Here is a 57,671-nt window from a genome sequence, read left to right as displayed (position 1 = left end):
TGAGGGCGCGCAGGTCGGAGCCGGCCTGGCTTTCGGTGATCGCCAGGGCGATGCTCTGGCGGCCATCGAGCACCGCCGGGATCAGGTCGGCGGCCAGTTCCGGGGCGCTGGCCTGCAGGGCCTTGAGGCTCACAAGGTGCGAACCCAGGCCCATGGTGATGCCTTGGGCACCGCTGCGGGTCAGTTCCTCGACCAGGATCGCCAGGCGCTGTGGATCGTCCGGCAACACTGCGCTGGTATGGCCCAGGTTGAGCAACCCGGCTTCGCCGGCCAGCTGATTGAGTTGTGGCGGGTAGGCCCCGGACTCTTCCCACTGCGCCACATTGGGGCTGATGTGCTGGCTGACAAAGGCGCGCACGTCGTTGCGATAGGCTTCGCTCATGCTCGTTCCCTCAGAATACGGTGGTATGGGCCAGGACGTGGAAGCGGTTGACGATCGGCAGGATGCGCGCCGGGGTGACCGCGCTGTCTTCTTCGAAGTAGTACAGGTCGGTCATGTCGCGCATCACTTCCAGCATCACCCGCGAGCGCTCGGCAGCGCGCACTTCGTAGCGCTGCAGGGCGGCATCGAGGCTGTCGTCGCACAGGCCGACCAGGGCCTGGGCGAGCATGAAGCCGTTCTCCAGGCCCAGGGTCAGGCCATAGCCGAGCGTCGGCAGCATGGCGTGGATGCTGTCGCCGAGCATCGCCACCCGGCCGTTGTGCCAGCGCCCGGCGCCGGTCAGGGCCATCATCTTGTGGGTGAGGATCTGCTCGTGCGGGGTCCGCTCGATCATCCGCAGGATGTCCGCGGGCAGGTCGGCGAACAGCTCCAGCAGCCCGTCACGGTCGTGCAACGGCTGGTTGTGGTGCTGGTAAGCGGCGAACCAGTACCGGTACGGCCGGTCGGCGGCCAGCGGGTAGGTGACCACCCGCGAGAAGGCCGAGGTGAAGATCTGGCAGCGGTCGCTGTGCAGCAGCGGCGAGTCGAACTCGACCATGCCGCGGCTGGCCACCAGGCCGGTGTCGTAGGGCTCGAGCCCCGGCTCCAGGCATTGGCGTACGGTCGAGCCGACGCCATCGCTGCCGATCACCAAGTCAAAGTCCTGTTGATGACCATTGCTGAAGTGCACCCGGGCCCGATCGCCGAGGTTCTCGATCCGCTCGCAGCCCATTTCGTAGCGTACCTGCTCGCCACCGAGCTTCTCGCGCAGCAGGCCGAACAGCTCGCTGCGCGGGAACATCACCGCCGGTGCCGGGATCCCCAGCCCGGCCGGACGCACCGGCTGGCTGTGGATCAACTGGCCATCGCGACCATGGGTGTCGAGGTACTCGATGGCTTTGCCGTGCTGCATGAACTCACGATCGTTGAACAGAAAGCGCAACACCTGCACGCCCTGGGGCCAGACGTAGATCCCGGTCCCGGAATCCCGTGGCCCGTGGCTGCGTTCGTAGACCGTGCAGTCCAGGCCGAAGCGCTTGAGCATGAGGGCACAGGCCAGGCCATTGAGGCCCGCGCCAATGATCGCGATCTTCATGCCGCCACCCCTGCATCCAGGGGGTTCCATTGCTGGCTGGTCATGCGGTAGCGACGTTGCAGCAGGCACAGGCTGGTCAGCTCCATCAGCATCGGGTCAAGCAGGCCCTGTTCCTGGGCCGACAGGCTCGGCAGTTGGTTGAGCAGGGCACGCACCTTGGCCGCATCGAAGAACGGCAGGGCGTCCAGGTCGCTGCTGTTGAGGGTGTCCTGGACCAGTTGATACAGGCGTCCTTGCTGCTGCAGGGTGGCCGGCGGCGCGCGGAAGTAGTGCTTCTTGCGCTCGTACAGTGCAGTCGGCAGGTAGGGGCGCATGGCTTCGCGGAAGACGAACTTCTCGGTGGCGCCACGCACCTTCATCCACACTGGCATCTGGCAGGCCAGCTCGACCACGTGGTGGTCCAGCAGCGGTACCCGGCCTTCGATGCTGTTGGCCATCTCCATGCGGTCACCGAGGGTGGTGAGGACGAAGTTGGGCAGGTACGACTTGGCCCACAGGTACATCGAGTTGTGCACCGGATCGCGGCCTTGCAGCTTGCTGTGGTCGAGACGGTCGAAGAACTGGCGGTACGGGTCGATACCGGCGAAGTGATCGCGGAAATCGGCGCGGTACAGGCCTTCCAGGGCTTTGAACCAGCCGGCCTGGTTGTCCAGCCAGGACACGCCGTGCTTGAGCTGATTGACCATCCAGTGGATGTCATGGGGCATGTTGGCGCCGGTGTAGCCCTGTTCGTTGTCCTTGATCCGCTGGCGCAGCAGGCTGATGACTTTCGGGTCCTGCTGCTCGTTGTTGTACAGCAGCATGTCGCGACGAAAATGCGGGTAGCCGGCGAACACTTCATCGGCGCCTTCACCGGTCAGCACGACCTTCATGCCGGCCTTGCGCACTTCGCGGCTGAGGATGTACTTGGCCACGCCGTGGGCGTTGAAGAATGGCGTTTCGTTGTGCCACAGGGCCTGCTCGAAATTGTCCGCCAGGTGGTCCTGGGTGATTTCGATGGTGTGGAAGCGTGCATTGTTGTGCTCGGCAGCCAGGCGCGCGAAGCGGTTCTCGTCGTAGTCGTCCATGTCGGTGAACGACAGGTTGAAGGCATCCAGCGGCTCGCCATGCAGCTTGGTGGCGATCCCGAGCATGGCCGAGGAGTCGATGCCGCCGCTCAGGTAAACGCCCATGGGCACATCGGCACGCAGGCGCAGGCGCACCGATTCCTCGATGGCTTCGCGCACTGCCTGGATCATCCCGGCTTCGTCGGACGGTGCCACTGCGTCGCGGCGGGCAAACTCCATGTCCCAGTAGCGGCCGCTGTGCAAGCCGCCGTGGTCGACCATGATCCAGCAGCCCGGCTGCACACTGCGTACACCCTTGAACAGGGTGTGATCGCGCAGGTAGAAGGCGCGGCTGGCGTAGGCGTTTTCATCCCACTCGGCGCTGACACCGGCCGCCACCAGGGCCTTGATCTCCGAAGCGAAGTACCAGTTGCCCTCATGCTGGGCGTAGAACAGCGGCTTGATCCCCAGGCGGTCACGCACTGCCAGCATCAGGCGGCGCTGACGGTCGAACAGCACTATCGAGAACTCGCCGCGCAGGCGGTTGAGCCCGGCCAGGCCCGAGCGGCGGTACAGGTGCAGGGCGATCTCGCTGTCCGAGGCGGTCTTGAAGGTGGCACCGTCAGCTTCGAGCTCGGCGCGGATGCGTTCGTGGTCGTAGAACTCACCATTGACCACGATCACCAGGTCACCTTCGTCGGCAACGATCGGCTGCATGCCGTTGTCCAGGCCGATGATGCTCAGACGGGTATGGCCGAGCACGGCGTGCTCGCCGGGGTCACGCCAGAGGCTGTGTTCGTCCGGACCGCGGTGATTGATGGCGACCAGGGCATCAAGCACTGCCTGGTCGGGAACATTGTGGCGATTGGACTGATACACACCGATAAAACCACACATGGCAAATTCCTTTTTGAATGAGGTCGGGCGTCGTCATCGGGCGGCGCCGGGTAGCGGGGGCAAACTCACCCGCAACACATCAGGGTTCACTCCACCCAGTCAGGCCGGGTGCGATTGAAAAAAGCGTTGAGTCCGTGCTGGCCTTCTGGCGAAGTGCGCAGGCGGGCGATCAGTCGCAGGTTTTCCGGTTGCTCTTCGAGCAGGCCGTCCTGGCGGCCCAGGCGCAGGAGCATGTGCTTGACCGCGCGGCTGGCCTGGGGGCCGGTCTGCAGCAGCAGTCCCAGCCAACGGTCGCGGCAACTCTCAAGCACCTGCAGCGGCACCTGCTTGTGCACCAGTTGCAGCTGCACCGCGCTGTCGCCGTCGAAAATCTCTGCCGACAGCATGTAGCGCCGCGCCTGGCGCAGGCCCATGGCGCGCACTACGTAGGGGCTGATCATCGCCGGCGCCAGGCCCAGGCGCGCTTCGCTGAAGGAGAATCGCGTCTGTTCGGCTGCCAGCACATAGTCGGCGCAGCACAGCAGGCCCAGGGCACCGCCGAACACCGAACCCTTGGCGACGACGATGACCGGCACCGGGAAGTTGTCCAGTTGCTGCAGGACAGCGGCCAGAAGGCCGGCGTCCTGCAGGTTCTGGGCTTCGCTGAAAGCCAGGCTGCGACGCATCCACTCAAGGTCGGCACCGGTGCAGAAATGCTCGCCGGCGCCGTCCAGCACCAGGGCCCGCAGCCCGGGGCGGCTGGCCAGTTCATCCAGATGCCCGGTCAAGGCCCGCAACAGGCTTTCATTGAGGGCGTTGCCGGCATGGGGACGGTTCAGGGTCAGGCAGGCAACCGTCGGCTGCAGCCAGCTCAGAAGCACTTCGCTCATGGCCTAGCTCGCCATCTGCAGCTGCTGGGCGGTGCTTTCGTACAGACGGCGGTAACCTTCGGCGCCGCAGTAGCGGAAGGCGCCAGTGGTCACGCGCGGGGTGCTGTAGTCGGCGCTGGCCGGTTGGTTGTTGCCGTAGAACCAGTCGCTGTACTGGGCGTGGCTCAGGCGCGTGCGCTGGGCGAGCATGCGCGCATGTTGCTGGCGTCGCGAATGGGCCTGGTAACCCTTGACCACGGTGGCGCTGAAGAACTCGCCGACGCTGCCCGAACCGTAGCTGAACAGGCCGATGTGCTGGCCGCTGAGGTCTTCCTCGGTCTTGTCCAGCAGCGACAGCAGGGCGATGTACAGCGAGGCGGTGTAGCAGTTGCCGATGGCTTTGCCGTATAGCTGGCTGGTGCTGTAGGCCTTGTCGCCGAGGGCCTTGGCGGCTTCCGGCTCGATATCTTCGAACACCGAGAAGGCTTTTTTCGCCATCTTGGTGAACGGCTGGTGGAAGCACAGGTAGCTGATGTCAGTGAGGGCCAGGCCGCCATCGGCACGGTAGTTCTGCCAGGCGTGTTGCAGCGACTCGAGGTAGACATCGATCGACAGTTTGCCGTCCACCAGCGCGGTGCTGCGGTAGTTCGGCCGCCAGAAGTCCATGACGTCCAGGCTGTAGCGGCCCTGGTGCGGATGGATCTCCAGCAGGCGCGGGTTTTCGCTGACGATCATCGCCACGGCGCCGGCGCCCTGGGTGCATTCACCCTCGGAGTTCTGCTCGTAGCGGGCGATGTCGGTGGCGATCACCAGGACTTTTTCCTGTGGGCGCTGGCGGACCAGGGCACAGGCCATCTGCAAGCCGGCAGTGGCGCCGTAGCAGGCCTGCTTGAACTCCACCACCCGGCAGTCGGCACGCAGGCCGAGCAGGCTATGGACGAACAGACCGGCCGATTTCGACTGGTCGATGCCGCTTTCAGTGGCCAGGATCACCGTGGCAATGCTGGCCCGGGTTGCGCTGTCGATCAACGGCAGTGCAGCGTTGGCCGCCAGGGTGACGATGTCTTCGTCAGGGGCGGGGACGGCCATGAATTCCTGGCCAATACCCACCAGGTATTTATTAGGGTCGATATTATGCCGTGCGGCAAGTTCATCGAGTGGAAAGAAGTGCTCCGGTACAAACAGCCCAATATCGTCAATGCCGATTTTCATGTGTATGCCCATTTATTATTCGTTCGAGAAGTTCCAGATACACGCCCGGGTTGTAGTTTTCCGGTGCCGACTTATCCAGTTGCAAGTGGCGGTAGAATTATTGCGGCTGAAGGTTCAATCAGGAAAAGCGAAATATTCAGATAGGATTCATGAGGGGGGTTCATGGGTTGTTGACTGTTGTTTTTTTATGACAGGCAGCCGTTGTTTTACGACGCTGGTGTCGTATTCATTCAGCTATGCAGGGCTTTGTAACAGGCAGGCTAAAGCCTCGCGCAAGCACGAAGCGAAAAGAACAGGTGAAAGACAAGTATTATTTTATTTTGCCGGTTTGTTCGACAATAACTGTTTATTTAAATAATCAGGCGGCGCCGGGTGGAGGTCGCTTTATTGAATATTTATGCCGGTAGGGGCGGGCGCTGTACACCCGTTTCGCTGTTGCTTTAGTTGTTCGTGCCTGAGTCGCTGAATCCATAGCGTTCTCCCTGAAGGTCGGCGTTTCATCCCTGATTGAACAATCGCTTTGCTATTCAGTTGTCGCATGAAGGCGAAGGCCGGGAAAAGTGAATTAAGTAGCGCTGAACCGGTCACCCGCTTCATGTATCCGCTGCGCCTGTGGTACAAACGCCGGGGTGACGTAGTTGACGTCCCGATGCCGGTCATACAAGGAGGTAGGCATGTTTTCCAAGATCAGTCTCGATCAGTGGCGCGCGTTCGTCTCCACCGTGGAGTGCGGCGGCTTTCAGCAGGCTGGCGAGCACATGTACAAATCCCAGTCGGCGATCAGCCATTCGGTCAATCGCATGGAGATGCTGCTGGGCCAGGAGCTGTTCATCATCGAGGGGCGCAAGGCGGTGCTGACGCCGCTGGGCAAGGCCCTGTTGCCCCAGGCCAAGCACCTGCTGGGGGCGGCGCAGAAGCTCGAACACCTGGCCAACCAGTATCAGCCGGGACTGTTTACCGAGCATGCGATGGCGGTTGACGTGTTGTTTCCCATCGAATTGCTCCAGCAGGGCTTGCATGAGTTCTCCTCGACCTTCAAGGACCACCGCATCCGTTTGTACGAAACCGCCCTGTCCGGAGCCCGCGAGCTGCTGGAAGACGGCAAGGTCGAATTGGGTATCGCCAGCAGCCTGCCGTCCGGTTACCTGCAGGAGTTCCTGCTCAATGTCTCGCTGATCTGCGTGGTGGCCGCCGACCATCCGCTGGCGGCGGTCGAGGGCGAGCTGAGCCTGGATGACATGAAGACTCACCGCCAGGTGGTGATCCGCGACTCGGGTACGCGCAGTTCGCAGAACAGCGGCTGGCTCGGTACCTCGCAGCGCTGGACGGTCAGCAGCCTGGCGGCGGCCAAGACCTTCGTCGAGCGCGGCCTGGGCTTTGCCTGGCTGCCAGAGCACGTGATCGCCGACGAGCTGGCCGATGGCAGCCTGCGCCGAGTGCCGCTGCAGCACCAGCGCGAGCGCGAGGTGCCGATGTACATGGGCTATGCCGAAGAGTTCAAGCACAGCCCGGAGGTGCGGCTGATGGCGCAGATCATTCGTGAGCTGTGCCAGCAGCACAAGGACAGCGCGCAGCGCCTGGTCAGCTGAACCGGCGCCGGCCTGGTTCAGCCCTGGCGGGCCAGGTCGGCGGGCAGGAAATCCTTGTCCGGATCGTAGTCGGGCTTGAGGAACTGGGCCAGGCTCTGCAGGTCGCCGGGGTTGAGGCTGCCGGCCTCAAGCTTGAGGCGCAGGCCATTGAGGATGTAGCCGTAGCGGGCGATGTTGTAGTCGCGCACGGCGTTGTACAGATCCCGCTGGGCATCGAGGATATCGACGATGTTGCGGTTGCCCACCTCGTAACCGGCTTCGGTGGCCTTGAGCGAACCCTGGCTGGAGATGATGGTCTGGCGCCGCGCCCGTACCTGCTCGACATCACTGTTGACCGCACGAAAGGCGTTGCGCGAACGCTCCACCACTTCCCGCTGCAGGCTGGTCTGGTCGTATTCGCTCTGGTCCAGGCGATGGCTGGCCTGGCGCACTCGCGAGCTGGTGCCGCCACCGCTGAAAATCGGCAGCTTGAACTGCACCATCACCGAACTGTCGCGCTGGTTGCCCGCACGCTGGCCAAAGTGGCTGGGGTTGTCCATCAGGTCGCTGTCGCCTTCGGCATAGCCCAGCGCCAGGTTTAGGGTCGGCAGGTGTTCGGCCTTGCTGCTGCGCAGGGTCTGTTCGGCAACCTTCAATTGCGACTGGCTGGCGCGCAGGCGCAGGTTTTGGCTCAGCGCCTGGTCAACCCAGGGCTCGACCTGGTTCGGCACCGGCGCCACCACCGGCAGGCTGTGGCGGATGCCGATCAGCGGCGGCTGCGCCTGCCCGGTCAGGCGCATCAGGGCCTGGTAGGCATCATCGCTGCGGCGCTGGCTGTCGATCAGGTTGGCGTTGGCGCGGTCGAAACTGGCCTGGGCCGAGAGCACGTCGTTCTGGTCGGAGAGGCCGGCATCGAAACTCTGGCGGGTCTGGCGCAACTGGCGCTCGAAGGCGCGCAGTTCGGCCTTGGTCGCGGCCAGGTTGTCCTCGGTCAGCAGGGTGTTGAAGTAGGCCTCGGCGGTGCGCAGGATCAACTGCTGCTGGAATGCCGAGAAATCCAGCTCGGCCTGCTCGCTCTCGGCTTGCGCAGCCTTGAAGGTGAACCAGCGCGAGGCATCGAACAGCGGCTGGTTGAGGGTCAGGCGATAGAGGCTGCCGCTGCGTTCCTCGACATTATGGCGGTCGCTGCGGCGATTGCCGGCATCAGCTTCCAGGGCCACCTGTGGCAGCAACTCGGCGCGGGCTTGGGGCACGCCCTCCTGGCGCGCCAGGTAGTTCTCCCGGGCGGCGGCCATTTCACTATTGTGTGCCACCACCTGGGTGTACACCGACATCAGGCTGCTGCGGTTAGCCTCTTCGGCCTGGGCCAGCGGCGCCAGGATCAGCAGGGTCAGGATCGACTTTCGAAACATGTGCGGTTCTCTTTTTTTACCAAGCCGGTCCCGCAGCAGCCCTTGGGGGCCACCGGGGATGGCGGAGGGAAACAGGCGGGCAGGGCGCAGGCCGTGCCCGGTTGAAGTCAGGCCAGGGCGCTCACGTCGGCCAGTTCCTGGTGGCGTGGCGACTGGTTGGCGGCGCGGTGGTCCTTGGCCAGCAAGGAGTACACGGTCGGCAGGATGAACAGGGTGAACAGGGTGCCGATGAGCATCCCGACCACGATCACCAGGCCCAGGCTGAAGCGGCTGTGGGCGCCGGCGCCACTGGCCAGCAGCAGCGGTACCAGGCCGACGACCATGGCCGCGGTGGTCATCAGGATCGGCCGCAGGCGGATCTCTGCGGCGCGTTCGATGGCGCTGCGGCGGTCGAGCTGTTCGGCCTGTTGCAGTTCGTTGGCGAACTCGACCATGAGGATGCCGTGCTTGCTGATCAGGCCGATCAGGGTCACCAGGCCGATCTGCGTGTAGATGTTCACCGTGGCATAGCCCAGGTACAGCGGGATCAGCGCACCGCAGATCGACATCGGCACGCTGATGAGGATCACCAGCGGATCGCGCAGGCTTTCGAACTGCGCGGCCAGCACCAGGTAAATCACCAGGATGGCGAAGATGAAGGTGATCACCAGGGCGCTGCCTTCCTGCACGAACTGGCGGGCGTCGGACAGCCAGTCATGGCTGAAGCCCACCGGCAGGTTGTCGGCCTGGGCGCTGAGGAACTGCACCGCAGCGCCGATGCTCACCCCCGGCGCCGGCACGGCCTGCAGGGTGGCCGAGTTGAGCTGGTTGAACTGGGTCAGCTTGTTGGCCTCGATCGACATGTCGAAACTGACCAGGGTCGACAGCGGGATCTGTGCGCCGTTGGCTGCCTTGACGTATTGCCCGACCAGCATCTCGGCGGACATGCGCTGGTTGCGCAGCACCTGCGGAATCACATCGTAGGAACGGCCGTTGAGGGCGAAGCGGTTGATGTAGTTCTCGCCCACCAGCACCGCCAGGGCATCGCCGATGGCCTGCATGCTGATGCCCAGGTCGTTGGCCTTGTTGCGGTCGATGGTGATGTTGACCAAGGGGCTGTTGAAGTCCAGGTCGCTGTCGACCACGGCAAACAGGCCGCTGGCCATGGCGGCCTGCTTGATCTTCTCCATCGCCTCGAATACCACCCGGTGTTCCTGGGAGCTCTGGATCACCATCTGCACCGGCAGGCCACCGGTGGAGCCTGGCAGCGACGGCAGCTGGAAGGCGAAGATGCTGACACCCTCGATTTCACCGACCGCCTTCTGGATCTCGCCTTGAAGTTCGTCGGCGCTGCGTTCACGCTCTTCCCAGACGCTGAGGTTGGCGCCGCCGAAAGCGGTGCGCGGGCCATCGTTGCCATTGACCACCCAGGTGATGTCGGTTTCCGGAAAGCTGGCGAACAGGCGGTCCATCTTCATGGCATAGACTTCGGTGTAATCGATGTTGGCATATTGCGGCGCCTTGGCCACGGCCAGCACCTGGGCCTGGTCTTCGACCGGCGCCAGTTCGCGCTGGGCGCCGAGGTACAGGACCGGCAGGCTGATGAACACCGCCGCCGCCACCACCAGGGTCACGCTGCGATGGTGCAGGGAGATGTCCAGCAGGCGCCGGTAGCTATTGCCCAGGCTGTGGAAGAACCGTTCGGCGGCGCGGGCCATCGGCCCTTCGTTGACCTGGCGGCTGAGCAGGAACGAGCTCATCACCGGCGACAGGGTCAGGGCCACCACCCCGGACACCACCACCGCCCCGGCCAGGGTAAAGGCGAACTCCTTGAACAGCGCCCCGGTCAGCCCGCCCATCAGGCCGATCGGTGCATACACCGCCGCCAGGGTCAGGGTCATGGCAATCACCGGCCCGGCGATTTCCCGGGCGCCGACCAGCGCCGCATGCAGCGGCGACTTGCCCGACTCGATATGGCGGTGGACGTTCTCCACCACCACGATCGCATCGTCGACCACCAGGCCGATGGCCAGGACCATGGCCAGCAGGGTCAGCAGGTTGATGCTGAAACCGAACAGGCTCATGATCGCCGCCGCACCGATCAGCGACAGCGGAATGGTCACCAGCGGGATCAGCACGGTGCGCAGCGAACCGAGGAACAGGAAGATCACCACGGCGACGATGATCACCGCTTCGACCAGGGTCTTGAGCACTTCGTCGATCGACGCCTGGATGAAGCGCGCCACCTCGAAGACGATGTTCGCGGTCATGCCCGGCGGCATGTTTTCGCGAACTTGCGGCATCAGGTCCTTGACCCCCTGGACGATGGTCAGCGGGTTGCCGGTAGGTGTCGGGTGCAGGCCGATGAACACGCTCGGTTCACCGTCCATGATGCCGCTGGTGTCAAAGGACGTGGCGCCCAGCTCGGCGGTGCCGATATCGCTGAGGCGGATCAGGGTGTCGCCCTGGGTCTTGACCACCATCTGGCGGAACTGCTCGACGCTGGTCAGGTCGGTGTTGACGTTGATGTTGGCCGAGACGTACTGGCCCTTGGTCTGGCCCGGGGCGGCCTGGAAGTTGTTGTTGCGGATCGCTTCGGCGACATCGCTGGCAGAGATGTTGCGCGCCGCCATGCGCGCCGGGTCCAGCCACAGGCGCATGGCCAGTTTCTGCCCGCCGAGGATCTGCGCTTCGGCGACGCCGTCCACCGAGGCGAACAGCGGTTGCACCACCCGCGAGATATAGTCGGTGATGGCCGGCAGGCCGATCTCCTTGCTCGAGAAGCCGACATAGATCACCGCCGTGCCTTCCCCCGAGGACTTGGCAATCACCGAGTCATAGGCGCCTTCGGGCAGGCGGTACTTCACCTGGTTGACCGCGGCCATGATCTCGGTGAGCGCCTTGTTCGAATCGGCGTTGAGCTTGAGGCGGATGCTGATCACGCTCTTGCCCTGGGTCGAGGTCGAACTCAGGTAGTCGACGCCGTCCACCGAGGCGACCGCCTGGGCGATGGGCTGGGTGACGAAGCCCTGCATCAAGGAGGAGCGGGCCCCCGGGTATTCGGTGGTGACGGTGATGGTCGCGCTTTCCAGCTGCGGGTACTGGCGGATCGGCAGGTTCAGCAAGGCCAGCAGGCCGAGCATGACGATCATCGAACAGACGACCAGCGTCAGCACTGGCCGACGGATGAACAGGTCAGTGAATTTCATAGCGGAACAAGTCCCTTTCAAAGGCACGCAAGGCGCAGGTCGGCGTTACAGTTGCTGGGCCACGTCGGGTTTCTTCAGGTCGCTGGCGGCCATGGCATCCTGGGTCAGGCGCACTGGCATGCCGTTGCTCAGGCGGATCTGCCCGGAGACCACCACCCGGTCGTTGGCATTGATCGCATCGAGTACCACCACCCGGTCATTGCGCCGCGCGCCGAGCTTGACGAAGACCTGCTCGACATTCAGCTGGCCGTTGTTCTCGCGCAGGACGAACAGCGAGTTGCCGTAGGCGTTGTAGCTGATCGCGGTTTCCGGAACGCTGAGCACATCGGCCAGGCTCGGCAGCTCGACGCTGACGTTGGCGAACATGCCCGGCTTGAGCAGCAGTTCGGGGTTGTCCAGGGTCGCCTGGACCTGCATCGAACGGGCGCCGGGGTCGATCTGCGGCTCCAGGGTGGTGACCGTGGCCTGGAACGGGCGCTGCGGCCAGGCGTCGACCTTGAGGTTGATCAGCTGCCCGGGTTGCAACTGGGCGGCGGCCTGTTCCGGCAGCGAGAAGTTCACGTACAGGCGCGACAGCTGGGTCAGAGTCACCACGCTGTCGCCGGGGCTGATGTACTGGCCCAGGTCGACCTTGCGGATCCCCAGCACGCCGGCGAACGGCGCGCGGATGGTCTTCTGGTTGATCACCGCCTGGACCCGGGCGATCTCGCCACGGACTTGATCGTAGTTGGCCTGGGCCTGGTCCAGTTGCGACTGGGTCGAGGCCAGCAGCAACACCTTGCGCGTGCGCTCCAGGGCCAGCTTGGCGTTCTTGGCCTGGGCCTGGAGCTTGGCCAGGTCGCCTTGCTCCGGGCCGTCGTTGAGCTTGAGCAGCACCTGGTTGGCGCTGACGGCCTTGCCGGCGGTGAAATTGAGTTCGACGATGCGTCCGCCGACTTCCGGCGATACCTGCACCTGTTGCACCGCGGCCAGGGTGCCGACGCTGGACAGCACCACCGGCATCGGCCCCGACTGCACATTGGCCACGGCCACCGGGGTAGCTGGCGCCGCGCTCGGTGCCGGTGCGCTGGTGTCGCTGACGCCGTTTGGCGACCAGACCATGAAGGCTGCCGCCAATGCCGCGACGGCGCTGCCTGAACCTACCCAGTAGCGCGCTTTCATTGCACCGCTCCTTCTGGCTTGGCCGCCAGTTCCTGACGAATGTTGTTCAGTGACTGGCGCAGTTGCTCAAGCCCCAGGGCGCCGGGGATCAGGTACCGATCGGCAATCACCAGCGACGGCACCGAGCTGATGCCCAGGTGGCGGCCCAGGCGCAGGTCCTGTTCAAGCAGGGCCGGAGCGTCATGCTCGAAGGCGTGTTCGAAGGCCTGCGGGTCAAAGCCGGCTTCGGCGGCAATCGCCAGTACCGTGGCCTTGTCGCCGATGTTGCGGCTTTGCACCAGGTGCGCCAGTTGCAGGCGATCGAACATCTGCTCGTGAGCGGCATTGCCCCCCAGCGCATTGGCGGTCTGGCAGGCGCGGGCGGCGAGCAGGCCGTTGGGGTATTCGAACGGTTGCTGGCGCATGCCTTCGATGTTGATGCGTTTTTCATCCTCGGCGCGGGCGCAGGCTTGCCAGTGGCCGAGGATGGTGTCCTTGGCCTGGGGCATCGAGCCGAAGCGCTCGATCATCGCCTCACGGCTGGTTTGCAGAATGAAACTGCGGTGCTGGATATCCAGGTCGAGTTCGGCTTGCAGCTGCTTGAGCCGCGGGGCGAGGACGAAGCACCAGCCGCAGACGACATCGTGGAAAAATTCGACTTTCAAGGAGGACATGGTAGTGACCCGATAGCAGAGGGGATGGAGGCACTATCCACAGCGGCTGGGGGAGAAAAAAGCGACAAAAGTGCAGCTAATCCTCCCATCCCCTTCATCGATGGCCGAACGGCCTGCCAGCACGGGCCGGGCAAGGTAGAATGGGCGCCTTTAGCCAACTGATTGTGCCCATGACTTCCGTGATCGATACCCTCCAGCAGCACCTGCTCGCCGCCCTTGACCCGGCGCCGGGCGAAACCCGCCGCCTGTTCCATGGCCGCGGGCGCTGCTGGCCGGGGTTGGAGCAGATCACCGTGGACTGGCTGCAGGGTGTGCTGCTGGTGTCGCTGTTTCGCGAGCCGCCCGAAGGCCAGTTGCCGGCGCTGGAGCAGATGCTCCTGGCCCTGGCCGAAGCGCCGTGCTGGAGCGGCCAGGCGATCCTGATCCAGCACCGCTACCTGCCGGACAGCCCCGGCCAATGGTTGCTGGGTACGCCCAGCGAGCACTGGCTGATCGATGAGGACGGCCTGCGTTATCAGCTGGACCTGGGCCTGAAGCAGAACACCGGTTTGTTCCTCGACATGCGCTATGGCCGGCGCTGGGTACGCGAGCAGGCGGCGGGCAAGCGCGTGCTCAACCTGTTCGCCTATACCTGCGGGTTTTCGCTGGCGGCGATTGCCGGTGGCGCCGAGCAGGTGGTGAATCTGGACATGGCGCGTTCAGCGCTGAGCCGTGGGCGCGACAACCATCGGCATAACGGCCATGACCTGGGCAAGGTGAGTTTTCTTGGTCATGAGCTGTTCAAGTCGTGGGGCAAGGTGCGCAAGTCCGGGCCCTATGATCTGATCATCATCGACCCGCCAACCTTCCAGAAAGGCAGCTTCGTCCTGACCCAGGATTACCGCAAGATCCTGCGGCGCCTGCCGGAGCTGTTGAACGACGGCGGCACGGTGCTGGCCTGCGTCAACGACCCGGCGATCGGCCCGGACTTTCTCATCGAAGGCATGGCCGCAGAAGCGCCGGGGCTGGCCTTCGTCGAACGCCTGGCCAACCCGCCGGAATTCCCCGACAGCGATCCGGCGGGCGGGCTCAAGGCCCTGGTATTCAGGGACCTTGTGTAGACGCGGGCTTGCCCCGCGATAGCATTCTGTCAGCCATCGCGCATCGCGGGGCAAGCCCGCTCCTACTTGGCCAACCGTCGCCAGCCGAGCACCACACCACTGACACTCAGCACCAGCCCGCCCAGGCTGAACAGGATCATCCAGGCATCCCACAGCGGCCGCTGTTGCAGCAATGGCAACCAGTCCCAGCTGTGCAGCAATGAGAACAACCAGCGCGACACGCGCCGGGGCTGGTCCAGCACGCCCAGCATCTCGCCGGTGTACAGGTCCAGGTGCAGCCAGCTCTGCTGCGGGTCTTCAAAGCGTACGCGCAACACCGGCAAACGCTTTTCCAGGTGGCCGAGCATGCTGTGCTCGGCCCTGGCGTAGTAGTAGAAGTCGTAGGTTTCTAGCTGCACGCTGTGCATCTGGCCCTGAGGCAAAATCGCTTGCGCTGCACGCTCCAGTACGTCCCGTGGCAGGCGCTCGAGTACCTGCCCGTCGGCCATCGACAGCACCCGGGTTCGGCCAGCACCCTCATGGCCGACCAGATAGCCCGCACCGCCGATCAAGCGCCACTCAAGTTCACGGGCCTTGAAGCCTTGCTGGCCAAACCGCGCCAGCGCCTCGTTGGCCGAGAGCGGGAAAGCCGCCGCGGTCAAAGGCCCGCCTTGATAGGCCGCAACGTTCAAGGGCGCTGAACTGCTGAGCAGCCGCCACGGGTTCATCGACATCAAACCACTGAAGATCCAGGTGATCGCCAGCACGCCGAACAGCAAGCCACCGATATGGTGCCAGCGGGCAAACCCGCGGTAGGGCGAGCGCGAGCCACTGCGGTAGGGCTGGCGCAGACGCCAACGGAGGATGCCGATCACCGCGCCGAGCAGCGCCATCAGCGTGCCGGCCAGCGACAGGTAGATCACCAGGTTGCTCCACAGGCCGTCCGCGCCAATGCCACGCAACGGGTACAGCCAGTGCAGCCAGGCGCCGACCAGGTTCCAGCCGCGCTCCAGGGCGCTGGCATCGCGCACCACTTCACCGGTATGGCCGGAGATGTACAGCAGGGTACGCTCGCCATCGTCGAGCTGGACCCGCTGTAACGGCCGCTCGGCGTCCAGGGCGCGCGAGTGGCTCCACAGGTCCTCACTCACTGCGCCGCGATAGCTGGCCTTTGCCCCCGGGTCGTACTGACGAGCACTGGCCAGCGCCTGGTCGCGGTCGATCGGTTGCAGGCGCTGGCCCGTGCGGGCATCCACCGCCACGCTGGCGTGACCCGGATAGCCGAATAGGTAGCGCGGCGTGCCGGCCACCATGATCAGGCGGATGCTTGCCGGGTTGCGCTCGGCATCGGCGCTGCGCAGGGCAGTGCCGAGGTCGACGCAGCAATCCTGCAGGCGCAACTGCGGCAGGTGAGCGAAGTGCTCGCGCGGGGTCAGCTTGGGGTAGCCGACATAGAGCATGACCATCCCCGAAAAGAACCACAGGGCCATGAACAGGCACAGCCCGATGCCCAGCCAGCGGTGCCACAGGTACAGGTAACGTTTCATCGGTGGCGTCCTAGAAGCGCGTCTGCACGGCCAGCTCCAGGGTGCGCGGGGCACCGAGGTAGAGCATGCTCGCAGAGGTCCAGCGGGCGTACACCTCGTCGGTCAGGTTGCGCACCCGGGCGGTGATGCGCGTGTCGTCATCGACCTTGAAACCGAGGAAGGCGCCGAAGATCGTGTATGACGGCGCATAGCGGGTGTTGGCTGCATCGGCATACACCGAAGATACATAGCGGCTGTCGGCACCGACTTGCCAGCTCGGGTCGATGTCGTAGGTCAGCCACAGGTTGGCGACCCGCTCGGGGATGTTGGTCGGGGTGTTGCCCTTGCGCGAGATCGAGCGGCCGCCGACGTTCTCGTTGAACTCATCGTACTGGGCGTCGACATAGGCGAAGTTGCCCTCGGCCAGCAGCTTCGGCGTGACGTGCAGCGACGCGGCCACCTCGACCCCGCGTGAGGATTGCTTGCCCACCGGCTGGGTGACGCTGGGGTTGGCGGCGTCGGCGGTGGCCAGGTTCTTGCGCTCGATATGGTAGGCGGCGACGGTAGCGGCACCACGGCCGTCGAGGAAGCTGAACTTGCTGCCCACTTCCAGTTGCTTGCCGGTGCTCAGGTCGAAGTCGCGTACCGAGGCGAAGCTGGCGGTGCTGAGCATGCCCGAGGGCGGGTCGGCGGCGGTGCTGTACTGCACGTAGACGTTGGCCGCCGGGGTCAGTTCGTAGACCAGGCCGATGCGCCCGGTGGTGGGCTCGTAGCTGCGCTGGAAGTCCAGCGGGTTGTTGGCATCGACCGTGCGGTAGTTGTGCACATCGAGGTCGATATGGTCGTAGCGCAAACCAGTGAGCAGCGACAGGCGCTCAGTCAGTTGCAGACGGTTTTCGACGAACGCCGCCCAGGTGTCGACGGTGTTCTCGCGGTTCTTCTGATAGCCCGGGACCATGCCGTTCAGATCATAGAAATGCCCGGGTTCGAAGGTGGCCGGGTCGACGCTGTCGAAAATGCCGGTGATCGAGCGCGGGTAGCTCATCTGCACGTTGTGGCTGTAGTCCAGGCCCGCCGACCACTGGCTGTTCAAGCCGAACAACTGGCCTTCGTGGAGCAGCTCGAAGCGGTTGCCGTTGAGTTCCTGGTCGTGGCGTTGCAGCAGCGCGTTGGAGCGGTTTACCCGGCTGTTGTCGGCGTTGTAGGCGTAGGTTTCGAGGTTACGGAAGTTACGCTCGGTGTTGTAGTGGTAGAGAGTGTTGCGCAGCGAGGTGTTGTCGTTGAAACGATAGTCGGTGATCGAGCGCAGCCAGCGCACGCGCTGTTCGTAGCGGCCGTCTTCGACGTTGTAGTTCTCGAAGCGGCGGCTCTCGTCGACCTTCATTTCGCCACCCAGCGGGTTGAGCACCGGGCTGCCCCAATAGGGGCTGTCGACCGTTTCGTTCTGATACTCCACGGCCAGGGTGTGGGACAGCTGGTCGTTGATGTCGGTGAGCAGGGAGAACGCCACGGTCCAGGCATCGCGCTCTTCGCGATCGACATAGCCATTGCTTTTGCTGTGGCTGAAATCCAGGCGGGCGTAGTTGCGGATGCCGTCGCCGTCGTTGAGCGCATGGTTGAAGCCGAACGAGGTCTCGCTGCTGTCATAGGAGCCGTACTTGATTCGCCCCTCGTTGAAGTTCTCGTCGCGGCTGGCCAGCTTGGTGATGTAGTTGATCGATCCACCCACGGCACCGGCACCGAAGAGGAAGCTCGACGGCCCGCCGACGGCTTCGACCCGGTCATAGATCCAGCTGTCCACCGGGCGCGCGGCGATGGAGTCGTATTGCACGCTGATGCCGTTGAACAGCTGGGTGATCTGTGCCCCGGAAAAGCCCCGATAAGCCACTGAGCCGGCAGAGCCGGGCGGCGAGGCGGCGGTCATGCCGGGCACGCCGTTGAGCACGTCCTGGGTAGTCTGGGCGCCGCGCTGCTGAATCTGCTGGCGGTTGACGATGTTCACCGAAGCCGGGGTTTCCCGTGGCGTCAGGCCAAGGCGTGAGCCGGTTTGCGACGGGGTGTCGAGCAGTACGCCGTCTTCGGCGTCGGCGCGGCCGTTGATGCGCAGGTCGGGCAGGGTCAGCGGCGCCTCGGCCACAGCATTGAAGGACAGCGCGCACAGCAGCGCCGCGCAACCGGAAAGGCGATAGGAGTAGGGCATGAATCACACTCTGGAAATTGAGCCAGCGGCCGCCTGCACCTGTCAGGCAGGCGCAGCAAAAACGGCCGGTTTCAGGCAGCCCGGGGAACTGCCAGGAGGTTCAAGCCAGAAGCGGGGAGGCGCGGGGGTTGGCGGCGGGCCAGCAATAGCGCGGCGGCGCTTTGCTGCGCAGCTCACGGTGATAGCGACGTACACGAGTGACCGCCAGCAGCCAGCCGATGACCAGCGCAAGGCCCAGGCAAACTACGGCGGCGGCGCACACCGGGCAGGTTTGCATGCTGTCCCAGCCGGCCACCGACTGGTCGTCGAAATCGCTTTTCAGTGTCGGCCCGGCGCTGCCCATGGCTGAGCAATAGGCGCCGCCAATGCCATTGAGCTGCAGGCCCATCATCTGCCCGTGACCGATCCCGCAGGCGAACAGATTGAACAGGACACAGAAGTACAAGGTCCAGGCAATCAGCGGGCGGTCGGAGGGGGTGCGGTTCATGGCCGCGACTTTAGCACCGATGCCCGCAGGCGTTAAAGCCGAATCAGGCCTGTTGTTCGGTGAGTTTCAGCGGCGGCGGGTTGTATTGCGCGAAGCAATCGCCGGGCAAACCCGCTCCTACACATTCAGTAGGAGCGGGCTTGCCCGGCGATGAGGCCCTTACTGCCCGGTATAGATCTGGTCGAAAATCCCGCCATCGTTGAAGTGGGTTTTCTGCACGGTGCGCCAGTCACCGAAGGTCTTCTCTACCGACAGGAAGTCGACTTTCGGGAAGCGGTCGGTGTACTTGGCCAGTACCGCCGCATCACGCGGACGCAGGTAGTTGTTGGCAGCAATTTCCTGCGCCTCTGGCGACCACAGGTACTTCAGGTATTCCTCGGCGGTGGCGCGGCTGCCTTTCTTGTCGACCACCTTGTCGACCACGCTCACTGGCGGCTCGGCCTCGGCGGAAACGCTCGGGTAGATCACTTCGAACTGATCGCGACCGAACTCGCGGGCGATCATTTCGGCTTCGTTCTCGAAGGTCACCAGCACGTCGCCGATCTGGTTGGTCATGAAGGTGGTGGTGGCGGCGCGGCCACCGGTGTCGAGCACTGGCGCCTGCTTGAACAGCTTGCCGACAAAGTCCTTGGCCTTGTTCTCGTCACCGCCGTTCTTCAGCACATAGCCCCAGGCCGAGAGGTAGGTGTAGCGGCCGTTGCCGGAGGTTTTCGGGTTAGGCACGATGACCTGGACGCCGTCCTTGAGCAGGTCGGGCCAGTCTTTCAGGGCCTTGGGGTTGCCCTTGCGGACGATGAACACGGTGGCCGAAGTGAACGGCGCGCTGTTGTTCGGCAGGCGGCTGACCCAATTGTCCGGCACCAGCTTGCCATTGTCGGCCAGGGCATTGATGTCGGTGGCCATGTTCATGGTGATGACGTCAGCCGGCAGGCCATCGATCACCGAACGGGCCTGCTTGCTCGAACCACCGAAGGACATCTGCACGGTGATCTTCTCTTTGTGCTCGGCTTCCCAGTGCTTCTGGAACGCGGCGTTGTAGTCCTTGTAGAAGTCGCGCATCACGTCATACGAGACGTTCAGCAAAGGTGCCGGAGCAGCCTGGGCCACGGAGCCGAAGGCGAGGCCGGCGGCCAGAAGCGAGGCACTGAAGAGTTTTTTCACTGCGCATTCCTTGTTCGAGTTGGCGTTAAAGGCATTATGCCAGCGACTATAGCGGTTGGACCTTAGGCGCTAAAAGATTAAAAAGTGCTTTGCTTATTACGTTTTATTGAACAGTGCGTTACCGCAACGGGAGCAGAACGCGGCGCCGTGTTCATGGCTGTTTTTCCGACACACCGGGCAGTCGTGCTGCAGCTGTTCGCCGCGCATGGCGTTGGCCAGCTCCGCGGTGAAAATCCCGGTGGGCACGGCAATGATCGAATAACCGGTGATCATTACCATCGACGACAGCACCTGGCCCAGCGGAGTCTTGGGCACGATGTCGCCAAAACCGACCGTGGTCAGGGTGACGATGGCCCAGTAGATGCCCTTGGGGATGCTGGTAAAGCCATGCTCGGGGCCTTCGACTACGTACATCAGGGTGCCGAACACGGTCACCAGGGTCGAGACGCTGAGCAAAAAGACGATGATCTTCTGCTTGCTGCCGCGCAACGCCGTGAGCAGGTAGTTGGCCTGCTTCAGGTAAGGGCTGAGCTTGAGCACCCGGAAGATCCGCAGCATACGGATGACGCGGATGATCAGCAGGTACTGGGCGTCGCTGTAATACAGGGCGATGATCCCCGGGACGATGGCCAGCAGGTCGACCAGGCCATAGAAGCTGAAGGCGTAGCGCAAGGGCTTGGGCGAGCAGTACAGGCGGATCAGGTACTCGACCAGGAAGATCGCGGTAAAGCCCCACTCGATGGCCGCCAGCAGCCCGGCGTAGCTCTGGTGCACCTCGTCGATGCTGTCCAGGATCACCGTCACCAGGCTGGCGAGAATGATCAGCAGCAGGATCTTGTCGAAGCGTCGGCCGGCGACGGTGTCGGTTTGAAAGACGATGACGTAGAGCTGCTCGCGCCAACTCGAAGGGGTGTCCATAGGCTCGTTCCAAAGGCAGATGGGCAGAGCCTAGGGGCTGCACCTCAGCTGTGCAAGCGACGCCGGCTGTGGGACGCCGGCACGCGTAGCAGGCGGCCACCGGCATGCAGCAGCCAACAGGCGAGGATGAACGGCGCGGTCAGGCCGGCGACCGGCAGCAGGCTGAACACCGGTTGCAGGGCAATCGCCAGGACGATGGCCAGCAGCGGCAACCAGGGCCGCTGGCGCTCCTGGCTGAAGGCCAGGGCGGCCAGGGCGGCGTTGAAGCCGAACAGGCCGTTATAGGCCGCCGTGGCCTCGCCACCGATCAACGCCACGCTGCCACCGATGGCCGAGCCGAGCAAGGCCCAGACTGCCGCGTAGCGATTGGAGATCAGCAGGCCGATGGCAATCAGCACGCCGGCCAGGGGCTGGTCGAGCAAGAAGATCTGCCCGAGGCCACGGGCCAGGGCAAACAGCGGGTTGGCTTCGACGCCGGTACTGGCGGCGCCGGCGGGTTCGGCCATGGTCAGCGCAGCCCAGCCGAGCAACACGAACGGCGCCGTGTAGGCGGGCAGCAATTGCTTGGGGCCGCGCTTGAGCCACTGGTGCACGAGCATGCTGCTCAGGCCGCCGGCGGCGATGATCAGGGGCGGCAGGATCGCCGACCAGGGCAGGGCATAGCTGATCAACAGGCCGATCAGCACGCCGTTGTAGCTGTACAGGCCGGCCTGGCGGTCGCTGCGGTTGTAGCCGCGGCGTTGCGCGGTCAGCAGCCCGGCGAGGGCACCGAGCAGCGCGCCGCCGACCAGGTCGGGCGCGGTCAGGGTGATCGCCAGCAGGCAGCACAGGCCACACAGCGGGTTGCGCTGCAGCAGCACCTGGCTGAAGCCGTTGAGCAAGGCCGTGGCCCAGTCGGGGCACGGGTTGACGAAATTCTTGGTGTACATGGGGGCAGTCTGGGTTGATGTGGAGTGGGGAGCCTCTTTGGGCCGGGTTGTCCCACCGGAATTGTTGTTGGCCGGTCTGGCCTCATCGCTGGCAAGCCAGCTCCCACAGGTTCGGTGTGCACAGCACCTGTGGGAGCTGGCTTGCCAGCGATGGGGTTCAACTCAGATCAAGCTCTCGATCCGCAGCGTGTTAGTCGACCCTGGCTTGCCAAAAGGCACACCGGCGGTGATCAACAGCGTATCGCCACGGCTGGCCATGCCCTGGGCCTGAGCGATTTCCAGGGCGGTGGAGCAGATCTCGTCGACCTGGCGCAGGCGATCGTTGACTACCGAGTGCACACCCCAGGCCACGCTCAGGCGCCGGGCGGTGGACAGGTTGGGAGTCAGGTTGAGGATCGGTGCCCGTGGCCGCTCGCGGGCGGCGCGCAGGGTCGAAGCCCCCGACTCGCTGTAGTTGACCAGCACCGCCACCGGCAGGATGCCGCTGATGCGGCGGATCGCGCAGCTGATGGCGTCCGATACGGTGGCTTCGGCTTTCGGCCGGCCGACGTCGAGCTGAGCCTGGTAGTCCGGGCCATTCTCCACCTGGCGGATGATCTTGCTCATCATCTGCACCGCTTCCAGCGGGTAGTCACCCGAGGCGGTCTCGGCCGAGAGCATCACCGCATCGGCGCCTTCGGCCACGGCGTTGGCCACGTCGGTGACTTCGGCGCGGGTCGGGGCCGGGGAGAAGCGCATCGATTCGAGCATCTGCGTGGCCACCACCACCGGTTTACCCAGTTCGCGGCAGGTGTTGATGATGCTCTTCTGGATCTGCGGCACGCTTTCGGCCGGCACTTCCACGCCCAGGTCGCCACGGGCGACCATGATCGCGTCGCTCAGCTCGGCAATGGCGCGCAGTTGGGTGACCGCCGAAGGTTTCTCGATCTTGGCCATCAGGTAGGCGCGGTCACCGATCAGCTGGCGCGCTTCGACGATGTCTTCCGGGCGCTGCACGAACGACAGCGCCACCCAGTCCACGCCCAGCTCCAGGCCGAAGCTCAGGTCGCGGCGGTCCTTGGCGGTCAGCGGGCTGAGGTCCAGCACCGCTTGCGGCACGTTGACGCCCTTGCGGTCGGACAGCTCGCCGCCGTTGAGGACTTCGGTCTCGATCGCATCGCTGTGCTTGGCGGTCACCCGCAGGCGCAGCTTGCCGTCATCGAGCAGCAGGTCCATGCCCGGTTCCAGGGCGGCGATGATTTCCGGATGCGGCAGGTTGACCCGCGAGGCAGTGCCCGGGGTGCTGTCCAGGTCCAGGCGCAGGGTCTGGCCGCGCTGCAGTTGGACTTTGCCCTCGGCAAAACGGCCAACGCGCAGCTTGGGCCCTTGCAGGTCCATGAGGATGCCCAGCGGGTAGTTGAGCTGGCTCTCCACCTCGCGGATCCACTGGTAGCGCAGGGCGTGGTCTTCGTGCTCGCCGTGGCTGAAGTTCAGGCGAAAGATGTTCACCCCGGCCTCGACCAGCTGGCGGATGTCGTCGATGCCCTTGATCGCAGGACCGAGGGTGGCAAGGATTTTGACTTTTTTATCGGGCGTCATGTCAGGCACTCTCGAGGATCAGGATGGCGCGAAAATCGTTGACGTTGGTCCGCGTCGGCTCGGTGACGATCAGGGCATCGAGCGCGGCGAAGTAGCCGTAGCCGTTGTTGTTGTCCAGTTCATCGCTGGCCGACAGGCCCAGGGCCGCGGCGCGGGCGTAGCTGTCCGGAGTCATCAGCGCGCCGGCGTTGTCTTCGGAGCCGTCGATGCCGTCGGTGTCACCGGCCAGGGCATAGACCCCGGGCAGGCCCTTGAGGCTTTCGGTCAGGCTCAGCAGGAATTCGGCATTGCGCCCGCCACGGCCATTGCCGCGCACGGTCACGGTGGTCTCGCCACCGGAGAGGATCACGCAAGGCGGCGACAGCGGTTGGCCGTGCTGGACGATCTGCCGGGCGATGCCGGCATGGACCTTGGCCACCTCGCGTGATTCGCCTTCCAGGTCGCCGAGGATCAGCGGGCTGAAACCGGCCTGGCGGGCTTTGACCGCCGCCGCTTCGAGCGACTGCTGGGGCCGGGCAATGAGCTGGAAGTGGCTGCGGGCCAGGGCCGGGTCATCGGCCTTGACGGTCTCGGAAGCCGGGTTGTTCAACCAGGCGGTGACCGCTGCGGGCGCTTCGATGTTGTAGCGCTTGAGGATCGCCAGGGCCTCGGCCGAAGTGCTCGGGTCGGCCACGGTCGGGCCGGAGGCGATCACCGTGGCCAGATCCCCCGGTACATCGGAAATCGCATAGGTGTAGACGGTGGCCGGCCAGCAGGCCTTGGCCAGGCGCCCGCCCTTGATCGCCGAGAGGTGCTTGCGTACGCAGTTCATCTCGCCGATGGTCGCGCCGGATTTGAGCAGGGCCTTGTTGATCTGTTGCTTGTCGGCCAGGGTCAGGCCTTCGGCAGGCAGCGCCAGCAGCGCCGAACCGCCACCGGAGAGCAGGAAGATCACCCGGTCGTCAGCCGTGAGGTTGCTGACCATTTCCAGCACCCGTTTGGCCACGGCCAGGCCGGCGGCGTCCGGGACCGGGTGGGCGGCTTCGACCACTTCGATTTTCGAGCAGCTGGCGCCGTGGCCGTAGCGGGTGACCACCAGGCCGGAGACCGGGCCCTTCCAGGCGCGTTCGACGACTTCGGCCATGGCCGCAGCGGCCTTGCCGGCGCCGATGACAATAACGCGACCGCTGCGGTCGCTGGGCAGGTGGGCTTCAAGGACCTGGCGGGGATGCGCGGCATCGATGGCCGTGGCGAACAGCTCGCGCAGAAAGTGTTGCGGATCGACCGACATGGCAGGCTCCAATCTTATTGTTCTTCGGAATCAAAAACGCCCCTGGGCCCGCCTCCGTGCAGGCTGACCCAGGGGCGGTGTTGCCCGGGGTCTTATTTGTCGTCGCGGATCGAGAAGTTGGCCATGTGTTCCAGGCCCTTGATCAATGCCGAGTGGTCCCAGTTGGCGCCGCCGATCGCGGCGCAGGTGCTGAACACTTGCTGGGCGTTGGCGGTGTTGGGCAGGTTGATGTTCAGCTCCTTGGCGCCTTGCAGGGCCAGGTTCAGGTCCTTCTGGTGCAGGCTGATGCGGAAGCCTGGATCGAAGGTGCCCTTGATCATGCGCTCGCCGTGCACTTCGAGGATCTTCGAGGAGGCGAAGCCGCCCATCAGTGCTTCACGCACCTTGGCCGGGTCTGCACCGTTCTTGGCGGCGAACAGCAGGGCTTCGGCCACGGCCTGGATGTTCAGGGCAACGATGATCTGGTTGGCGACCTTGGCGGTCTGGCCGTCGCCGCTGCCGCCGACGCGGGTGATGTTCTTGCCCATGACCTGGAACAGCGGCAGGGCGCGTTCGAAAGCGTTCGGGCAACCGCCGACCATGATGCTCAGGGTCGCGGCCTTGGCACCGACTTCGCCACCGGAAACCGGCGCGTCGAGGTAGGTGGCGCCGGTGGCTTTGATCTTCTCGGCGAAGGCTTTGGTGGCGGTCGGCGAGATCGAGCTCATGTCGATCACCACCTTGTTCGGGCCAACGCCCTGGGCCACGCCGTTGTCGCCGAACAGCACCGCTTCAACCTGCGGGGTATCGGGGACCATGACGATGATGAATTCAGCTTCCTGGGCCACTTCTTTCGGGTTGGCCAGGGCCACGGCGCCAGCGGCGACCAGGTCGGCAGGCGCGGCATCGTGGTGGGTTGAGATGAACAGGCTGTGACCGGCTTTTTGCAGGTTCTGCGCCATTGGACGGCCCATGATGCCGGTGCCGATAAATCCGATTTTAGCCATGAGAAATGCCTCTTGTAATTATTCAATCTCGGCTGGCGGGCCGGGCCCCTGTGGGAGCTGGCTTGCCAGCGATGGGAACAATGCGGTGTAGCTGTGAGGGCCTCATCGCTGGTAAGCCAGCTCCCACAGGGATGGTCGAGGCCCGTCAGTGCGTCAGATCGCGTTGTGGCTCTTCAGCCAGCCAAGGCCCGCTTCGGTGGTGGTCAGCGGCTTGTATTCACAGCCCACCCAGCCCTGGTAACCGATGCGGTCCAGGTGTTCGAAGAGGAAGCGATAGTTGATCTCGCCAGTACCCGGCTCATTGCGGCCCGGGTTGTCGGCCAGCTGGATGTGGTTGATCTTGGCCAGGTTGCTTTCCACGGTGCGGGCCAGGTCGCCCTCCATGATCTGCATGTGGTAGATGTCGTATTGCAGGTACAGGTTGCTGCTGGCCACTTCCGCCTGGATGTCCAGCGCCTGCTTGGTGGTGTTCAGGTAGAAGCCGGGGATGTCGCGGGTGTTGATCATTTCCATGACCAGCTTGATCCCGGCCGCCTGCAGCTTGTCGGCGGCAAACTTGAGGTTGTCGACGAAGGTCTTGCGCACCGTGGCGCAGTCCGGGCCTTGTGGGCGGATGCCGGCCAGGCAGTTGACCTGGGTGTTGCCCAGCACCTGGGCATAGGCGATGGCCAGATCGACACCGGCACGGAATTCCTCGACTCGGGCCGGGTCGCAGGCGATCCCGCGGTCACCCTTGGCCCAGTCGCCGGCCGGCAGGTTGAACAGCACCTGGGTCAGGCCGTGGGCATCGAGCTGCTGCTTGATTTCAGCCGAGCTGAAATCGTACGGGAACAGGTACTCGACACCGCTGAAACCAGCGTCGGCAGCAGCCTTGAAACGGGCGAGGAAGTCCTGCTCGGTGAACAGCATGGACAGGTTGGCGGCGAAACGTGGCATGGTTGTCTCCTTGCAAAAAGGGGCCCTGTGCACCCGGCAGCAGGGCCTTCGCAGCGATCAGTCGAGCAGGGAAATCGCGGTTGGCGCGTCGTTGCCGACCAGCGCCAGGTCTTCGAATTCGTTGACCGCGTTGATCTCGGTGCCCATGGAAATGTTGGTCACGCGCTCGAGGATAACCTCGACCACCACCGGTACCCGGAACTCTTCGGCCAGTTTCTGCGCCTTGAGCAGGGCCGGGGCGATCTCGCCAGGTTCGGTCACGCGCAGAGCCTTGCAGCCCAGGCCTTCGACCACCGCGACGTGATCGACGCCATAACCGTTGAGCTCCGGCGCGTTGACGTTCTCGAACGCCAGCTGCACACAGTAATCCATCTCGAAGCCGCGCTGAGCCTGGCGGATCAGCCCCAGGTAGGAGTTGTTCACCAGCACGTGGATGTACGGCAGGTTGAACTGCGCGCCCACTGCCAGTTCTTCGATCATGAACTGGAAGTCATAGTCGCCCGACAGCGCCACGACCTTGCGGGTCGGATCAGCCTTGACCACGCCGAGGGCGGCAGGGATGGTCCAGCCCAGCGGGCCGGCCTGGCCGCAGTTGATCCAGTGACGCGGCTTGTAGACGTGAAGGAACTGCGCGCCGGCGATCTGCGACAGACCGATGGTGCTGACGTAGCAGGTGTCCTTGCCGAAGACCTGGTTCATTTCCTGGTAAACGCGCTGTGGCTTGACCGGCACGTTGTCGAAATGGGTCTTGCGTTGCAGGCTCGATTTGCGCTGTTGGCAATCTTCCAGCCAGGCGCTGCGGTCCTTGAGCTTGCCGGCGGCTTTCCACTCGCGGGCCACTTCGAGGAACACGTCCAGGGCGGCGCCAGCGTCGGAAACGATACCCAGATCCGGGGTGAATACCCGGCCAATCTGGGTCGGCTCGATGTCGACGTGAATGAAGCGACGGCCTTCGGTGTAGACGTCAACGGAGCCAGTGTGACGGTTGGCCCAACGGTTGCCGATACCCAGCACCACGTCGGACTTGAGCATGGTGGCGTTGCCGTAGCGGTGCGAAGTCTGCAGGCCGACCATGCCCACCATCAGCGGGTGATCGTCGGGGATGATGCCCCAGCCCATCAGAGTCGGGATCACCGGGATACCGGTCAACTCGGCGAACTCCACCAGCTTGTCGCAGGCATCGGCGTTGATGATGCCGCCACCGGCGACCAGCAATGGACGCTCGGCAGTATCGAGCATGGCCAGGGCTTTCTCGACCTGGACGCGGTTGGCCGCAGGCTTTTGCACCGGCAGCGGCTGGTAGGCGTCGATGTCGAATTCGATCTCGGCCATCTGCACGTCGAACGGCAGGTCGATCAGCACCGGGCCTGGACGGCCGGAGCGCATTTCATAGAACGCCTTCTGGAACGCATACGGCACCTGGCCGGGTTCCAGCACGGTGGTCGCCCACTTGGTCACCGGCTTGACGATGCTGGTGATGTCGACGGCCTGGAAATCTTCCTTGTGCATGCGGGCACGCGGCGCTTGCCCTGTGATGCACAGAATCGGGATGGAGTCGGCCGAGGCACTGTACAGGCCGGTGACCATGTCGGTGCCGGCAGGGCCGGAGGTGCCGATGCACACGCCGATGTTGCCGGCCTTGGTGCGGGTGTAACCCTCGGCCATGTGCGAGGCGCCTTCAACGTGACGAGCGAGGACGTGATCGATACCGCCGACTTTCTTCAGGGCCGAGTACAGGGGGTTGATGGCTGCACCCGGAATGCCAAACGCGGTTTCCACACCTTCGCGGCGCATCACCAGAACGGCTGCATCAATTGCTCTCATTTTGCTCATGGTTTTGTGCCTCTTTGATTTTGTAATTGTATACAAATGGCTTTTCACCAGAGTGTATTCACGCCAGGCGACTCTGGTCAATCCATTTTCATCGGCGATCGGCGCTTTCGTCGGGAAGCCTTTAAAAATGGCATTTCGTCAGAATTGGTTCATCGCGTCGAAATTATTGTATACAAAAATATTCGCCATTGTGTTCTATTTGTTCTATTGATTTTTACACCTGCCCTCGGGCTTCTAACAACAAGAGGACCTTTCCATGAACGCTTTGACCTTGAAAGTCGCTGTCAGCCTGGTGAACGCTGCGCTGGTTGCCGGGCGCAAGATTTCCTCCGCGCCGTTGACCGTGGCGGTGCTGGATAACGGCGGGCATCTGCTGGCCCTGCAACGTGAAGACGGCGCCAGCCTGCTACGACCGCAAGTAGCGATGGGCAAGGCCTGGGGTGCAATTGCCCTGGGCAAGGGCTCGCGCCTGCTGGCGCTGGATGCGCAGCAGCGCCCGGCGTTCTTCGCCGCGCTCAACGGCCTGGGCCAGAGCCCGGTGGTGCCGGCGCCGGGCGGGGTGCTGATTCGTAATCAGCAGGGCGTGGTGCTGGGGGCGATCGGCATCAGTGGCGATACTTCGGATATCGACGAGCAATGCGCGATCAGTGCGATCGAGGAGGCGGGGTTGACGGCGGATGCGGGTGTAGCGGCCTGAGGCCTCTTGGGCTGCTTTGCAGCCCATCGCTGGCAAGGCCAGCTCCCACAGGGGTTACTGTGGGAGCCGGCATTGCCGGCGATGCTGACACCGCGGACTAAGCGTCCGGCTCACACCCCTTGAGCACCAGGCGGATGATGGTCTGCGCCGCCGCCTCATAATCGCTGTCATCGAGCTTGGCCTTGCCGGTGACCACCGAGATCTGCCAGTCGAAGTCGGCGTAGGTCTGGGTCGCCGCCCAGATGCTGAACATCAGGTGGTGCGGGTCGAGCGGGGCGATCTGGCCGCGGTCGATCCAGGCCTGGATACACTCGATGTTGTGCCGGGCCTGCTCGTTGAGCTGCTCGACCTGGCTCGGGCTCAGGTGCGGCGCGCCGTGCATGATCTCGCTGGCGAAGACTTTGGAAGCAAACGGCAGGTCGCGGGAGATTCGCACCTTGGAGCGGATGTAGGCGCTCAATACCTCTTTGGGATCGCCGTCGGCATTGAACGGCGTCGATGCCTGCATGATCGGCTCGATGATGCTTTCCAGGACCTCGCGGTAGAGGTTTTCCTTGGATTTGAAGTAGTAGTAGACGTTGGGCTTGGGCAGGCCGGCCTTGGCCGCGATGTCGCTGGTCTTGGTGGCAGCGAAGCCCTTGTCGGCAAACTCTTCACTGGCCGCGCGCAGGATCAGTTCTTTGTTGCGCTCGCGAATGCTGCTCATGGTTGACGCTGTTCCTCGTGTCTGGCCGCTGGCGGCACCGGGCCTGGGAGGGCGGTTGCGCATGGTAGCACCGCGTTCGCAAGCGGCTCAAGGTGGCGACTTTGAGCTAGACTGTGGCCCTCTCAACCCGCTGGAATCAGGCAAACATGGCAGGAAGCAGTCTTCTGGTATTGATCGACGATATCGCCACGGTACTCGACGATGTCTCGGTAATGACCAAGGTCGCGGCAAAAAAGACCGCAGGGGTGCTGGGCGATGACCTGGCGCTCAATGCCCAGCAGGTCACTGGCGTGCGTGCCGAGCGGGAAATCCCGGTGGTCTGGGCGGTGGCCAAGGGCTCGTTCCTCAACAAGCTGATCCTGGTGCCGGCGGCGCTGTTGATCAGCGCCTTCATCCCCTGGGCGGTGACGCCGCTGCTGATGGTCGGCGGTGCGTTCCTGTGCTTTGAAGGATTCGAAAAGCTCGCGCACAAGTTCCTCCACAGCAAGGAACAAGACCAGGCCGAGCATGCGGCGCTGGTTGAGGCGGTGGCGGACCCAGCAGTCGACCTGGTGGCCTTCGAGCAGGGCAAGATTAAGGGCGCGGTGCGCACCGACTTCATCCTTTCGGCCGAGATCATCGCCATCACCCTGGGCGCGGTCGCCCATGCGCCGCTGACCCAGCAGATCATCGTCCTTTCGGGCATCGCCATTGTCATGACCATCGGTGTCTATGGCCTGGTGGCCGGCATCGTCAAGCTCGATGACCTGGGCCTGTGGCTGACCCAGAAGGCCTCGAGCGCGGCCAAGGCGATCGGCAACGGCATCCTGCGGGCGGCGCCGTACATGATGAAGAGCCTGTCGGTGATCGGTACGGCGGCGATGTTTCTGGTCGGTGGCGGGATCCTGGTGCACGGCGTGGCGCCGCTGCATCACGCCATTGAAGCCTTCAGCGCAGGGCGCGGCGGCGCCTTGACCGGTGCCTTGCTCAACGCCGGCGTCGGTATCGTTGCCGGTGCCGCGGTACTGGCGGTGGTGGCGGTCATCGGCAAGCTCTGGGGTGCTGCCAGAGCCTGATTCCGAGGGGTTTGATCAGTTCTTCAGTGCTGTGCGCTCGTTGGCTGCGGGCAGCCAGTCGAGCAGGTGGTGGGTGAAGCCGTAGCTGGCGACCTGGTAGTAGGCAATTGCGCGCTGGATCAACGTGTCACCGGTGCTGCTGTTCACTTCCTGGCTTTCACCCAGCGCCTGTTGGTGGCGGCGCAAGCCGTCACGCGGGCTGAGGATCGCCAGGTCCTGGCCGTTGAACAGGCCCAGGTGCTGGTAGTTGCCGATCAGCACCCGCGGTGGCAGGCGGTCTTCAAGCATCAGGTCGCGACCGAAGAAGGTTGAGGTGTAGCTCATGTTCAACAGGCCCAGCAGGGTCGGTGCGAGGTCGATCTGGCTGGCCAGCTTCGACTCCTCGCGCGCTTCGATCAGTTTCGGGGCGTAGATGAACAGCGGGATCTGATAGTTGCTGACCGGCAGGTCCTCCTTGCCGGCACTCCCGGCCGTGTGATCGGCAACAAAGATGAACAGGGTGTTGTCGAACCAGGGTTTGCTGCGGGCCTGTTGCAAAAAGCGCCCGATGGCATGGTCGGTGTACTTCACCGCGCCGTCGCGGCCGTTGCCTGATGGAATATCGATACGGCCATCGGGGTAAGTGTAGGGGCGATGGTTGGAGGTGGTCATCAGTTGCAGAAAGAACGGCAACTGGTTGTCGTGGTCGGCGTCCGCCAGTTTTAGCGCTTGGGTGTACAGGTCCTCATCGGACATGCCCCAGGCATTCTTGAAGCTGATGTCGGCCTCGGCAACGCTGCTCTGGTCGACGACCCGGTAGCCGTTGCCGCTGAAGAACGCGTTCATGTTGTCGAAATAGCCGCGCCCGCCGTAGACGAACACGCTGTCGTAGCCGACTTCGGCCAGTTGCTGGCCAAGGCTGGCGAAGCCGCTTTCACGGCCGATGCGCTTGACGATCGAACGCCCGGGCGTTGGCGGCATCGACAGGGTGATCGCCTCCAGGCCACGGTCGGTGCGGGTGCCGGTGGCATAGAAGTTGTTGAAGTACAGGCTCTGCTTGCGCAATGCGTCGAGGTTGGGGGTGAGGTTGCGGGTATCGCCATTGCTGCCCAGGTACTTGGCGCTCAGGCTCTCGATGGTGACCAGGACGATATTCGGCGTGCGCGGGCTGCCCGAGGCAGTGATTTCCCGGCGAATGCCCATGGGTTCCTGATCGACGAAGCGTGCATTGGGTTCTTGCAGTTCAGCGCGGATCAACTGGGTGGATTCGCTTTCGCTGAGGCTGCCGTAGAACTGTGAATAGTCCAGTTCGTTGTTGCGAAACGCGGCAAAGAACTGGTACGGCCCGTTGCTTGCCAGTTCGCGGGCGTAGGCATTGCCACCCTGGCCGCGAGGCATGTCCTGGTTGATCAGCAGCGCCCAACTGCCGGCCAGCAGTGCCAGGCCAGCAAGGCTGGCAAGGCGTTTACGCCAACTGGGCAAAGGTGCATCCAGGGCCTGGCGTAACGGTTTGGCAATTGCCAGGGTCACTACCAGCGCGGCCAGTGCCAGCACGCCGAGGATCAGGCCGATGGGGTAGGACTCGAGGATGTTGTTCAGTACCTCATCGGAGTACACCAGGTAGTCCACGGCGATAAAGTTAAAGCGCACGCCGAATTCGTCCCAGAACAGCCATTCGGCAACGGCGACGAACAACATGACGAACACGCTGGCGAACATCACCACCCGCAGCAACCCGCGATGTGCCCGCAACCGCCATAGCGGCGCCGGGCACAGCAGCAGGTAGACGGCCAGGGGCAAGGCGGCATAGAGCACAAAGCCCAGGTCATAGACCAGACCGGTGGCAAAGATCGAGAAAAAATGCCCCCCGGCATCGCTCAGGTGAGTGAAGTACAGGGCGCTTCTTGTCAGTAAGAAAATAACCAACCACAACGACGTCAAAAGCAGTAGATAGCGCACTGGCGCTGAACGTGTAGCGTGCATGGCGTTTGCCTTGTTATTGCAGGGGAAGTGGGGCGGCAAACTAACGCTTGAAATGAGAAAGAATTGTCAAATAAATGCAGTGAAGAAGTTGCTCGGTGGTTTATAGTGATAGATCTTTCATGCCGCAAGGATGCGCACGAGGCGCTAATGATAATCGCCCCTGATAATTAATAAGGAACCCATGAATGCCCTTCAGATCATTGACCTACGATGTCTTTCACCTGGGCTTGTACATGGCCACTGCATTGGCCTGGACCAGCCTCTGCGTCATGGTTTTGCTTTGCGCGCGCAGGCGTCGCTTTGCTTCTGTGCCGGGCAGCTGCCTGGGTGTGGCTGGGCTGGGCGTGCTGGTCTGCCTGGGTATTCTGTTGGCAGATGTGCTGCGCCTGATCGATCACCGGGCGGTGGTGTTCAGTTTGTTGGCGTTTGGGGTTATTGCACCGGGGCTTGCGGCCGTTGGTTTGTATTTGCGTCTGAATCTGCGGCGCGAGAGTATCGGCTGAATTTATTTGCAGGAAAACGCCTTAATTAATGTAAGATCTTTCCAAAGTTTGATTTTCTTATCAAAAGTTGCGCCCGTGCAGGGCGCAACTTTGTATCCGTGCGGATCAGAAGTGCGCTTTGACCAGGAAGCTGGCAGTGTTCTGATCGGTATCGAAGGCATCGCTGTCCTTGATGCCGTACTTGTTCTTCCAGTAGTCGTATTCGAAACCGACATACAGCTGCTTCTCGCCCCAGTTCAGCGCCTTGCCCAGGTCATATTTGACCTGCGGGTTGAAGTGCAGGTTGGCGTGGTAGGTGCCACGGCGGCTGGTGGCATCGTTGTCGACGACCCAGTCCATGAAACCATCGATGAGAATGTCGGACTTGCCCACAGGAATGGTGTAGGACCAGACCGGGGTGATCTGCCAGACGTTGTCACCGGCACGGCTGCCCTCGGTGTTGCGCTGGTAGAAGTTCAGCTGGAAGTAGTCGAAGCCTGGGATGTCCAGGTCGAAACCCGGGCCGATCAGGTAGGACTCGGTGTCGCCCTCGCCAAACTCGTAGGTCATCGCCAGCAGCACGTCCTTGACCGGACCGAAGGCCAGCTTCTGGTCGAAGATCTTGCCGAACGACAGGCGCGGGCTGATCTCGCCGTAGTAGGTATTGGGGCCGTTGTTGAAGTCCTTGTCACCGTTGTAGAAGATCTTGTCGACGAAGATGAAGTTGTCGCCGTACTTCCAGGCATCGGCGTGCTCGAAGGTCACGGTCTGCTGGATCGACGGGTTGACGGCAAAGTTCTTGCCCCACAGGTAGGTCAGGCTGTTGTTCTGCCATTGCAGCAGATCACCGGCGCTGGCGGCGGTGCTGGCCGCCAGCAGGCCGCTGGCGAGGATCAGGCTGTTGGTAATACGCATCGCGTAGTTGCTCCCTTGATTGATTCTGTGTCGGTGCTCTGGTGCGGCACCTTTTGGGTAAATACTTGTCTTTTGGGTCAGTTTTTTTCGATTGGCCACAGCTGTTTGGCAAGAGCTGGGCCAACCTTCCGGGGTGGCGCAAGCAATCCTGCTCGACGTCTTTCTGAACAGTTGAAAATGGGTATTTCAGGTTGGCGTGACGCCTGCCAACCGCCCGAATTCATTGACTGAGCGGTCAGCAAACGCAGGCAGGATCCGTCCTGCCCTGATCGAGGGGGCGCGCAGATTACTGACTTGCGCGCCGGTCCTCAAGTGCCCCGTCCTGGAGCGGGTGAGGCAAAAACTGTGCATTTGGTCAGCTTTTAGAAGTGAACCTTAACCAGGGCGCTGGTAACGCTCTGGTTGGTGTCGAGCTTTCCACTGTTCTCGATACCGTATTTGTCTTTCCAGTAGCTGTACTCGATACCCACGTACAACTGCTTGGCGCCCAGGTTCAGGGCCTTGCCCAGGTCGTATTTGACCTGTGGGTTGAACTGCAGGTTGGCGTGGTAGGTGCCGCGCCGGCTCTGGTCGTTGTCCACCACCCAGTCCATGTAGCCGTCGATCAGCACATCGGACTTGCCCACGGGGATGGTGTAGGAAAAGGTCGGGGTAATCTGCCAGACGCGATCACCGGGGCGGCTGCCTTCGGTGTTGCGCTGCATGATGTTGAGGGTGAAGTAGTTGAAACCGGGGATCGCCAGGTCAAAGCCGGGGCCGATCAGGTAGGCCTCGTTGTCGCCTTCGCCAGACTCGTAGGTCATGGCCAGCAACACGTCCTTGATCGGACCGAACTCGAATTTGCGATCGAAGATCTTGCCGAACGACAGGCGCGGGCTGAATTCACCGTAGTAGGTGTTGTTGCCTTTGTTGCGGTCGGTGCCGCCGTTGTAGAAGATCTTGTCGATGAACAGGAAGGTGTCGCCGTACTTCCACTTGTTGGCATGTTCGAAGGTCACCGTCTGCTGGATTGCAGGGTTGACCTGGAAGTCCTTGCCGTAGAGGTAGGTGAGGCTGTTGGTGTGCCAGAGCAGCAAGTCCCCTGCGGCGGCTGGCAAGGTGGCCAGCAGACTGCTACCCAGCAGGAGGGAAGTGGTGATGCCTTTCATGTTGTGATTCCCGGCTTTGTTATTGTTAGTTTTCGGTTTTTTTGGCGCGAAGCGCCCCGGCCGACCCGCTCCCACGGGTCGACGGCCTTGCGTATTGCTTGGGTGATGCCGGGCGGCAAGCGCCGCCCAAAGGCTCAGTGCTGGTGGGCGGTATCGTTGTGGGCGGCGCGCTCGGCGCCACCGAGAATGTTGAACAGCAGGTTGAGGATCAACGCGCTGACCGTGGCCATGGCAATCCCGCTGTGGGTGATCGGTTCCATCCACTGCGGCATCTGCGCGAAGAACTCCGGACGCACTACCGGGATCAGGCCCATGCCGACGCTGACGGCCACCAGCAACTGGTTGCGGCGGTCGGCGATGTCGGCTTCCTGAAGGATCTTGATGCCAGTGGCGGCGACCATGCCGAACATGGCAATCGACGCCCCGCCGAGTACCGCAGGCGGAATCGAGGCAATCAGGAACGCCGCTTTTGGCAGCAGGCTGAGCAGGATCAGGAAGCCGCCGGCGACCACGGTGACGTAGCGGCAACGCACGCCGGTCATCTGCACCAGGCCGATGTTCTGGGCGAACGAGGAGTGGGTGAAGGTGTTGAAAAAGCCGGCCACGAACGACGCACCGGCATCGCACATCAGGCCGCGGCGCAGCATGCCCGGGGTAACTTCACGGTCGGTGACCTTGCCCAGGGCGAGGAACATGCCGGTGGACTCGACGAAGATGATCACCACCACCAGGCACATCGACAGGATCGGCGCCAGGCTGAAGGTCGGCATGCCGAAATGCAGCGGCGTCACGACCTGTACCCATGGCGCTTCACTCAGGCCAGAGAGGTCGACCATGCCGATGGAGCCGGCGATGATGTAGCCCAGGCCCATGCCGATCAGTACCGAGACATTGACCCAGAAACCACGCATGAAGCGGTTGATCAGCAGGATGGTGGCGAGCACCAGGCCGGCGACGATCAGGTAGACGGGGGAGCCGAAGGGCGCGGCATCGGCGCCACCGCCGGCCCAGTTGACGGCAACCGGGAACAGCGACAGGCCGATCGAGGTGATGACCGTGCCGGTCACCAGGGGCGGGAAGAAGCGCACGACCTTGGACATGAACGGCGCGATGATCATGCCGAAGAAACCGGCGGCGATGGTCGCGCCGAAAATCCCCTGCAGGCCGACGCCGGGCATGCCGGCCATGGCCACCATGCTGCCGACCGCGGCAAAGCTTGCGCCCATCATCACCGGCATGCGGATGCCGACTGCGCCAATGCCGAACGACTGGACGATGGTGGCGACACCAGCGACCAGCAGGTCGGCATTGATCAGGAAAGCGACTTCTTCACGAGAAAGTCCGGCGGCTTGTCCGATGATCAGCGGCACGGCAATCGCGCCTCCGTACATCAGCAACACATGCTGCAGACCCACCAGGAACAGTTGGAACAGGGGCAGTGGCTGTCGTGGGGGCGCAACAGGGATGTACGCCTTGCGTGACTCGGACATGCAACACCTCGGTTTTGTTTTTATTCTTGGAGCTGCAAGCTTCAAGCGCCAAGCTTCAAGAAGAAGCAGGAGGTCGCGCTTGGCTTGCAGCTTTTTTTTGCTTGTCGCTTACAGCTGGCAGCTTGCGGCTGCCTTAGTGGGTCGGTGCTCCCTTGGCGACCCAGGCGCCAATCAGTTCACGTTCCTGCTGGGTCATCTGGGTGATGTTGCCCAGCGGCATGATCTGCGTAGCCACGGCTTGTGCCTGGATGCGTGCGGCCTGTTGCTGGATCTGTTGCGGGGTATCGAGCATCACCCCGGCAGGAGCGGCGCTGAACAGCGGGCTGGTCGGCTTGGCCGAGTGGCACACGGTGCAACGCTCCTGGATGACGCTGTGGATCTTGTCGAAGCCGGCGTCGTCGAGCTTGGCGGTGGCGTTGGCTGGCGCCTCGGTCGGTGCGGCAGGCTGTGCTGGAGCGGCAGCCTGTTCAGCAGCTTTCTCGGCAGCGGTCTTGCCACCCAGGGCGGTTTCCGGCAACGGCTGGTACTCGACCTTGGCGGCGGCCTGCTCAGGGGCGCTCGGCATCGGCGCAGGGCCGGTGACGTACGCCAGGCAGATCATCGACAGGGCACCGACCGGCAGGGTCCAGGCGTACTTGTTGCTGTCATGACGGGTGTTGAAGTAGTGACGTACCAACACCGCAGCCACCGCGATACCTGCCAGGATCAACCAGTTGTACTGGCTGCCGTAGGTGCTCGGGAAGTGGTTGCTGATCATGATGAACAGCACCGGCAGGGTGAAGTAGTTGTTGTGCCGCGAGCGCAGCAGGCCCTTGGCCGGCAGTACCGGGTCGGGCGTCTGGTTGGCTTCGATGGCGGCGACCAGCTGACGCTGGGCCGGCATGATGGTGCGGAACACGTTGCCGACCATGATGGTGCCGATGATCGCGCCGGTGTGCAGGTACGCGCCACGGCCGCTGAACACCTGGCTGAAGCCGTAGCAGGCGGCGATGACCAGCACGAACAGCACCAGGCCGAGCAGGGCAGGGCGTTTGCCCAGCGGCGAGTCACAGAGGAAGTCGTAGATGAACCAGCCGGCGATCAGCGAACCGATACCGATGGCGATGCCTTCACCACCGCTCAGGGTGCTGCCGGGGGCCAGCAGGTACAGGGTCGGGTTCCAGTAGAACACCAGGCACAGCAGGGCGATACCCGACATCCAGGTGAAATAGGCTTCCCATTTGAACCAGTGCAGGTTCTCCGGCATTTTTGGCGGAGCCAGCTTGTATTTCTCCAGGTGGTAGATCCCGCCACCGTGAATCGCCCAGAGATCGCCGGACAGACCGTCGCGCGGGTTGGCCCGGTTGAGGTTGTTTTCCAGCCAGACAAAGTAGAACGACGCGCCAATCCATGCCACGCCAGTGATCATGTGAACCCAACGCACGCTCAGGTTCAGCCATTCCAACAGATGTGCTTCCACAGTCTTTACCTCTACCCTGGCGCCCTGTAGCCGGGCGCTCAGGTCTTCTCTTATTGGTGGGGGGCGAGGATCAATTGCTCATCCTCATTGAAAAAATGCTCATCGCAGTTGTTGCCAGTGCCACTGCGATCAACCACCAGGAAGTCATCCCGCTTTTCGATCGTCAGCACCGGGTGGTGCCAGACGCCGCGATGGTAATTGATGCCCTGCCTTCCATTACTGATGAAGGCACGGACCAGGCCTGATACAGGTGCATCGCCAACGGGCGCGACCACGATCAGAAAGGGGTTGCCGAGCAGCGGAATGAAAGCCTGGCTGCCCTGCGGATGGCGCTCCAGCATGCGGACGGTCAGCGGCATGTCCTGCGCGTCGGCGCGGAAGATGCTGATGATCGCCTTGTCGTCGGGTTGTGCGGTTTCGACCGTGGCCAGACGATGGAAGCGCATGGTCGAGCCGTTGTTGATCATGAAGTGGTCGCTGCCGTCGGTTTCGATCACGTCACCGAAAGGGGCGAAGGCTTCTTTGCTCAGGGGCTCAATCACTAAAGTGCGCATGCGGATTCTCTTTATTCTGTGTTGTGGAGGGAGCCGTTGTTGCGCCGGTCAGGCCCTGGGTACGCTCGCGTCGCGCACTCGGGCCAGCCCGGCGGTCGACGCCCTTAAAGCTGCAGCAGGCGGAACAGGGCGATCAGGTTGATCTGCGCCAGCGCTTCCTTGAACTCGGCTTCGACCGAGTTGTGGATGCGCTTTTCAAAGGCGGCCAGGATCTGGTGCCGGTTACTGCCTTTGACCGCCATGATGAACGGGAACTTGAACTTCTCTTTGTAGGCATCGTTGAGTTCGGTGAAGCGCTCGAACTCTTCGGCGGTGCACTGGTGGATACCGGCGCCGGCTTGTTCATGGGTGCTCGATTCGGTCAGTTCACCCTGGATCGCGGCCTTGCCGGCGAGGTCCGGGTGCGCGTTGATCAGCGCCAGCTGGGCGGCGTGGTCGGCGCTCAGGAGGATGTCGCTCATGCGCTGGTGCAGGGCTTCGATCTGCTCGATTTCCTGCAGCTGGCCCAGGTCGTAGGCCTTTTCGGCGACCCACGGCGAGTGTTCGTAGATGTCGGCGAAGGCTGCAACGAACGCTGCGCGATCCAGGGTCGAAGGCTTCAGGGTCTTGAATGCGGTCATCATGCTTTCTCGGCTTGGAAAGGGTGGGTGGCATGCCAGTGACGGGCGATGTCCACGCGCCGGGCGAACCAGACCTGGTCATGGCTCTTGGCGTACTCGACGAAACGCTTGAGCGCGGCCAGGCGCGCCGGGCGGCCGATCAGGCGGCAGTGCAGGCCGATCGAGAGCATCTTCGGTGCCTCGGCGCCTTCTTCGTAGAGCACATCGAAAGCGTCCTTGAGGTACTGGAAGAACTGCTCGCCGCAGTTGAAGCCCTGCACCTGGGTGAAGCGCATGTCGTTGGTGTCCAGGGTGTAGGGGATCACCAGGTGCGGCTTGCCGGTCGGATTGTTCTGTTCCCAGTAGGGCAGGTCGTCGTCGTAGGTGTCGCTGTCGTAGAGGAAGCCACCTTCCTCCATCACCAGGCGGCGGGTGTTCGGCCCGGTGCGGCCGGTGTACCAGCCCAGCGGACGCTCGCCGGTGAGTTCGGTGAGGATGCGGATGGCTTCGAGCATGTGCTCGCGCTCCTGGGCCTCATCCATGTATTGGTAATCGATCCAGCGGTAGCCGTGGCTGCAGATCTCGTGGCCGGCTTCGACCATGGCGCGGATCACGTCCGGGTGGCGCTGGGCGGCCATGGCCACGGCGAAGATGGTCAGCGGTACACCGGTGTCCTTGAACAGCTTGAGCAGGCGCCACACGCCAGCGCGGCTGCCATACTCGTACAGCGACTCCATGCTCATGTTGCGCGCGCCCTGCAGCGGCTGGGCGGAGACCATTTCCGAGAGGAAGGCTTCGGACTCTTTATCGCCATGAAGGATGTTGCGTTCGCCACCTTCTTCGTAATTGAGCACGAAAGACAAAGCAATGCGGGCGTTCCCCGGCCAGCGCGGATGGGGTGGGGTGTTGCCGTAACCGATCAGGTCGCGAGGGTAATCAGCGCTCACTGCAGTCTTCCTTCTTGTACGTTAATGCGGAGGGCGTGGGCACCCGGGTAGGGTATCGGCCACGACGATGGAATGATTGTATACAACTTTGTTTGCGATTTGTAAGCCTGTTTTTTCGCTTTTCTTTGCCTTTTTACCCACTCCTGCCTCTATAAGGAGCCCTGCAAGAAACCTGCCTGATCGGTCAGCTAATGACGGTCGCGTCGGCCAATGGCGTGGTTTTGCGACTGATGGCTTATTTACAGGGGATGAGCGGCATGTCAGGAAAGAATACCGAATTATTGTGTACAATTTTACAGAGAAATGTCTTAATAATCCGACAGCCGCACGTTGTCGGGCTTCCTGACGCTGGCGTGCGGGTATTTTTTGCCCACAGATAGAACAGAGGCGAGCAAGCAATGGGACGTTTGACCACGCATGTACTGGATGCCGCTCATGGCTGCCCTGGCAGCTCGATCAAGGTCGAGCTGTACCGGGTCGAAGGCCAGCAGCTGGAGCTGGTGAACACTACCCTGACCAACAGCGATGGCCGTTGCGACGCGCCGCTGTTGCAAGGCGATGATTACCGCAGCGGTGTCTACCAGCTGCAGTTCAGCGCCGGCGATTACTACCGTGCCCGCGGCGTACAACTGCCCGAGCCTGCTTTCCTTGATGTGGTGGTGCTGCGTTTCGGCATCAGTGCCGAGCAGGATCACTACCACGTACCGCTGTTGATCTCGCCGTACAGTTACTCGACCTATCGTGGAAGCTAGTTGGTCGCTAGAAGAATCTTCGTAGGTCCTTGCCCGCTCACACTGCGGGCTTTTTTTTGCCTGTGATTCGAGATCCCGCCTATCCCTGTGGGAGCTGGCTTGCCAGCGATGAGGCCAGTGCGGTTCGCACCAAAGTTGTTGCCCGGATTACGACCGCTTCGCGGTCGATCGCTGGCAAGCCAGCTCCCACAGGGACCACTCAGGCATCAGCACTGTTTAGCCGACAACAAAAAGCCCCACCCGAAGGTGAGGCCCTGTTTACCTGCAGTTGTGTTTACAGGAATACAAACTTGGCAATGAAGATCGCCGTCAGCACCCACAGGCTTGCCGAGATCTCCTTGTAGCGTCCGGTCCCGGCCTTGAGCACCACATAGGTGATAAAGCCCAGGGCGATGCCGTCGGCGACCGAGAAGGTCAGCGGCATCATGATCGCGGTGACAATCGCCGGGATGCTGTCGGTGGCTTCATCCCAGTTGATGTGGGCCATGCTGCCCATCATCAGCATCGCCACGTAGATCAGCGCGCCGGCTGTGGCATAGGCAGGAATCATCCCGGCCAGCGGGGCGAAGAACATCGCGGCGATGAAGAACAGGCCCACCACCACCGCGGTAAGCCCGGTACGGCCACCGGCGGCGACCCCCGCGGCACTCTCCACATAGCTGGTCACCGGTGGCACGCCGACCACGGCGCCAAACACGCTCGATGCACTGTCGGCTTTAAGCGCTCGCGACAGGTTTTCGATGCGCCCGTCGGCATTCACCAGGTTGGCCCGCTGGGCCACGCCCATCAGGGTGCCGGCGGTGTCGAACATGTGCACGAAAAGGAAAGCGAACACCACGGCAATCATGCTGACGTTGAACACGCCGGCGACATCCATGGCCATCCAGGTCGGCGCCAGGCTCGGCGGCAGCGAGAACAGTCCGCCGTACTCCACCAGGCCCAGGCCCCAGCCGGCGAGGGTGACGCTGATGATGCTGATCAGGATCGCGCCGAACACCCGGTGGTAGCTGAGCACCGCGATCATCAAAAAGCAGATGGCCGCCAGCAGCGGGCCAGGCTCATGCAGCGAGCCGAGCTTGATCAGGGTCGCCGGGCTGTCGACGACAATCCCGGCGGTTTTAAGACCGATCAGTCCGAGGAACAATCCGACGCCGGCACCCATGGCATGCCGCAGGCTGACCGGAATGCTGTTGAGCAGCCATTCGCGCACCCGCGACAAGGTCAGCAGCATGAACAGCACCCCGGAGACGAACACCGCGCCCAGCGCGGCTTCCCAGGTGTAGCCCATGGTCCCGACCACGGTGTAGGTAAAGAAGGCGTTGAGCCCCATGCCCGGCGCCAGGCCTACTGGCCAGTTGGCGTACAGGCCCATCAACAGGCAGCCAAGGGCGGCGGCGATGCAGGTGGCGACGAACGCCGCGCCGTGATCGATGCCGGCATCGGCCATGATGTTGGGGTTGACGAAAATGATGTAGGCCATGGTGATGAAGGTGGTCAACCCGGCGATCATCTCGGTTTTGACGGTGGTGCCATGTAGCTTGAGTTTGAAAATCCGCTCCAGCCAGCTCGTTTCGAGCGGTGGGGCAAGATCCAGCGTAGGGGCGTCGGATTTGCGGCTTTCCACAGCGTGTACTCCTCAAGTCTTTTCTTGTTTTCCAGAACCAATCCTGCGCACGCACTGGGGGGCTCTGTGAGGCGGATGGGATGGCAGGCCACCGGACCGTTTGTTGACTTCTGGGTCAGGAAGTTGCACGGATGGATTATGCGTTTGTATACAAAGAATGCAAATAATGTTTTCTTTGTTGTGCTCAGATAATTTGCCAGTGCAGCTATAAAGGCCATCGCCACCTGCAGAAATCCCTGCGGCTGTGTACAATGTGCCAATACCTTAATCGTTTAATTTTCTTACCAGGACTTGCCATCGCCCCACTGGCTGGTATTACAGTCAGGGTCCGACTGGCGGATCTCCGTGCTCGAGTGCCCATGAACGAACAGCTGCAACCTCTCAAGAAACCAGTGCGTACCGGCAAGGCCGGTCGTAGCGGAACCCAGGACGATATCGTCTACGCGCACATTTTCGAGGCCATCCTCGAGCAGCGTCTGGCGCCGGGTACCAAGTTGAGCGAGGAAGCCCTGGGCGAGATCTTCGGCGTCAGCCGCACCATCATCCGTCGCGCCCTGTCGCGCCTGGCCCACGAAAGCGTGGTCCTGCTGCGGCCCAACCGCGGCGCGGTAGTGGCCAGCCCGACGGTCGAGGAAGCCCGCCAGGTGTTCTTCTCGCGACGCATGGTCGAGCGCGCCATCACCGAGCTTGCGGTCGAGCACGCCACTGCCGAGCAACTCAACGAACTGCGCCAGATGGTCCGCGAGGAGCGCGACAGCTTCTCCCGTGGCGATCGCGGTGCCGGTATTCGTTTGTCCGGCGAGTTCCACCTGAAACTGGCGGAAGCGGCGGGCAATGCCCCATTGATCAGCTTCCAGCGCAGCCTGGTGTCGCAAACCTCGCTGATCATCGCCCAGTATGAAAGCGGCAACCGCTCGCATTGCTCCTACGACGAGCACATGCAGCTGATCGACGCCATCGAGGCCCGTGACGTCAACCAGGCAGTGAGCCTGATGATGCACCACATGGACCACATCGACAGCAAGCTCAACCTCGATGAAGACAGCGCCTCGGATGACCTGCATGCGGTGTTCTCGCACCTGCTGCAGACCAAGAAGCGTGGTGGGATTGCGCCGCTCAAGGGTTGAAGGCCAGTAGCACCCAATGTCCGGCCACTGGCAGGTTATCCAGCCTCTGCTAGATTCTCACCTGATCCACCGCAAACCTTCATCAAGCAGTTGGGCTTGCGCGCTATGCGTAGAACTTCAACTACTTGAGGACAGGTATATGTCGATGCCCCTGAGCAAACGCATGGGTGCTGAACTGATCGGGACGTTCTGGCTGGTGTTGGGTGGCTGCGGCAGTGCGGTGATCGCCGCGTCGTTCCCCATCGGCATCGGCCTGGTCGGGGTGGCCATGGCCTTCGGCCTGACCGTGCTGACCATGGCTTTCGCCATCGGCCATGTTTCCGGATGCCACCTCAACCCCGCGGTGTCGGTCGGGCTGGTGGTGGGTGGGCGGTTTCCGCTCAAGGACCTGCTGCCCTACGTCATCGCCCAGGTGGTCGGGGCAATTCTCGGTGCGGCGGTGATCTACTTCATTGCCAGCGGCAAGGCCGGTTTCGAGTTGTCGGCAGGGCTGGCGTCCAACGGCTATGCCGAGCATTCCCCCGGCGGTTATTCATTGGCGGCAGGCTTTGCCAGTGAAGTGGTGATGACCGCGATGTTCATCCTGATCATCATGGGCGCCACCGACAGCCGTGCCCCGGCAGGCTTTGCACCGATTGCCATCGGCCTTGCGCTGACCCTGATCCACCTGATTTCGATTCCGGTCACCAATACCTCGGTGAACCCTGCGCGCAGCACGGGCCCGGCGATTTTCGTCGGTGGCTGGGCACTGCAGCAGTTGTGGCTGTTCTGGGTGGCGCCGCTGATCGGGGCAGTGATCGGCGGCGCGCTGTACAAGGGGCTGTTCCGCGAGCCTTAGCGCTGATGCACGCAGCGGCCGGCGGCGAAGGTCTGCCTGACGGTGCGGTCATCGCCCAGGGTCATCAGCACGAACAGCGTCTCGTCGATGCTGCTCGACTGCTGGATGCGGTAGTCCATCAGCGCCGTGGCCTTGTAGTCGAGCACCAGGAAGTCGGCATCGTTGCCCGGCTGCAGGCTGCCGATGCGGTCATCCAGGCTCAGCGCCCGGGCGCCGCCCAGGGTCGCCAGGTACAGTGACTTGAACGGGCTCAGGCGCGCGCCCTGCAGTTGCATGACCTTGTAGGCTTCATTCAGGGTGTTGAGCAGCGAGAAGCTGGTACCGGCGCCCACGTCGGTGCCCAATCCGACCTTGACCTTGAACTTCTCGGCCTGCGGCAGGTTGAACAGGCCGCTGCCGAGGAACAGGTTGGAAGTCGGGCAGAAGGCCACGGCCGAACCGGTTTCGGCCAGGCGCTGGCATTCGTCGTCGCACAGGTGCACGCCGTGGGCGAACACCGAGCGCTGACCGAGCAACTTGAAGTGATCGTAGACGTCCAGGTAGCCCTTGCGCTCCGGGAACAGTTCCTTGACCCAGTCGATTTCCTTGAGGTTTTCGCTCAGGTGGGTGTGCATGTACAGGTCGGGGTATTCGCCCAGCAGCTGGCCGGCCAGGGTCAGTTGCTCCGGGGTGCTGGTCGGTGCAAAACGCGGGGTCACTGCGTAGTGCAGGCGGCCCTTGCCGTGCCAGCGCTCGATCAGCGCCTTGCTCTCGATGTAGCCGGACTCGGCGGTGTCGGTCAGGTAGTCCGGGGCATTGCGGTCCATCATCACCTTGCCGGCAATCATTCGCAGGTCCAGGCGCTCGGCTTCTTCGAAGAAGGCATTGACCGATTCCGGGTGCACGCTGCCGAATACCAGGGCGGTAGTGGTGCCGTTGCGCAGCAGTTCTTCAACGAAGATCTTCGCGACCTTGTCGGCATGCGCCTTGTCGGCAAACTGCTTCTCGCAGGGGAAGGTGTAGGTGTTGAGCCAGTCCAGCAACTGCTCGCCGTAGGAACCGATCATGCCGGTCTGCGGGAAGTGGATATGGGTGTCGATAAAGCCCGGGGTGATCAGGGCATCCTGGTAATGCTCAACCTCGATGTCAGCCGCCAGGGTCGGCAGCAGGTCGCGGGCATCGCCCAGGGCGCTGATCTTGCCGTTGTCGATCAGCAGCAGGCCGTCTTCGAAATACTGATAGGAGGCTTCGACGCCTACTTCGGCAGGGTCGGCGATGCTGTGCAGGATGGCGGCACGGTAGGCTTTGCGGGTTGCGCTCATAGGGCTCTCGTCATATGGCTTGGCTGCGCCGTGACGGCGGCAGCAATTGGGCAATGGGGCCGGCGTTGACAGCGTTGTTGTGCTGGCCAAAGCTGGCGTTGTAGGTGGCAATGATTTCCGCGGCGATCGACACGGCGATCTCGATCGGCAGCTTGCCCTTGACCTCGGCGATGCCCATCGGGCAACGCATGCGTTGCAGGCGCTCCTCGGCAAAGCCGCGCTCACGCAGGCGATGCTCGAACTTGACGCGTTTGGTCTTCGAGCCGATCAGGCCGAACCAGGTGAAGTCATTGCGTTTGAGGATCGCCGCGGTCAGTTCCAGATCCAGCTGATGGTTATGGGTCATGACGATGCAGTAGCTGCCGGCGGGCAGCTCATCGACTTCATCCACCGGCTCTTCGCTGACGATCTTGCTGACCCCGGCGGGAAGGCTCTCGGGGAATTCCTGCTCGCGCGAATCGATCCAGCGCACCTTGCAGGGCAGGGCGGCGAGCAAGGGTACCAGAGCGCGGCCGACATGGCCTGCGCCGAATACGGCGATCTGCGCCTGCACCTGACCCATCGGCTCGAACAGCAGCACGGTGGCGCCACCGCAGCACTGGCCGAGGCTGGCGCCGAGGCTGAAGCGTTCCAGGTGCGGCGCTTCACGGCGCTCGGCGAGCATCTGCCGGGCGATGTGCATGGCCTTGTATTCCAGGTGGCCGCCGCCGATGGTGTCGAACAGCTGCTCGGCGCTGACGACCATTTTCGAGCCGGCATTGCGTGGCGTCGAGCCGCGTTCTTCGATGATGGTCACCAATACGCAGGGCTCGCCGCGAGATTGCAGGTCGGACAGGGCGTTGATCCAGGTGTGCATTATTCAGTTACCTCTACGGTGCCTGTTCTGGCCTCATCGCTGGCAAGCCAGCTCCCACAGTAGTCCCCCTGTAGGAGCGGGCTTGACCCGCGATAGGCGCCCTACGGAACGACTGTCTCAACCTCGGTAGCAGGCTGCTGCGCCGCCACTGCCTTGCGCATCTGCTCGCAACCCCAGAGCACCCGCTCCGGCGTCGCCGGCGCATCGATGAGCGGATGCACGCGGTAATCGCCCAGGCTCGCCACGGCATCCTTGATCGCACACCAGGCAGCGATGCCGAGCATGAACGGCGGTTCGCCCACGGCCTTGGAATGGAACACGGTGTCTTCCGGGTTCTTGCGGTTTTCCACCAGCTTGACGCGCAAATCCACCGGCATGTCGGCTACCGCCGGGATCTTGTAGCTGGCCGGGCCGTTGGTCATCAGCTTGCCCTTGGCGTTCCACACCAGCTCTTCGGTGGTCAGCCAGCCCATGCCCTGGATGAAGCCGCCCTCGACCTGGCCGATGTCGATGGCCGGGTTCAGCGAGGCACCGACGTCGTGCAGGATGTCGGTGCGCAGCATCTTGTATTCGCCGGTCAGGGTGTCGACGATGACCTCGGCACAGGCTGCACCGAAGGCGAAGTAGTAGAACGGCCGGCCACGCGCCTGGCTGCGGTCGTAGTAGATCTTCGGGGTCTTGTAGAAGCCGGTGCTCGACAGCGAGACCTGGGCGAAATAGGCCTGCTGCACCAGCGCTTCGAAACTGAGGATCTCATCGCGCACGCGCACGTGGCCGTTGCGAAACTCGACGTCTTCCTCGCTGACTTTGTATTGCCGTGCGGCGAACTCGGTCAGGCGTTTCTTAAGGATCTCGGCCGCATTCTGCGCCGCCTTGCCGTTCAGGTCGGCGCCGCTGGAGGCGGCAGTCGGCGAAGTGTTGGGTACCTTGTCGGTGTTGGTCGCAGTGATCTGGATGCGCTGGAAATCAACCTGGAACACTTCAGCCACCACCTGGGCCACCTTGGTGTTCAGGCCCTGGCCCATCTCGGTGCCACCGTGGTTCAGGTGAATGCTGCCGTCGGTGTAGATGTGCACGAGGGCGCCGGCCTGGTTGAGGAAGCTGGCGGTGAACGAGATGCCGAATTTCACCGGGGTCAGCGCCAGGCCTTTTTTCAGGATCGGGCTGTTGGCGTTGAAGCGGCGGATCGATTCGCGACGCTCGGCGTAATCACTGCTGGCTTCAAGCTCGGTGGTGATCTCTTCGAGCATGTTGTGCTCGACGGTCTGGTAGTAGTGGGTGACGTTGCGCTCGGTCTTGCCGTAGTAGTTGACCTTGCGCACCGCCAGTGGATCGAGGGCCAGGTGGCGGGCAATATGGTCCATCACCTCCTCGATGGCGACCATGCCCTGCGGGCCGCCAAAGCCGCGGTAGGCGGTGTTCGAGGCGGTATTGGTCTTGCAACGGTGGCCATGGATGGTGGCGTCGCCCAGGTAGTAGGCGTTGTCGGCGTGGAACATGGCGCGGTCGACGATCGAGGCCGAGAGGTCCGGCGAGCAACCGCAGTTGCCGGCCAGGTCGAAGTTGATTCCGTGCAGGCGGCCGTTGTCATCGAAGCCGACGTCGTACTCGATGTAGAACGGGTGACGTTTGCCGGTCATCAGCATGTCTTCGACCCGCGGCAGGCGCATCTTGGTCGGCTGGCCGGTGAGGTGCGCGATCACTGCACACAGGCAGGCGGGGCTGGCCGCCTGGGTTTCCTTGCCGCCGAAACCACCGCCCATGCGGCGCATGTCAACGACGATCTTGTTCATTGGCACGTCGAGGACTTCGGCCACCAGCTTCTGCACTTCGGTGGGGTTCTGGGTCGAGCAGTAGACGATCATTCCGCCGTCTTCGGTGGGCATCACCGAGGAGATCTGGGTTTCCAGGTAGAAGTGCTCCTGGCCGCCGATGTGCAGGGTGCCCTGCAGGCGATGCGGGGCGCTGGCCAGGGCGCTGACCGAGTCGCCACGCTGGTGGGTGTGGCTGTCGAGCACGAAGTGTTTCTTGCGCAGCGCCTCGACCACATCCAGCACCGGTTCCAGGTCTTCATATTCGATGATCGCGGCCATGGCTGCGCGGCGCGCGGTATCGAGGTCGCGGGCGGCGACGGCAACCACCGGCTGGCCGACGAACTCGACGGTGTCGATGGCCAGCAGCGGGTCGCCGGGCAGCAGCGGGCCGATGTCCTTGAGGCCCGGCACGTCTTCATGGGTGATGGCGATGCGCACGCCCTCGAAGGCGTAGCAGGGGCTGGTGTCGATGCTCAATACCCGGGCGTGGGCGCGGTCGGACAGGCGCGCATACACGTGCAGCTGGTTGGGAAATTCCAGGCGGTCATCGATGTACACCGCTTCGCCTGACACATGCTTGTCGGCGCTGTCGTGCTTGAGGCTGCGACCGACCCCGGTGGTCAGGTCCTGGCTGAACAGTTCGGCCAGCTCTGCCTGGCTTTTGGCGACGTGATGGTTAGACATAAGCGGTCACCCGAGTCTCGATGTGCGGCGTTTGCAGTTCAATGAAGTATTTGCGCAGCAGGTTCTGCGCGCTGAGCAGGCGGTATTCCTTGCTCGCGCGAAAATCCGAGAGTGGCGTGAAGTCCTCGGCCAGGGCCTGGCAGGCGCGCTCGATGCTGGCCTGGTTCCAGGCCTTGCCAACCAGTGCCGCTTCGCAGGCGCGGGCCCGTTTCGGGATCGCCGCCATGCCGCCGAAGGCAATGCGCGCAGCCTCGACCACGCCGTTGCTGATGCGCAGGTTGAATGCCGCGCACACCGCCGAGATATCGTCGTCCAGGCGCTTGGACACCTTGTAGGCGCGGAACGCCCAGTCGGCACGGGCCCGTGGCACGATGATCTTCTCGATGAACTCGCTTTCCTGGCGCGCGGTGATGCGGTAGTCGATGAAGTAGTCTTCCAGCGCCAGGGTGCGGGTGCTTTCACCTTTGCGCAGAACGATCTGCGCATCCAGGGCAATCAGCAGGGGTGGCGAGTCACCGATCGGCGAGGCGTTGCCGATGTTGCCGCCAAGGGTGCCCTGGTTACGGATCTGCAGCGAGGCGAAACGGTGCAGCAGCTCGCCGAAATCCGGGTACTCGGCGCTCAGGGCGTCGTAGCAATCGGTCAGCGGCGTTGCGGCGCCGATTTCCAGGTACTGGCCTTGAGTCTCGATGCGCTTGAGTTCAGCGACGTTGCCGACATAGATCATCACTGGCAGGGTCTTGTGGAACTGGGTGACTTCCAGCGCCAGGTCGGTGCCGCCGGCCAGCAACCGGGCTTCGGGGTGCGAGCCGTAGAGTTCGGCCAGATCGGCCACGGTCAGCGGCACCAGGCAGCGCTTGTCGCCGCTGTTGAGCTCACCGGTTTCACCCGGGGCGATGGCCTTGAGGCGGGCGATGGTCTGGGCTTCGCTGGCATCGAACTGATCAGGCTTGGCCTGGCAGCAGGACTGCTCGGCGGCGGCCAGGATCGGCCGGTAGCCGGTGCAGCGGCAGAGGTTGCCGGCCAGGGCTTCCTGGGCCTTGTGCAGATCGGGTGCGTCGCTGTTCTTTTGCAGGGCAAACAGCGACATGACGAAGCCCGGGGTGCAGAAGCCGCATTGCGAACCATGGCAGTCGGCCATGGCTTGCTGCACGCTGTGCAGCTTGCCCTGGTGCTTGAGGCCTTCGACGCTGATCAGTTGTTTGCCGTGCAGCGAGGAGACGAACGTCAGGCACGAGTTGAGGCTGCGGTAGCGGATGTGCTCGCGGCCGTCCTCGCCCTGGGCCAGCTCGCCGACCACCACGGTGCAGGCGCCACAATCGCCGCTGGCGCAGCCTTCCTTGGTACCGGACTTGCCCAGGTGTTCACGAAGATACTCGAGCACGGTCAGGTTGGGGTCCAGGGCATGCTCACTGCGCAGCTCCTGGTTAAGTAGAAACTGGATCACGGGAAGGCCTCACAAGCGACTTATTGTTGTTGAGCGGACTGTAAGCAGACTTGATTTTCAGGTCAACAATTTTCTGACCTTTGGGTCAGGAAATTTCTCGTGGCGCTTCCGCCCTTTCACAGGTGCTCTGTTATGAGCATAGTTGGCTCTGTGGGATCCGAATCTTTTGCGCCAATCGTGCCAACTTCTGCTATATGGCCACTGCGCGGCGCGGGGGCAAGTGCGCTACAATTCGGCGCTTGTGCACAGTTCAATGATTTTGAAGGAAAACCATGACGTTCAAGGCGCCGGACAGCCTCTCCGAGCAAATTGCCCATTACCTGGCCGAGCGGATCATCCGCGGCGAGCTCAAGCCTGCCGAACGTATCCAGGAGCAGAAGGTTACCCAGGCGTTGAATGTCAGCCGTGGTTCGGTGCGCGAGGCGCTGCTGATCCTCGAACGCCGCCATCTGGTGACCATCCTGCCGCGTCGTGGTGCCCACGTGACCGAGCTCGACGAGCACAACGTGCGCAGCCTGTGCACGTTGATGGGCGAGCTGTACACCTTGCTCGGCAACGCCGTGGCACAGCACTGGCGCAATGACGCTGACCTGCTGCCGTTCCTCAAGATCCAGCAGCGACTGACCAGCGCTTTTGAGCGTCAGGACATCCGTACCTTCGTCGAAGACAGCTTCGCGGTGATGCGCGCTGCCTATCCGTTCGCCGACAACCCCTACTTGCAGGAAACCGTCGAGAACCTGCAGCCGGCCATGAGTCGTGCCTATTACCTGGCACTGGACCAGCGCAAGGCCAATATGAACGACTTCCTGGTGCTGTTTGCCAACCTGCTCGAGGCCGTGGTGGCCCGTGACCAGCTGCGCATCCGCACGGTGCTGGCCGAGTACTGCCAGCGCAGCTGCGAGCTGGTGCTGGCGGCGCTGGCGACTGCCTGAGCATGCGCTTAAAGTGCATTCGCCTGGCCGGGTTCAAGTCGTTCGTCGACCCAACCACGGTCAACTTCCCCAGCAACATGGCGGCCGTGGTCGGGCCCAACGGCTGCGGCAAGTCCAACATCATCGATGCGGTGCGCTGGGTGATGGGCGAAAGCTCGGCCAAAAACCTGCGTGGCGAGTCGATGACCGACGTCATCTTCAACGGCTCGACCAGCCGCAAGCCGGTGAGCCAGGCCAGCATCGAGCTGGTGTTCGATAACTCCGACAGTACCCTGGTCGGTGAATACGCGGCTTATGCGGAAATTTCCATTCGCCGCAAGGTGACCCGCGACGGGCAGAACACCTATTACCTCAACGGCGCCAAATGCCGGCGCCGGGACATTACCGATATCTTCCTCGGCACCGGCCTGGGCCCGCGCAGCTACTCGATCATCGAGCAGGGGATGATCTCCAAGCTGATCGAAGCCAAGCCCGAAGACCTGCGCAACTTCATCGAAGAGGCGGCGGGTATCTCCAAGTACAAGGAGCGCCGGCGCGAGACCGAGAACCGCATCCGCCGCACCCATGAGAACCTCGAGCGCCTGACCGACCTGCGCGAAGAGCTGGAGCGCCAGCTCGAACGCCTGCACCGCCAGGCCCAGGCCGCCGAGAAGTACAAGGAATACAAAGCCGAAGAGCGTCAGCTCAAGGCGCAACTGGCGGCCCTGCGCTGGCAGGCCCTGAACGATCAGGTGGGCCAGCGCGAAGCGGTGATCGGCGACCAGGAAGTCGCCTTCGAGGCGCTGGTGGCCGAACAGCGCAATGCCGATGCCAGCATCGAGCGCCTGCGTGATGGCCACCATGAGCTGTCCGAGCGTTTCAACCTGGTGCAGGGGCGCTTCTATTCGGTCGGCGGCGATATCGCCCGGGTCGAGCAAAGTATCCAGCACGGTCAGCAACGGCTGCGCCAGTTGCAGGATGACCTGAAAGAGTCCGAGCGCGCGCGGCTCGAAACCGAATCGCACCTGGGCCACGACCGTACGATGCTCGCCACCCTGGGTGAAGAGCTTGAAATGCTCGAGCCCGAGCAGGAGATGACCCTGGCCGCCGCCGAAGAGGCCGCCGCCACCCTGGAAGATGCCGAAACCACCATGCACGGCTGGCAGGAGCAGTGGGACAGTTTCAACACCCGCTCGGCCGAGCCGCGGCGCCAGGCCGAAGTGCAGCAGGCGCGTATCCAGCAGCTGGAAACCAGCCTCGAGCGCCTGGCCGAGCGCCAGCGCAAGCTCGGCGAAGAGCGCGATCAGCTCAGTGCCGACCCGGAAGACGCAGCAATCCTTGAACTGGGCGAGCAACTGGCGACCAGCGAAATGCTGCTCGAAGCGCTACAGACAGACGAGCTGCAGGTGGTCGAGCAGCTCGAAGCCCTGCGCGATCAATTGCAGCAGGCCGTTCAGGCCCAGCAACAAGCCCAGGGCGAGTTGCAGCGCCTGGGCGGTCGCCTGGCTTCGCTCGAAGCCCTGCAGCAAGCGGCGCTCGACCCCGGCACCGGCACTGCGCAATGGCTGCGTGAGCAAGGTCTGGCACAGCGTCCGCGCCTGGCCGAAGGCTTGCGCGTTGAGCCGGGTTGGGAGCTGGCGGTGGAAACCGTGCTTGGCGCCGATCTGCAGGCAGTAGTGGTCGACGATTTCAACGGGCTGGACCTGGGCGCCTTCGATCAGGGCGAACTGCGCCTGCTCGACAGCCGTGGCGAAGGCGTGCGCATTCCCGGCAGCCTGCTCGACAAGGTCGAAGGGCGCATCGATCTGGCGCCCTGGCTCGGCCAGGTCAAACCGGTAGACAGCCTCGAACAGGCCCTGGCCCTGCGCGCTCAGTTGGCAGACGGGCAAAGCCTGATCAGCCGGGACGGTTACTGGGTTGGCCGGCACTTTTTGCGCGTCAGCCGTGCCAGCGATGCCCAGGGTGGCGTACTGGCCCGTGGCCAGGAGCTGGAGCGCCTGGGCCAAGAGCAGCAAGAACATGAAGCCGCATTGGAGCTGCTGGAAGCCAGGCTGCAGGAGCAGCGCGAACAGCAGCAGCAACTCGAAGAGCGCCGCGAGCAACTGCGCCGCCGCGCCCAGGACGAAGCCCGCCAGCAAAGCGAACTCAACGCCAGGCTCTCGGCCGGCAAGGCCCGCGCCGAGCAGTTGAGCCTGCGCCGCCAGCGTCTGGAAGAAGAGCTTGCCGAGCTGCTTGAACAACGCAGCATCGAACACGAAAACCTCGGCGAGTCGCGCCTGCAACTGCAGGAAGCCCTCGACCTGATGGCCCAGGACACCGAGCAGCGCGAGTTGCTCCTGGCCCAGCGCGACAGCCTGCGCGAGCGCCTCGACCGGGTGCGCCAGGAGGCCCGTCAGCACAAGGATCACGCCCACCAGTTGGCTGTGCGCCTGGGCTCGTTAAAGGCCCAGCACGATTCTACCCGCCAGGCCCTGGAGCGCCTGGAGCTGCAGTCCGAGCGCCTGAGCGAGAAGCGCGAACAGCTGACCCTGAACCTGGAGGAGGGCGAGGCGCCGCTGGAAGAGCTGCGCCTCAAGCTCGAAGAGCTACTGGAAAAACGCATGCGCGTCGATGACGAGATGCGTCAGGCGCGCCTGCACATGGACGAAGCCGACCGCGAGCTGCGCGACGCCGAGAAGCGCCGCACCCAGGCCGAACAGCAGTCGCAGCTGCTGCGTGGCCAATTGGAGCAACACCGCCTGGAATGGCAAGGGTTGAGCGTGCGGCGCAAAACCCTGCAGGAGCAGCTGCACGCCGATGGCTACGACCTCGACGGGGTACTGGCGACCCTGGGCGAACAGGCCAGCGAGGAGGAAGCCGAACAGGAGCTCGAGCGCATCGACGCGCGTATCCAGCGCCTGGGGGCGATCAACCTGGCGGCCATCGACGAGTATCAGCAGCAGTCCGAGCGCAAGCGCTACCTGGATGCCCAGGACGCCGACCTGGTCGAAGCCCTGGACACCCTCGAGAACGTCATTCGCAAGATCGACAAGGAAACCCGCAACCGCTTCAAGGATACCTTTGATCAGATAAATGCCGGATTACAGGCACTTTTCCCAAAAGTTTTCGGTGGCGGCAGCGCTTACCTGGAACTGACGGGCGAAGATCTACTCGATACAGGGGTGACAATCATGGCGCGGCCACCGGGCAAGAAGAACAGCACCATTCACCTGCTCTCGGGCGGTGAGAAAGCGCTGACCGCCCTGGCCCTGGTATTTGCCATTTTCAAGTTGAACCCGGCACCGTTCTGCATGCTCGATGAAGTCGATGCACCGTTGGACGATGCCAACGTCGGGCGTTACGCCCGGCTGGTGAAGGAGATGAGCCAGACGGTGCAGTTCATCTATATCACCCACAACAAGATCGCCATGGAAATGGCTGATCAACTCATGGGCGTGACCATGCATGAACCGGGTTGTTCACGGCTGGTGGCGGTGGATGTGGAGGAGGCGATGGCCATGGTCGACGCCTGATTCGAGGCAATAAGGCGTGAACCTGCGGTAAATGGCCCTGTCAGTTGCGACAGACGGTGTAAAGTTATCTTTGGTCGTGCTAGCTTAATGTCACTTATTTTTTTGCGTGGGTAAAACGCCTGTCAGAACATAGAGTTGGCGCCACGTTTTAAAGGGGTTTAAACCCTTTATTTTTCAGCATTTTTTACAGAGGCACGGGATTACATGGAAATCGGTCTGCGCGAGTGGCTGATCGTCATCGGCATTATTGTCATTGCCGGTATTCTTTTTGACGGCTGGCGCCGCATGCGCGGCGGCAAGGGCAAGTTGAAATTCCGTCTGGACCGCAGCTTTTCCAACCTGCCGGACGATGACAGCAGCAGTGGTGGCACCGAAGTGATCGGCGAGCCCCGCGTGCTCGATAACCACAAAGAGCCTGCGCTGGACGAGCACGATCTGCCGTCGATGAGTGCCGGGCGTGACCGTGAGCGTGAACCCAAGGTCGGCAAGAACAAGCGTAACAAGCGCGGCAACGAGCCCCAGCAGGGCGACCTGAACCTGGCCGCCGAGCCGCGTGAGCCTGATCTGTTCGGCAATGCCGACGATGACTTTCCGGACGAAAGCCCGAAAACCAGCGGCTACGGTTCTGCGCCGGACAAAGACCTGCCACCGGTTGAAGAAGTACTGGTGATCAGTGTGATTTCCCGCGATGAAGGCGGCTTCAAGGGCCCGGCATTGCTGCAGAACATCCTTGAAAGCGGCCTGCGTTTCGGTGAAATGGACATCTTCCACCGTCACGAAAGCATGGCCGGTAACGGCGAAGTACTGTTCTCGATGGCTAACGCGGTCAAGCCGGGCGTGTTCGACCTCGATGACATCGACCACTTCAGCACCCGTGCGGTGAGCTTCTTCCTCGGTCTGCCAGGCCCGCGTCATCCCAAGCAGGCCTTCGACGTGATGGTGGCGGCAGCGCGCAAGCTGGCCCACGAACTCAACGGCGAGCTCAAGGATGACCAGCGCAGTGTGATGACCGCGCAAACCATCGAGCACTACCGCCAGCGCATCGTCGAGTTCGAGCGCCGGGCGTTGACCCAGAAGCGCTAGTAGGAGCGGGCTTGCCCCGCGATAAGAAACACGCAAGAGCAGCCACGGCTGCTCTTTTGCTTTGCAAGAGATTACACACCATGACCGCCGAATCCCGAATTCTTGAACTGCGTGCCGAGCTCGATCAGCACAACTACCGCTACTACGTGCTCGATGAGCCGAGCGTGCCTGACGCCGAATACGATCGCCTGTTCAACGAACTCAAGGCCCTGGAAGCCGAACACCCGGAGCTGGTGACCGCTGACTCGCCGACCCAGCGCGTCGGTGGCTCGGCGCTGTCGGCGTTCAGCCAGGTACGCCACGAAGTGCCGATGCTCAGCCTCGGGAATGCCTTCGAGGAAAACGACCTGCGTGAATTCGACCGCCGTGTGGTTGAAGGCCTGGACCTGCCGGCCGGCGATCTGTTCGGCAACGGCGCGGCAGTCGATTACAGCTGCGAACCCAAGCTCGACGGCCTCGCGGTCAGCCTGCTGTACCGCGACGGCCAACTGGTGCAGGGCGCAACCCGTGGCGACGGCACCACGGGTGAAGACATCAGCGTCAACGTGCGCACCGTGCGCAACATCCCGCTCAAGTTGCAGGGCGAGGGTTGGCCGGCGGTGCTGGAGGTGCGTGGCGAGGTGTACATGTCCAAGGCCGGATTCGAGCGCCTGAACCGGTCGCAGATCGAGGCCGGCGGCAAGACCTTCGCCAACCCGCGCAACGCCGCTGCCGGCAGCCTGCGCCAGCTGGACTCGAAGATCACCGCCAGCCGCCCGCTGGAATTCTGCTGCTACGGCGTCGGCCAGGTCTCGGCGCCGATTGCGGACAGCCATATCGGCACCCTGGAGCAGCTCAAGGCCTGGGGCATGCCGATCAGCCGCGAGTTGCGCCATGCCGCCGGCGTGGCTGAATGCCTGGAGTACTATCGCGACATCGGCGCACGGCGCAACGACCTGCCTTACGAGATCGATGGCGTGGTGTTCAAGGTCAACAGCCTCGCCTCCCAGCGCGAGTTGGGCTTCCGGGCCCGTGAGCCGCGCTGGGCGATTGCCCACAAGTTCCCCGCCATGGAAGAGCTGACCGAAGTGCTGGATGTCGAGTTCCAGGTCGGTCGTACCGGTGCGGTAACCCCCGTGGCCCGGCTCAAGCCGGTCAAGGTCGCCGGTGTGACCGTGTCCAACGCCACTTTGCACAACATGGACGAAGTGGCGCGCCTGGGCTTGATGATCGGCGACACGGTCATCATCCGCCGCGCCGGTGATGTAATTCCGCAGGTGATGCAGGTGGTCACCGAGCGCCGTCCCGAGGATGCCCGCCCTGT

At 63.0% G+C, this 57,671-nt stretch carries 46 protein-coding genes (2 of these 46 cut by a window edge); 12 read left to right on the top strand and 34 right to left on the bottom strand.

What is annotated here, in order from left to right; genetic code table 11:
• The 5 genes from JV241A_RS16535 to JV241A_RS16515 form a co-directional block, all read right to left on the bottom strand.
• Positions 1 to 382: the 5' end (the start) of an acyl-CoA dehydrogenase family protein gene (locus JV241A_RS16535; RefSeq protein ID WP_115088033.1), read on the bottom strand. It extends 695 nt beyond the left edge of the window; 382 of the gene's 1,077 nt are visible here — the first part of the coding sequence; its start codon is at positions 380 to 382; its stop codon lies beyond the left edge, outside the window.
• A 10-nt stretch (positions 383 to 392) separates the two neighbouring features.
• Positions 393 to 1,517: an NAD(P)/FAD-dependent oxidoreductase gene (locus JV241A_RS16530; protein WP_134063555.1), complete on the bottom strand. Its 1,125-nt coding sequence runs from the start codon at positions 1,515 to 1,517 to the stop codon at positions 393 to 395.
• A complete protein-coding gene (gene asnB / locus JV241A_RS16525) occupies positions 1,514 to 3,460 on the bottom strand; it encodes an asparagine synthase (glutamine-hydrolyzing) (RefSeq protein ID WP_134063553.1) in 1,947 nt (648 codons plus the stop codon). Before asnB ends, JV241A_RS16530 begins: the two co-directional genes overlap by 4 nt.
• Before the next feature lie 86 nt (positions 3,461 to 3,546).
• Entirely contained in the window at positions 3,547 to 4,329 is a 783-nt protein-coding gene (locus JV241A_RS16520; RefSeq protein ID WP_115088030.1) for an enoyl-CoA hydratase-related protein, read from the bottom strand.
• Between the two features lie 3 nt (positions 4,330 to 4,332).
• Entirely contained in the window at positions 4,333 to 5,520 is a 1,188-nt protein-coding gene (locus JV241A_RS16515) for a hydroxymethylglutaryl-CoA synthase (protein WP_134063551.1), read from the bottom strand.
• A gap of 674 nt (positions 5,521 to 6,194) precedes the next feature.
• Here JV241A_RS16515 and JV241A_RS16510 point away from each other — a divergent pair.
• Positions 6,195 to 7,109 carry a LysR family transcriptional regulator gene (locus JV241A_RS16510; RefSeq protein ID WP_115088028.1) on the top strand — a complete coding sequence of 305 codons (915 nt, stop codon included), beginning with the start codon at positions 6,195 to 6,197 and terminating at the stop codon, positions 7,107 to 7,109.
• Between the two features lie 17 nt (positions 7,110 to 7,126).
• Here the strand turns inward: JV241A_RS16510 and JV241A_RS16505 are convergent, their stop codons facing one another.
• From JV241A_RS16505 to JV241A_RS16490, 4 genes are all read right to left on the bottom strand, one after another.
• Entirely contained in the window at positions 7,127 to 8,500 is a 1,374-nt protein-coding gene (locus tag JV241A_RS16505; RefSeq protein ID WP_115088027.1) for a TolC family outer membrane protein, read from the bottom strand.
• Between the two features lie 107 nt (positions 8,501 to 8,607).
• On the bottom strand, positions 8,608 to 11,688 hold the full coding sequence (locus JV241A_RS16500) for a MexW/MexI family multidrug efflux RND transporter permease subunit (RefSeq protein WP_115088026.1): 3,081 nt from the start codon (positions 11,686 to 11,688) through the stop codon (positions 8,608 to 8,610).
• Positions 11,689 to 11,733: 45 nt separating this feature from the next.
• Positions 11,734 to 12,849 (bottom strand): efflux RND transporter periplasmic adaptor subunit, encoded by a 1,116-nt coding sequence (locus JV241A_RS16495; RefSeq protein ID WP_134063549.1) that lies wholly within the window; start codon positions 12,847 to 12,849, stop codon positions 11,734 to 11,736.
• A complete protein-coding gene (locus tag JV241A_RS16490) occupies positions 12,846 to 13,502 on the bottom strand; it encodes a DsbA family protein (RefSeq protein WP_115088024.1) in 657 nt (218 codons plus the stop codon). Before JV241A_RS16490 ends, JV241A_RS16495 begins: the two co-directional genes overlap by 4 nt.
• 170 nt (positions 13,503 to 13,672) lie before the next feature.
• On the opposite strand from JV241A_RS16490, the gene JV241A_RS16485 reads away from it, so the two are divergent.
• Entirely contained in the window at positions 13,673 to 14,602 is a 930-nt protein-coding gene (locus tag JV241A_RS16485; protein WP_134063547.1) for a class I SAM-dependent methyltransferase, read from the top strand.
• 62 nt (positions 14,603 to 14,664) lie between these two features.
• On the opposite strand, the gene JV241A_RS16480 is transcribed toward JV241A_RS16485, so the two are convergent.
• The 11 genes from JV241A_RS16480 to gcl all read right to left on the bottom strand — a co-directional run bounded on the left by JV241A_RS16480 (position 14,665) and on the right by gcl (position 28,405).
• Entirely contained in the window at positions 14,665 to 16,128 is a 1,464-nt protein-coding gene (locus tag JV241A_RS16480; protein WP_134063545.1) for a PepSY domain-containing protein, read from the bottom strand.
• Positions 16,129 to 16,138: 10 nt separating this feature from the next.
• Positions 16,139 to 18,307 carry a TonB-dependent receptor gene (locus JV241A_RS16475; RefSeq protein WP_115088022.1) on the bottom strand — a complete coding sequence of 723 codons (2,169 nt, stop codon included), beginning with the start codon at positions 18,305 to 18,307 and terminating at the stop codon, positions 16,139 to 16,141.
• A gap of 100 nt (positions 18,308 to 18,407) precedes the next feature.
• Positions 18,408 to 18,794: a DUF2946 domain-containing protein gene (locus JV241A_RS16470; protein WP_115088021.1), complete on the bottom strand. Its 387-nt coding sequence runs from the start codon at positions 18,792 to 18,794 to the stop codon at positions 18,408 to 18,410.
• Positions 18,795 to 18,953: 159 nt separating this feature from the next.
• Complete coding sequence (locus JV241A_RS16465; RefSeq protein WP_115088020.1) at positions 18,954 to 19,955, bottom strand: sulfate ABC transporter substrate-binding protein; 1,002 nt, start codon at positions 19,953 to 19,955, stop codon at positions 18,954 to 18,956.
• A gap of 96 nt (positions 19,956 to 20,051) precedes the next feature.
• A complete protein-coding gene (locus JV241A_RS16460) occupies positions 20,052 to 20,873 on the bottom strand; it encodes an ion transporter (RefSeq protein ID WP_115088019.1) in 822 nt (273 codons plus the stop codon).
• Between the two features lie 44 nt (positions 20,874 to 20,917).
• A complete protein-coding gene (locus JV241A_RS16455; protein WP_134063543.1) occupies positions 20,918 to 21,802 on the bottom strand; it encodes an urea transporter in 885 nt (294 codons plus the stop codon).
• Between the two features lie 162 nt (positions 21,803 to 21,964).
• Positions 21,965 to 23,380, bottom strand: a complete 1,416-nt coding sequence (pyk, locus tag JV241A_RS16450) for a pyruvate kinase (RefSeq protein WP_115088017.1) — start codon at positions 23,378 to 23,380, stop codon at positions 21,965 to 21,967.
• Position 23,381: 1 nt separating this feature from the next.
• Positions 23,382 to 24,650, bottom strand: coding sequence for a glycerate kinase (locus JV241A_RS16445; protein ID WP_115088016.1), 1,269 nt, complete (start codon positions 24,648 to 24,650; stop codon positions 23,382 to 23,384).
• A 92-nt stretch (positions 24,651 to 24,742) separates the two neighbouring features.
• Positions 24,743 to 25,636, bottom strand: a complete 894-nt coding sequence (locus tag JV241A_RS16440; RefSeq protein WP_134063541.1) for a 2-hydroxy-3-oxopropionate reductase — start codon at positions 25,634 to 25,636, stop codon at positions 24,743 to 24,745.
• Positions 25,637 to 25,789: 153 nt separating this feature from the next.
• Positions 25,790 to 26,572, bottom strand: a complete 783-nt coding sequence (gene hyi / locus JV241A_RS16435; protein WP_115088014.1) for a hydroxypyruvate isomerase — start codon at positions 26,570 to 26,572, stop codon at positions 25,790 to 25,792.
• A gap of 57 nt (positions 26,573 to 26,629) precedes the next feature.
• Positions 26,630 to 28,405 carry a glyoxylate carboligase gene (gene gcl, locus JV241A_RS16430; protein WP_115088013.1) on the bottom strand — a complete coding sequence of 592 codons (1,776 nt, stop codon included), beginning with the start codon at positions 28,403 to 28,405 and terminating at the stop codon, positions 26,630 to 26,632.
• 256 nt (positions 28,406 to 28,661) lie between these two features.
• On the opposite strand from gcl, the gene JV241A_RS16425 reads away from it, so the two are divergent.
• A complete protein-coding gene (locus JV241A_RS16425) occupies positions 28,662 to 29,102 on the top strand; it encodes a heme-binding protein (protein ID WP_010225106.1) in 441 nt (146 codons plus the stop codon).
• A 97-nt stretch (positions 29,103 to 29,199) separates the two neighbouring features.
• Here the strand turns inward: JV241A_RS16425 and JV241A_RS16420 are convergent, their stop codons facing one another.
• Complete coding sequence (locus JV241A_RS16420; RefSeq protein WP_115088010.1) at positions 29,200 to 29,808, bottom strand: TetR/AcrR family transcriptional regulator; 609 nt, start codon at positions 29,806 to 29,808, stop codon at positions 29,200 to 29,202.
• A 146-nt stretch (positions 29,809 to 29,954) separates the two neighbouring features.
• Between JV241A_RS16420 and JV241A_RS16415 the strand changes: the two genes are divergently transcribed.
• Positions 29,955 to 30,863 carry a DUF808 family protein gene (locus JV241A_RS16415; protein ID WP_134063539.1) on the top strand — a complete coding sequence of 303 codons (909 nt, stop codon included), beginning with the start codon at positions 29,955 to 29,957 and terminating at the stop codon, positions 30,861 to 30,863.
• Positions 30,864 to 30,878: 15 nt separating this feature from the next.
• Here the strand turns inward: JV241A_RS16415 and JV241A_RS16410 are convergent, their stop codons facing one another.
• Positions 30,879 to 32,825 (bottom strand): LTA synthase family protein, encoded by a 1,947-nt coding sequence (locus tag JV241A_RS16410; protein ID WP_134063537.1) that lies wholly within the window; start codon positions 32,823 to 32,825, stop codon positions 30,879 to 30,881.
• A gap of 233 nt (positions 32,826 to 33,058) precedes the next feature.
• Between JV241A_RS16410 and JV241A_RS16405 the strand changes: the two genes are divergently transcribed.
• Entirely contained in the window at positions 33,059 to 33,328 is a 270-nt protein-coding gene (locus tag JV241A_RS16405) for a hypothetical protein (RefSeq protein WP_134063535.1), read from the top strand.
• Between the two features lie 105 nt (positions 33,329 to 33,433).
• Here JV241A_RS16405 and JV241A_RS16400 read toward each other — a convergent pair whose 3' ends face one another.
• The 7 genes from JV241A_RS16400 to puuE all read right to left on the bottom strand — a co-directional run bounded on the left by JV241A_RS16400 (position 33,434) and on the right by puuE (position 40,419).
• The gene (locus JV241A_RS16400; protein WP_115088008.1) at positions 33,434 to 34,222 is read right to left on the bottom strand and encodes an outer membrane protein OmpK; all 789 of its coding nucleotides are present in this window, start codon (positions 34,220 to 34,222) and stop codon (positions 33,434 to 33,436) included.
• 362 nt (positions 34,223 to 34,584) lie between these two features.
• A complete protein-coding gene (locus tag JV241A_RS16395) occupies positions 34,585 to 35,370 on the bottom strand; it encodes an outer membrane protein OmpK (RefSeq protein ID WP_115088007.1) in 786 nt (261 codons plus the stop codon).
• A 134-nt stretch (positions 35,371 to 35,504) separates the two neighbouring features.
• Positions 35,505 to 36,860 carry a nucleobase:cation symporter-2 family protein gene (locus tag JV241A_RS16390; protein WP_115088006.1) on the bottom strand — a complete coding sequence of 452 codons (1,356 nt, stop codon included), beginning with the start codon at positions 36,858 to 36,860 and terminating at the stop codon, positions 35,505 to 35,507.
• A gap of 133 nt (positions 36,861 to 36,993) precedes the next feature.
• Entirely contained in the window at positions 36,994 to 38,319 is a 1,326-nt protein-coding gene (locus tag JV241A_RS16385; RefSeq protein WP_115088005.1) for a urate hydroxylase PuuD, read from the bottom strand.
• A gap of 50 nt (positions 38,320 to 38,369) precedes the next feature.
• Complete coding sequence (locus JV241A_RS16380; RefSeq protein ID WP_045200421.1) at positions 38,370 to 38,873, bottom strand: ureidoglycolate lyase; 504 nt, start codon at positions 38,871 to 38,873, stop codon at positions 38,370 to 38,372.
• A 104-nt stretch (positions 38,874 to 38,977) separates the two neighbouring features.
• The gene (uraD, locus tag JV241A_RS16375; RefSeq protein WP_115088004.1) at positions 38,978 to 39,493 is read right to left on the bottom strand and encodes a 2-oxo-4-hydroxy-4-carboxy-5-ureidoimidazoline decarboxylase; all 516 of its coding nucleotides are present in this window, start codon (positions 39,491 to 39,493) and stop codon (positions 38,978 to 38,980) included.
• Positions 39,493 to 40,419 (bottom strand): allantoinase PuuE, encoded by a 927-nt coding sequence (gene puuE, locus JV241A_RS16370; protein WP_115088003.1) that lies wholly within the window; start codon positions 40,417 to 40,419, stop codon positions 39,493 to 39,495. Before puuE ends, uraD begins: the two co-directional genes overlap by 1 nt.
• Before the next feature lie 398 nt (positions 40,420 to 40,817).
• Between puuE and uraH the strand changes: the two genes are divergently transcribed.
• The gene (gene uraH / locus JV241A_RS16365; protein WP_010225132.1) at positions 40,818 to 41,171 is read left to right on the top strand and encodes a hydroxyisourate hydrolase; all 354 of its coding nucleotides are present in this window, start codon (positions 40,818 to 40,820) and stop codon (positions 41,169 to 41,171) included.
• Between the two features lie 274 nt (positions 41,172 to 41,445).
• Here uraH and JV241A_RS16360 read toward each other — a convergent pair whose 3' ends face one another.
• The gene (locus tag JV241A_RS16360; RefSeq protein WP_224793731.1) at positions 41,446 to 42,765 is read right to left on the bottom strand and encodes an NCS2 family permease; all 1,320 of its coding nucleotides are present in this window, start codon (positions 42,763 to 42,765) and stop codon (positions 41,446 to 41,448) included.
• 389 nt (positions 42,766 to 43,154) lie between these two features.
• On the opposite strand from JV241A_RS16360, the gene JV241A_RS16355 reads away from it, so the two are divergent.
• Both JV241A_RS16355 and aqpZ read left to right on the top strand, forming a co-directional pair.
• Entirely contained in the window at positions 43,155 to 43,922 is a 768-nt protein-coding gene (locus JV241A_RS16355; RefSeq protein WP_115088002.1) for a GntR family transcriptional regulator, read from the top strand.
• Positions 43,923 to 44,061: 139 nt separating this feature from the next.
• The gene (gene aqpZ / locus JV241A_RS16350) at positions 44,062 to 44,760 is read left to right on the top strand and encodes an aquaporin Z (RefSeq protein ID WP_134063533.1); all 699 of its coding nucleotides are present in this window, start codon (positions 44,062 to 44,064) and stop codon (positions 44,758 to 44,760) included.
• Here aqpZ and guaD read toward each other — a convergent pair.
• From guaD to xdhA, 4 genes are all read right to left on the bottom strand, one after another.
• The gene (guaD, locus tag JV241A_RS16345; protein ID WP_134063531.1) at positions 44,757 to 46,061 is read right to left on the bottom strand and encodes a guanine deaminase; all 1,305 of its coding nucleotides are present in this window, start codon (positions 46,059 to 46,061) and stop codon (positions 44,757 to 44,759) included. The two genes, aqpZ and guaD, sit on opposite strands and share 4 nt — an antisense overlap.
• Before the next feature lie 10 nt (positions 46,062 to 46,071).
• Positions 46,072 to 46,917: a xanthine dehydrogenase accessory protein XdhC gene (gene xdhC / locus JV241A_RS16340; protein ID WP_115087999.1), complete on the bottom strand. Its 846-nt coding sequence runs from the start codon at positions 46,915 to 46,917 to the stop codon at positions 46,072 to 46,074.
• Between the two features lie 101 nt (positions 46,918 to 47,018).
• On the bottom strand, positions 47,019 to 49,415 hold the full coding sequence (gene xdhB / locus JV241A_RS16335; RefSeq protein WP_134063529.1) for a xanthine dehydrogenase molybdopterin binding subunit: 2,397 nt from the start codon (positions 49,413 to 49,415) through the stop codon (positions 47,019 to 47,021).
• Complete coding sequence (gene xdhA / locus JV241A_RS16330) at positions 49,408 to 50,862, bottom strand: xanthine dehydrogenase small subunit (protein WP_134063527.1); 1,455 nt, start codon at positions 50,860 to 50,862, stop codon at positions 49,408 to 49,410. The genes xdhB and xdhA overlap by 8 nt, the downstream gene beginning before the upstream one ends.
• 272 nt (positions 50,863 to 51,134) lie before the next feature.
• On the opposite strand from xdhA, the gene JV241A_RS16325 reads away from it, so the two are divergent.
• The 4 genes from JV241A_RS16325 to ligA all read left to right on the top strand — a co-directional run.
• The gene (locus JV241A_RS16325; protein WP_115087996.1) at positions 51,135 to 51,794 is read left to right on the top strand and encodes a GntR family transcriptional regulator; all 660 of its coding nucleotides are present in this window, start codon (positions 51,135 to 51,137) and stop codon (positions 51,792 to 51,794) included.
• A gap of 2 nt (positions 51,795 to 51,796) precedes the next feature.
• On the top strand, positions 51,797 to 55,285 hold the full coding sequence (smc, locus tag JV241A_RS16320) for a chromosome segregation protein SMC (RefSeq protein WP_134063525.1): 3,489 nt from the start codon (positions 51,797 to 51,799) through the stop codon (positions 55,283 to 55,285).
• Between the two features lie 204 nt (positions 55,286 to 55,489).
• Positions 55,490 to 56,368, top strand: coding sequence for a cell division protein ZipA (gene zipA, locus JV241A_RS16315; RefSeq protein WP_134063523.1), 879 nt, complete (start codon positions 55,490 to 55,492; stop codon positions 56,366 to 56,368).
• Positions 56,369 to 56,448: 80 nt separating this feature from the next.
• Positions 56,449 to 57,671, top strand: partial view of an NAD-dependent DNA ligase LigA gene (ligA, locus tag JV241A_RS16310; protein ID WP_134063521.1) — the 5' portion only. The gene runs 1,132 nt beyond the window's last position; 1,223 of the gene's 2,355 nt are visible here — the first part of the coding sequence; it begins with the start codon at positions 56,449 to 56,451; the stop codon falls past the right edge of the window.

This window comes from Pseudomonas sp. JV241A (genome assembly GCF_900275665.1).
GTDB lineage: Bacteria > Pseudomonadota > Gammaproteobacteria > Pseudomonadales > Pseudomonadaceae > Aquipseudomonas > Aquipseudomonas wadenswilerensis.
This window is presented reverse-complemented; position numbering and strand designations above follow the sequence as displayed.

Coding starts and splice junctions, on each gene's coding strand:
- JV241A_RS16530 (WP_134063555.1), bottom strand. CDS start 1,517: ATGAAGATCGCGATCATTGGCGCGGGCCTCAATGGCCTGGCCTGTGCC.
- asnB (WP_134063553.1), bottom strand. CDS start 3,460: ATGTGTGGTTTTATCGGTGTGTATCAGTCCAATCGCCACAATGTTCCC.
- JV241A_RS16520 (WP_115088030.1), bottom strand. CDS start 4,329: ATGAGCGAAGTGCTTCTGAGCTGGCTGCAGCCGACGGTTGCCTGCCTG.
- JV241A_RS16515 (WP_134063551.1), bottom strand. CDS start 5,520: ATGAAAATCGGCATTGACGATATTGGGCTGTTTGTACCGGAGCACTTC.
- JV241A_RS16510 (WP_115088028.1), top strand. CDS start 6,195: ATGTTTTCCAAGATCAGTCTCGATCAGTGGCGCGCGTTCGTCTCCACC.
- JV241A_RS16505 (WP_115088027.1), bottom strand. CDS start 8,500: ATGTTTCGAAAGTCGATCCTGACCCTGCTGATCCTGGCGCCGCTGGCC.
- JV241A_RS16500 (WP_115088026.1), bottom strand. CDS start 11,688: ATGAAATTCACTGACCTGTTCATCCGTCGGCCAGTGCTGACGCTGGTC.
- JV241A_RS16495 (WP_134063549.1), bottom strand. CDS start 12,849: ATGAAAGCGCGCTACTGGGTAGGTTCAGGCAGCGCCGTCGCGGCATTG.
- JV241A_RS16490 (WP_115088024.1), bottom strand. CDS start 13,502: ATGTCCTCCTTGAAAGTCGAATTTTTCCACGATGTCGTCTGCGGCTGG.
- JV241A_RS16485 (WP_134063547.1), top strand. CDS start 13,673: ATGACTTCCGTGATCGATACCCTCCAGCAGCACCTGCTCGCCGCCCTT.
- JV241A_RS16480 (WP_134063545.1), bottom strand. CDS start 16,128: ATGAAACGTTACCTGTACCTGTGGCACCGCTGGCTGGGCATCGGGCTG.
- JV241A_RS16475 (WP_115088022.1), bottom strand. CDS start 18,307: ATGCCCTACTCCTATCGCCTTTCCGGTTGCGCGGCGCTGCTGTGCGCG.
- JV241A_RS16470 (WP_115088021.1), bottom strand. CDS start 18,794: ATGAACCGCACCCCCTCCGACCGCCCGCTGATTGCCTGGACCTTGTAC.
- JV241A_RS16460 (WP_115088019.1), bottom strand. CDS start 20,873: ATGGACACCCCTTCGAGTTGGCGCGAGCAGCTCTACGTCATCGTCTTT.
- JV241A_RS16455 (WP_134063543.1), bottom strand. CDS start 21,802: ATGTACACCAAGAATTTCGTCAACCCGTGCCCCGACTGGGCCACGGCC.
- pyk (WP_115088017.1), bottom strand. CDS start 23,380: ATGACGCCCGATAAAAAAGTCAAAATCCTTGCCACCCTCGGTCCTGCG.
- JV241A_RS16445 (WP_115088016.1), bottom strand. CDS start 24,650: ATGTCGGTCGATCCGCAACACTTTCTGCGCGAGCTGTTCGCCACGGCC.
- JV241A_RS16440 (WP_134063541.1), bottom strand. CDS start 25,636: ATGGCTAAAATCGGATTTATCGGCACCGGCATCATGGGCCGTCCAATG.
- hyi (WP_115088014.1), bottom strand. CDS start 26,572: ATGCCACGTTTCGCCGCCAACCTGTCCATGCTGTTCACCGAGCAGGAC.
- gcl (WP_115088013.1), bottom strand. CDS start 28,405: ATGAGCAAAATGAGAGCAATTGATGCAGCCGTTCTGGTGATGCGCCGC.
- JV241A_RS16425 (WP_010225106.1), top strand. CDS start 28,662: ATGAACGCTTTGACCTTGAAAGTCGCTGTCAGCCTGGTGAACGCTGCG.
- JV241A_RS16420 (WP_115088010.1), bottom strand. CDS start 29,808: ATGAGCAGCATTCGCGAGCGCAACAAAGAACTGATCCTGCGCGCGGCC.
- JV241A_RS16415 (WP_134063539.1), top strand. CDS start 29,955: ATGGCAGGAAGCAGTCTTCTGGTATTGATCGACGATATCGCCACGGTA.
- JV241A_RS16410 (WP_134063537.1), bottom strand. CDS start 32,825: ATGCACGCTACACGTTCAGCGCCAGTGCGCTATCTACTGCTTTTGACG.
- JV241A_RS16405 (WP_134063535.1), top strand. CDS start 33,059: ATGGCCACTGCATTGGCCTGGACCAGCCTCTGCGTCATGGTTTTGCTT.
- JV241A_RS16400 (WP_115088008.1), bottom strand. CDS start 34,222: ATGCGTATTACCAACAGCCTGATCCTCGCCAGCGGCCTGCTGGCGGCC.
- JV241A_RS16395 (WP_115088007.1), bottom strand. CDS start 35,370: ATGAAAGGCATCACCACTTCCCTCCTGCTGGGTAGCAGTCTGCTGGCC.
- JV241A_RS16390 (WP_115088006.1), bottom strand. CDS start 36,860: ATGTCCGAGTCACGCAAGGCGTACATCCCTGTTGCGCCCCCACGACAG.
- JV241A_RS16380 (WP_045200421.1), bottom strand. CDS start 38,873: ATGCGCACTTTAGTGATTGAGCCCCTGAGCAAAGAAGCCTTCGCCCCT.
- uraD (WP_115088004.1), bottom strand. CDS start 39,493: ATGACCGCATTCAAGACCCTGAAGCCTTCGACCCTGGATCGCGCAGCG.
- uraH (WP_010225132.1), top strand. CDS start 40,818: ATGGGACGTTTGACCACGCATGTACTGGATGCCGCTCATGGCTGCCCT.
- JV241A_RS16355 (WP_115088002.1), top strand. CDS start 43,155: ATGAACGAACAGCTGCAACCTCTCAAGAAACCAGTGCGTACCGGCAAG.
- aqpZ (WP_134063533.1), top strand. CDS start 44,062: ATGTCGATGCCCCTGAGCAAACGCATGGGTGCTGAACTGATCGGGACG.
- guaD (WP_134063531.1), bottom strand. CDS start 46,061: ATGAGCGCAACCCGCAAAGCCTACCGTGCCGCCATCCTGCACAGCATC.
- xdhC (WP_115087999.1), bottom strand. CDS start 46,917: ATGCACACCTGGATCAACGCCCTGTCCGACCTGCAATCTCGCGGCGAG.
- xdhB (WP_134063529.1), bottom strand. CDS start 49,415: ATGTCTAACCATCACGTCGCCAAAAGCCAGGCAGAGCTGGCCGAACTG.
- JV241A_RS16325 (WP_115087996.1), top strand. CDS start 51,135: ATGACGTTCAAGGCGCCGGACAGCCTCTCCGAGCAAATTGCCCATTAC.
- smc (WP_134063525.1), top strand. CDS start 51,797: ATGCGCTTAAAGTGCATTCGCCTGGCCGGGTTCAAGTCGTTCGTCGAC.
- zipA (WP_134063523.1), top strand. CDS start 55,490: ATGGAAATCGGTCTGCGCGAGTGGCTGATCGTCATCGGCATTATTGTC.